This is a genomic window from Paraburkholderia sp. BL10I2N1, assembly GCF_004361815.1.
Classification (GTDB): domain Bacteria; phylum Pseudomonadota; class Gammaproteobacteria; order Burkholderiales; family Burkholderiaceae; genus Paraburkholderia.
Genome location: NZ_SNWA01000002.1, coordinates 229,482 through 285,816, shown reverse-complemented (window position 1 = coordinate 285,816; position 56,335 = coordinate 229,482). Strand labels below are relative to the sequence as shown.

Below are 56,335 nucleotides of genomic sequence, written 5' to 3'. Positions count from 1 at the left end.
TGTTTCCTCCTGCAGGTTCCCTGTGCATCGGCTCGTTCGTATAGTGCACTGCGCTATCGCTTGCGCAATTGCACTGACGCGTCTTCACGTGACTGACTCAAGTTTGTCATTGAACGTGTCGTTATTGAGTCTGTGATTTCGCAGCGGCCGGGACTGTCTGGTGCTTTCCCGGCAATGCCGCGCGAGCACGACTCGATGACGGCCGCGATCGCAAGCGCCGGCCGGTTCTGACACTTTGTTGCAGGCCGCCCGCGCTGGACAGGACATAACTACGTTTGGTAAGCATTTGTATCAGAGTGTTCGGGCAGCGCGCATTTTGTGAAGCGCCCCGTACAATGCTTCGTGAAATTTAATCGTCAATTTGGCGCTATTCGTGTGAGGAATGTGTATAAGCACTTCTTGTTGCGAAGTGAGAAGGTGGTCAGCCCAGATCGTCGACCCGCACCTTGCTGGTTGCGGCCGCAACGATGCACGTGCGTCATCGCGGTTATGGATGTCGCGTGATTGGGAACCTTCGCCGCAACGCACGAACGAGCGCATCGGTGAAGAAAGCAGGAGTCGAACATGTTGAGAAGTCGTTTCGACACAACGAAGGCAGGTCTCGCAAGCCTGTGTATCGCCGTCGTCATCAGCGGTTGCGCGAACGTCGGACAGCAGGGGGCAACGGGTGATAACGCAGCGTCGGCTGTGCCAGCGGCGGAAGCGAACCCTCCCGCGACCGCAACCGCCGCGCAGGCGCAACCCGACGACGCAGCAGCGGCGGTGTCCCGTACGACTACGGTGACCAAAACCGTTCACTACCGCGTCAGGCGCGGCGATACGCTCGCAAGCGTCGCGCAGCAAAACGGCTGCAGCGTGAAAGACCTGCTGACGTGGAACGGGATGAAGTCTTCGTTGCGAATCAAAAAGGGCCAGGTACTGCGCATTGTTACGCTTCAGACAGTGACGACGACGGTCGCCGCTGCCGCGCCGGGTGCAACGTCATCAGTGAGCGCTGCGGACGCGCGCCAGATGTCGGCGCAGACCAGGCGTCCGGCAAAGAGCGTCGCACTCGCATGGCCCGCGCAAGGTACGGTCGTCCAGCCGTTTCAGGCCGGCGAGACCCGCGGCATCGAGATCGCGGGCAATGCCGGCGACCCGGTGCTTGCCGCTGCCGATGGCAAGGTCATGTATGCCGGCACAGGGCTCAACGAATATGGCAGCCTGATCATCGTCCAGCACAACAAGGACTTCTTGACGGCCTATTCGCACAACCGGAAGTTGCTCGTAAAGACGGGCGATGTGGTGCATCAGGGCCAGCAGATTGCCGAAATGGGTAACGAGAACAACACGCGCGTTTCCGTGCTGTTCGAGTTGCGCCACGACGGCAAGCCGATCGATCCGATGCCATATCTGCCGCACGGGCACGGTTAGCGCGACAACCCGGCGATAGCCCGTCCGCCTTGCAAGGCGGGCACCTGTCGACGCGGTTGAGCCACGCATCAGACGTAGATAGTCCCGGCAATCCATTTGCCGGGACGATTCGCACGCGCGTTGGAAAACGGGCACATTGCCATTGAAGAACGCGTCGTCACGGCCCGCGCTTACGTCGCGGCACAAGCCGCATGCTTCGAACAAAACGAACGAAACAAACGAACAGGGCAGCGGACGGTCGGCAACGCGATTACGCAAAAAACCGCAGCGCCGCCGCGACGATTGCCTCGGGCGCATCTTCCTGCATCAGATGCCCGGCACCCGGCACGGACTGGAACTCCGCCAGCACGACACTCGCCAGATAGCGGCCGCGTTCAAGCGGAATCCATTGATCCTCTTCGCCCCAGAGAATCTGTGTCGGACAACGGATCTCGGGATAGCGCGCTTCGACTTCGTCGGTATAGCGCTGATCCATCTGCGCAATCTGACGGTAGAACGCAGGCTGGCCTGTCACGCCGAGCCAGGGCGCGACGTAAGGAGCAAGCTCTTCGTCAGGGATGTCGCGCGCAATTGCGCCGCGAATATAGGCCTTCACGACGGCTTCGTGAATATAGGCCGGCAGGCCAGCAAACGCGTCGCCATGGTGACGCGTTTGCTGGACGAACGGCGACCCCCAAGGCGCGACGGCAACCGAGTCGATCAACGTGAGACTGCGGTAATCGCAGCCATTGAGCAGGTGCGCGCGCAGTGCGGTCGCGCCGCCGAAATCATGCGCGATGACATCGGGCTGCTCGAGCTTCCAGTGCGCGAGCAGTTCCGCGAGCAATCCGTTCTGTACGCCGAGCGAGACGTTCTGGCCGTCACGCTGCTCAGATTGTCCGTAGCCGAGCAGATCGTACACATACACTGTCCGGCTGCGCGCGAGATGCGGCGCAATGCGATGCCACACGTACGAAGAGAACGGCGTGCCGTGGATCAGCACAAGCGGTGGGCCGTCGCCGGTTATATGAAAGCGGACAGTCTGATCGCGAAACGAATAGCGCTGGTCAAGCGGCCAGTGCTTCATGGTGTGCGCCTCCAGATGAGGATCGATACAGTCAGCAAGCCTTGCGGGAGCTTACCTTAACAGTTGTGCAAACGCGTTGTCGACCGCTTGCGCTTGCAACGATCAAAAAGGCCTCCTGCAGAACCTCACCTTTGATTGCACGATGCCAGGAAATAATCGCAACGAAAAGTGATGCATTCCCGCGTGACTTGTGTGACGCGTGGAAGCATGGTGCACGTAATGCAGATAAAATCCCATGAAACAGGGGCATTTCGCCCTTCGGGCGCGGAACAATCGACCGGATTCGCTGAGCCGAAGACGATTCGACGGCGAAACACCTGCTTTTAACCTGTGATGAGTGCCTGCGTGCAATAGTGAGGAAATTCGGGAGTGGGCGCGACCCATTCACCTTGAATGTTGGAGAGACGGAACCTTCATCACGCGGCGCAATCGAAGACGCTTACTTTAGTTCTACACAACAGCATACAACGTCAAAAAAGATGACTCATTCTCCCGCTCGCCGTTCCTTGTTTCTTGCCCTTGCATCCGCGCCATTTATCGCCGCCTGCACATCACCTGCCGCGCGAGGTATCTCGTCGGCGCAGGACCGGCTCACTGTTCTAGAAACCTCGTCGGGGGGCCGTCTCGGCGTTGCCGCTTTGAGCACCGCGGGCTCCACGCAGCTTGACTACCGTGCGAACGAACGCTTCGCGGTGTGCAGCACGTCCAAGGTGCTCATCGCGTCGGCGATTCTCAAGCGCAGCGAGAAAGAAGCCGGACTGCTGGAACAACGCATCCATTACACGAAGAGCGATCTCGTCGCGTATTCGCCGGTCTCGGAACGGCACATGGATAGCGGCATGACGGTCGCCGAACTTTGCGCGGCTGCGCTCGACTACAGCGACAACACGTCGGCTAACCTGTTGATGAAGCTACTTGGCGGCCCGTCCGCCGTGACCGCGTTCGCGCGCTCGATCGGCGACGAGACATTCCGTCTCGACCGCTGGGAGACGGAGTTGAACTCGGCGATTCCTGGCGATCTGCGCGACACGTCGACACCAGCCGCGATGGCGCAAAGTCTGCAACGGGTTGCGCTCGGCGACGCGCTCGCCGCGCCGCAGCGCAACCAGCTACAGGCGTGGCTGCGCGCGAACACGACAGGCTCGATGCGCATCCGTGCGGGCGCTCCCGCGGACTGGATCGTGGGCGACAAGACAGGCACGGGCGACTTCGGCACCACGAACGACATCGCCGTGCTATGGCCACCGGCAAAACCGCCGGTTATCGTCGCGTTGTACTTTACTCAGCGCGAGAAGGACGCCAAACCGCGCAACGATGTGCTGGCCTCGGCTGCACGGATCGTCGTCGAATCATTCAATTGATCCTGCTGGCGCGCTGACTGCGCGCCAACATCGGATTACCTGTTCTCCAGTTCCCGCAGCACCTGTGCGACGCGGCCATGCGCGTGCAGGATGTCGGGGTTCAACTGCAAGAGCGGCAGGTAACGGGGGAGGAAGGTGGCGTTCGGTACGTCGGGTGTGAATAGCGCGACGACGGAGCGCGCTGCACCTGTCCGCTCCGCGGCGGTCGCTTTCTCATCGTCGATGACTTCGTCGACGTTCGCGATCACCGTGGAGAGCGGCGTGATCCAGCGAAACGCCGATCCATTGATTAACACCTGCAGGAACGCGGCCGGTGTGATCGACCCGAACTCTTTTTCGTAAACCGCGCGCTCGTGATCGAGAATCGTCTTGTGCAAGGCGAGTAGCGGTTTGCGGACATCGGTAAGGAATTGAATCGCGCGCTGCTCGTTCATGGTCCTGCTCCTCGTGTATCCGCCGGGTTATGTCGCGAGTCTGCCAGATGCCGCAGGCGTCATCTCCGATGCCCCCCGTTTGCCGGTAAAAAGCAGCGACGCCGTCCCGGTGGGGATTTTCAGGCGGAGCTACAATCTCCGCGCCTCTCCAGACATCGATGCGCCACGGCGCATGTGGTCCAGTCAGTTGCCCAGTTGAACAGCATAACCGCGTATTAGCGCCGGTTGGCGGAATAAATTTCGTCAACCGTTTGCGAATTCCGTCTTCGTTCAAACAATAACCCCCATAAACCGGAGCCGCTCATGGCAACGCTTAACGTAAATGGCCAGACACACACCGTCGATGCGCCACCCGACATGCCTTTGCTCTGGGTGTTACGCGACCTGGTCGGTCTCACCGGAACAAAATTCGGCTGCGGCATCGCGCAATGCGGCGCCTGCACCGTGCATCTCGACGGCGTCGCGATCCGTTCGTGCGTGCAGCCAGTCGCTGCCGTCGGCGATCGCAAGGTGACGACGATCGAAGCCGTCGGCGACACGCCGGCTGGCAGGAAGGTGCAGCATGCGTGGCGTCAACTCGACGTCGTGCAGTGCGGCTACTGTCAGTCCGGACAGGTGATGTCCGCGGCGTCGCTGCTGTCGACGAATCCGAATCCCACCGATGCAGATATCGATGCCGCGATGGCAGGCAACATCTGCCGCTGCGGGACGTACAACCGCATCCGCGCGGCGATCAGGCAAGCCGCGAAGGAGGCGTGACATGTCGCAAGGATTGCTCGATGCGCAAGGCGCCGCTCGTAAAAACGACGGATCCGGTGAGGTGCGTGGCATCAACCGCCGCACGTTTCTGAAGTTCGGCATGACGGTCGGTGCGGCTGCGGGCGGTGGTCTTCTGCTCGGCTTCAGTCTGCCGGCGGCGAGCCAGGATCAGACGGCGCATCAATCGGTGATTGGCGGCGATGCGATCGAGGCGCCGCAGGATGGCGTCTTCGCGCCGAACGCGTTTATCCAGATCGACCGGACCGGCAAGGTCGCGCTCGTGATTCCAAAGGTCGAGATGGGGCAGGGCGTGTACACGTCGATTCCGATGTTGATCGCTGAGGAACTCGAAGTGCCGCTCGACAGCGTCACGCTCGATCATGCGCCGCCGAACGAAAAACTCTTCATGGATCCGCTGCTCGGCGGCCAGCTGACGGGCGGTTCGACATCGATCCGCTATGCGTGGGAGCCGATGCGCCGCGCGGGCGCGGCCGCGCGCGTCGTCCTGATCGACGCCGCCGCACAGCAGTGGCAGGTCGATCCGGCGTCATGCCACGCCCAGGCAGGCAAAGTCGTGCATCCGGCCAGCAACCGGAGCCTCGGCTATGGCGAGCTGGTCGATGCGGCGGCGAAGCTGCCTGTTCCGCCGAATGTGCCGCTCAAGGATCCGAAAGATTTCACGCTGATCGGCACGGCAGTCAAGCGGCTCGACTCGCCGGAGAAGATCGACGGCACCGCAATGTTCGGCCTCGACGTGCGCGTGCCCGGCATGGTGTACGCCGCGATCGCGACCTGTCCGGTGTTCGGCGGCACGCTCGCAAGCGTCGACGACACGAACGCGAAGAAGATCCCCGGTGTGCGCCAGGTCGTCAGGTTCGACAACGGCGTGGCGGTGATCGGCGACCATACGTGGGCCGCCAAACGGGGTCTCGCGACGCTCGATATCAAGTGGAACGAAGGCGCGGGCGCGAACCTGTCGATGAAGCAGATCGTCGACGATCTCGCGAGCGCAGCGCAGCGCGACGGCGCGGTGGCGCGCAAGGAAGGGGACGTCAACAACGCGTTCTCGTCGGCGAAAACGCGCGTCGATGCTGTCTATCAGCAACCGTTCCTTGCGCACGCGACGATGGAGCCGGTCAACTGCACCGTTCATGTGCGGCCCGACGGCTGCGATATCTGGCTGGGGACGCAGGTGCCCACGCGGATCGTCGACGCGGGCGTAGCGGTCACGGGCCTGCCGGCCGGGAAGATCACGGTGCATAACCATCTGCTGGGCGGCGGCTTCGGGCGGCGGCTCGAGTTCGACATGGCGACCCAGGCGCTGAAGATCGGCAAGCAGCTAGGCGTGCCGGTGAAGGTGGTCTGGACGCGCGAAGAAGACATCCAGCACGATATGTATCGCCCGTATTACTACGACAGGATCTCGGCAGGGCTGGACGCAAACGGCAAGCCGGTCGCGTGGCAGCACCGGATCGTGGGTTCGTCGATTCTGGCGCGTTTTGCGCCGCCGGCGTTCCAGCATGGCCTCGACCCTGACGCGGTGGAAGTCGCCGCCGATCTGCCGTACGACCTGCCGAACCAGCTCGTCGACTATGTGCGCCAGGAACCCCATGCGGTGCCGACGGCTTTCTGGCGCGGCGTCGGGCCGACGCGCGGCACCTTCGTCGTCGAGAGCTTCATCGACGAACTGGCTGCACAGGCGAAGGCCGATCCGGTGAAATACCGCCGCGACCTGCTCGGCAAGACGCCGCGCGCGCTCAACGTGCTTAACGTCGCGACCGAGGCCGCAGGCTGGGGCAGCGCGGTGCCGAAGGGGCAGGGACGCGGTGTATCGGTCATGCATGCATTCGGCAGTTTCTTTTCGATGGTCGTAGACGTGAGTGTCGACAAGGGCGAAGTCGCGGTGAAACGCGTGGTGTGCGCGGTCGACTGCGGGATGGTCGTGAATCCGGACACGATCGAGGCGCAGGTGCAGGGCGGCGTGATCTTCGCGATCACGGCGGCGCTCTACAGCGAGATCACGATCAAGGATGGCCGCGTCGAGCAGAACAACTTCACCGATTACCGGATGCTGCGCATCGACCAGGCGCCACCGATCGAGGTTCACATCGTGAAGAGTTCCGAAGCGCCGGGCGGGATCGGCGAGCCGGGCACAGCGGCGCTCGCGCCGGCGCTCACGAACGCCATCTTCGCGGCTACCGGCAAGCGGATCCGGCAGTTGCCGGTCGGCAGCCAGTTGCAAACCGCCTGACCGGAGACCGAGGATGAAAAACACTCTCAAAGCGCTGGTCGCTTCGCTATGCGTAGCGTTTCCGCTCGCATCGCACGCCGCCGACGATGCCCTCGTGCAACGCGGCGCGTACCTGGCGAAGGTCGGCGACTGCGTGGCTTGCCACTCGGCGCCGCGCGGCAAGCCGTTCGCGGGCGGCCTGCCGATGACGACCCCGATGGGCGCGATCTATACGACCAACATTACGCCCGACCCGGACACGGGCATCGGCCGCTACAGGGAAGAGGAGTTCGCGCGGGCGATGCGTGAGGGCGTCGCCAGAGACGGCCACAACCTGTATCCGGCAATGCCGTATCCGTCGTACGCGAAAGTCAACGACGACGACATGCACGCGCTCTACGCGTACTTCATGAACGGCGTGGCGCCCGTGAAGCAGGCGAACCGCGAACCGGACATCAAGTGGCCACTCAATATGCGCTGGCCGTTGAAGCTCTGGAACGTGGTGTTCGTGGAGAAGGGCGCGTACCAGGACAAACCGGGCAAGGATGTCGCATGGAATCGCGGTGCGTATCTGATCCAGAGTCTCGGCCATTGCGGGTCGTGTCACACGCCGCGCGGCGTCGCGTTCCAGGAGAAGGCGCTCGACGAAAGCGGCAGCGCGTATCTGACGGGTGCGCTGCTTGACGGCTGGTTCGCGGCCAACCTGACGGGCGATCACAACACCGGGCTTGGGCGCTGGTCGGAACAGGACCTGACCGCGTTCCTGAAGACGGGTGCGAATGCGCACGCTTCGGCGTTCGGTTCGATGACGAGCGTCGTCAACAACAGCACGCAGGCGATGAACGATAGTGACGTCGCGGCGATGTCGCGCTATCTGAAGTCACTACCGGCAGCGGGCGGCAACGGCGGTGCGCAGTACGCGTATGACGCGAAGGCAACGAAGGTGTCGCTGGCGCGTCCGGCGAACGACCCCGGCGCGCGCGTTTATACGGCGTACTGCATGCACTGTCACGGTGTCGATGGACGGGGCTTCGCGCCGATGCTGGCACCGCTCGCGGGCAATCCGAACGTGCTGGAAAAGGATGCGTCGTCGCTGATCAACGTCACGCTGAACGGCACTGGCGATCTCGTGATCCAGGGCATTCCGGCCGCGTATCCGATGCCGAAGTACGCGCCGGTGCTCGACGATCAGCAGATCGCCGACGTGCTGACGTTCATCCGTGCTGGGTGGAACAACAACGCGCCGGCCATACAGCCGGAGGATGTCGCGAAACTGCGCAAGTCGACTCAGGCGGCGCGTTAATCGCCATCAACGCGACGGCAGCGCTGCAACGAAAGAGGCCACCGCAGACGATGTCTGCGGTGGCCTCTTCGTTCGTGGATGACGACCCTATCGATGCTGCCCGACACGTGCCCGTCGTTCGAGCACGCGGGCATACCACGTCAACGGAAAACACATGGCGAAGTACAGGAGCGCGACCATGCCGTAGATCGGGAACGGGCGGAACACGGCATTGGTGATCATCGTGCCGGTTTTCGTCAGCTCGACGAAACCGATGACGGATGTCAGCGCGGTGCTTTTGACGACCTGCACCAGAAAGCCGACGGTCGGCGCCGTGGCGATCTTGCGCGCCTGCGGCCAGACGATAAAGCGCAACTGCTGCGCGTAGGTCATGCCGAGACTCGCACCGGCTGCCCACTGGCCGCGCGGCACGGCTTCGACGCAGCCGCGCCAGATGTCAGCGAGATACGCGCTCGTATAGAGCGTCAGCGTGACGGTGGCGGCGACCCACGGCGACACATCGACGCCCAGCAACGGCAGGCCGAAGAACGCGAGGAACAGTTGCATCAGGAGCGGGGTGCCCTGAAACAGTTCGACGTAGAGCACGACCACGCGCCGCAGCCACGGCAGCGGCGACACACGCGCGGCCAACAGCAGCAGGCCGACGGCCCCGCCGCAGACAAAAGCGATCAGCGAAAGCAGGACGGTCCAGCGCGCTGCCAGCAGCAGGTTACGGCCGATATCCCAGAGCGTGAACTCAACCATTATGGGCGCTCCGTCGGCAGGGCTCGCGCGCCGCGCCACGCAAGCAGCATGCGGAACAGGCCGCGCGGCGCAGCGGGCGTGCGCGGCATGCGGCCGGCGAAGAGCCCGGCGCCGAGCCGGTTCAACAATTGCCGCAACACGATCGACAGCACCAGATAGGTCACCGTGATGATCAGATAACTCTCGAACGAGCGGAAGTTGCGCGACTGGATGAAGTTCGCCGCGTAGGTCAGATCGGGCACCGAGATCTGCGACACGACGGCAGAGCCGAGCATCACGATCAGCACCTGACTCAGGAGCGCCGGGAAGACGTTGGCGATGGCCTGCGGCAACACGACGTGCCGGAACACCTGACGGTTGTGCAGGCCGAGCGCCATCGCCGCCTGCACCTGGCCGCGCGGAATCGAATCGATGCCGGCACGCACAATTTCCGTTGCGTATGCGCCCAGATTGACAGTCATCGCGAGGATGGCCGCCGAGGTTTCGTCTATATGGATGCCGAGCCCGGGCAGTCCGAAAAAGATGAAAAACAGCTGCACGATGAACGGCGTGTTGCGTATCAACTCGACGTAAAGCGTGACGAGCGTGCGCGCCCAGCGCGGGCCAGCCACGCTCACGCTCGCACCGGCGACGCCGACCACGCCGCCCAGCACCGTCGATACGGCGGTCAGCCCAAGGGTCACGGCGACGCCGCGGGTCAGCATACCCGCGTACATCTCGAAGCCGCTGAAGTCGAACGCGTAGCTCATGAGGTGCTGCTCATCGTGTGAAACTTCTGCATCGTGTGGATCGGTCCGGGTTCAGCAGATGTGGCTCAAAGGTCCGCGGGCAGCGGCGCACGCAGCCACTTCTGCGAAATGGCGTTCATCGTGCCGTCCTTGCGTGCTTTGGCGATCGTCTCGTCGACCTTCTGCAGCAGGCGCGGCTCGTTCTTGTTGAGGCCGACGTGATCCGGCGAGCTAAACAGCGCGAACTTCTGCTCCGGATCGATGGCGGGGTGACGCGCGAGGATTGTCGCACCCACGTCGTTGCCGACCACCATCAACTGTACCTGACCAGAAAGAAAAGCAGAAATAGCGCCGTTCGGGTCGTCGAAACGCTTGATCGTGGCCGAAGGCGGAGCGATTTTGGTCACGCTCAGGTCTTCCAGCGTGCCGCGTGCGACCGAAATCGACTTGCCGGCGAGATCATTGGCGTTCTTGACCGGCACCGTCTTCGGGCCGAATACGGCGAGGTAATACGGCGCGTAAGGCTTCGAGAAGTCGATCACCTTTTCGCGTTCCGGCGTCTGACCGACGGAGAGCAGCATGTCTGCCTTGTGGTCGGCGAGGTAGGCCATGCGGTTGTCGCCCGTCACCGGCACCAGTTCGACCTTGGCGTTGAGCGCCTTGCCGATCAGGTCGGCGACGTCGATGTCATAGCCCATCGGCTTCATGTCCGGGCCGATCGAGCCGAACGGCGGATAGTCCTCGAATACGCCGATGCGAACGACGCCCGACTTCGAAATCGAATCAAGCGCGTCGGCGTGGGCCGCCGGCGCGAACGCCGACAGCGCGGCGCCGGTCAATACGAGGCTCGCGGCGGTCACCTTGAACGCGCGGCCTGCTTGCCTGATGGAGTGGTGAAGGGTGGTCATGTGTCGTTCCTCTGTCGAAAACGTTGGTGTGGGTGAATGCAGGGAGAGAATCAATGGGTGGTGCGGGCCGCAATCAGTTTGCACGCGTGCGCCGGCAGTTCGGCCATGACGGGCATGCCGGCGACGAGGCCCGGCGTTTCGCGTGGCGTCGTTGCGGCGGTCAGCGTGAAGCCGGTGCAATCGATGGTCGCTTCGAGCGTAGCCCCGACGTCGCGGATGAACTTCACGGTGCCGGGCAGATGATTGTTGCCCGCACCGGTCGAAGCAGGTTTGACACAGACGTCCTCAGGACGGATCAGCAGACGGATGTCGTCGGTGCCAGTTGCGACGCGCGAAGGGCTCGCTACGACGATCTGCTGCCCGCCGGGCAGGCTCACGCCGCCGTGGCCGTCGGGCGTGACCGGCAGGATGTTGCCGAGTCCGATGAAGTCCGCGACAAATTCGCTGACCGGATCGCGGTAAATGTCGAGCGGTTTGCCGACCTGCGCGATGCGGCCTTTTTCCATCACGACGATCTCGTCGGCCATCGTCATTGCTTCGCGCTGGTCGTGGGTGACCATGATCGTCGTGATGCCGAGCCGCTGCTGCAGCAGGCGGATTTCGACCTGCATCGCTTCGCGCAGCTTGGCGTCGAGGGCGGACAGCGGTTCGTCGAGCAGCAGCAGTTTCGGCGACGACGCAATGGCGCGCGCAATCGCCACGCGCTGACGCTGGCCGCCGGATAGCTGCGTGACGGGCCGGTTCGCCATGTGCGGCAGCTGGATCAGTTCGAGCAGTTCGGCGATACGGCGCGACTGCGCGGCCCTGTCCATCTTGCGCAGCCGCAGCGGATACGCGATGTTTTCCGCGACGCTCATATGCGGAAACAGTGCGAGCGACTGGAACACCATGCCGAAGTCGCGCCGGTTCGCCGGTTCGTACGTGATGTCCTTGCCGGCGAACGTCACGCTGCCGGAGGTCGGCGTCTCCAGCCCGGCGATCATGCGCAGCAGGGTCGTCTTGCCGCAACCTGACGGCCCCAGAAAACAGACGAGCTTGCCGTCGGGCACGCTGAGATCGACATCGTCGACGGCGGTTGCGCCGTTAAAGCGCTTCGTCACGGACTGCAGGTTCAGATGAGTCATGGTGATTCCTTTACATGTCGCGGATCGGCGCGTCACAGTGCGCCACTGCATGAAGGCGCGTCAGAGCGCGACGCCTTCGTCGCCAATCAGTTTTTCGAGCAGCCAGATCAGCGCGAAGTCGATCGCGACGATGAACACCGCGAACGAGAACACGGTCGGATCCAGCGACGATACCGTGCGGCTGTAAAGCCATACCGGCAGCGTCATCGTGTTGATGCCGTACAGGAAGAACGTCACCGTGAATTCGTTGAACGAGATGATGAACGCGAACAGCATGCCGGCGAGAATGCCCGGTCGCATCAACGGCAGTACAACGTCGATCAGCGCGCGGCGCGGGCTCGCGCCGAGCACGCAGGCCGCTTCTTCGAATTCCGGACCGATGGCGGCCACCGACGCCGCGCAGTTCTTCACGGTGAACGGCAGCGCCAGAATCACGTGCGCGATGATGAGCCGGAACACGCCGAGTTCGACCGGCAACACGTTGAACACCAGCAGCAGCGACAGGCCGAGCATCACGAGCGGGTAGACGAGCGGCAGCGCGACCAGCTGTTCGACCACCGCCTTGCCGCGAAAGCGATAGCGGCTCAGTGCATAGGCCGCCGGCACGGATACCAGCGTCGCGATGATCATCGTCGATACGGCGACGATCAGGCTGGTGGTGAGCGCGCTGCCCATCGACATCACGTCGCTTGCATCGGGCGACACGAATGAGTGCCATGCCGCCCGGTACCACTGCAGGCTGAAGTGTTGCGGCGGGAAGTCCAGCGTGTCCGACGCGCTGAACGACATGGCGATCATCGTGAGGATCGGCAGGGCGGCGAGAAACAGCACGATCGCGGCCAGCAGGCTCGACATCCTGCCGAGCTGGCCTGGCATCGTCGCCGGCAGCCGCCATGTGCGCGAAGCGGTGAGGGTGCTCATGCTTTTGGCTCCTCTTCGAAGCGCTGGGTGCGGCGCACGAGTCGCTGCGAGATCGTCATCACGGCAAGCGTCGCGACCATCAACACGACGCCGGAAGCCGACGCCGCTGGCCAGTTCAGGAGTGGCGCGACCTGGTCGTGGACGAGCACGGCGAGCATCGGCACGCGCCGTCCGCCGAGCAGCAGCGGCACGGCAAACGCACTGGCGTTGTACGCGAACACCAGCAGCGCGCCGGAAACGAGACCGGGCATCGCCAGCGGCAGCATCACGTGGCGCAGCGTCTGCATGCGGGTTGCGCCCAGCGTGGCCGCCGCCTCTTCGTACGAGCGCGACACGGCACGCATCGCACTCGACAGCGGCAGGACGGCAAGAGGAAACGCAGTCTGAATGAGACCGAGCAGCACACCGTGTTCGCGATACAGCCACTGGATCGGGCGATCGATCAATCCGCCCGCGATCAGCGCATGATTCAGCAGACCGGCGGGACCGAGGATCACGAGCCATCCGTAACCCTGCAGCAGCAGGTTGACCAGCAGCGGCAACAGCACGCCGGCGAGCAGGAGCCGCCGCGCGAGGCGCGACTCCGTGCGCGCCATCGCCAGCGCGACCGGAATCGCCAGCAGCACGGCGCAGACCATGCTCTGGAATGCGAGCCGCAACGTGAGCGACAACGACTTCACGAAGTAGCTGTCGGCAAGATCGGCGTAATTCTGCAGCGTGAAGCCGTGCCATTCGTTGCCCGATGTGCCGAAGCTCATCCGCAATACCACGAGCGCCGCGGCGGCCAGCACGGCGAGAAACGCGAGGATCGGCGCGAGCAGGATCCACGGCCGCGCCTTCGCAAGCATGGCGCCGGGCGCGCCGGCGGCCGGTTCGTCAGGCGCGCCGGAACCGGCGCGCTGCGAGGAGAGCGCGGGCATCGTGGTCATGCCGCGAAGATTTCGGTGTAGCGCTTGATCCACGCCGGCTGCACAACGGCGAGCGCCTTGTCGTCATGCAGGATCGCCTTTTCCGCGATCTGCTGCGGGCTGGGCACGAACGCTCGGCTCTCGGCGGGGATTTGCGCTTTCGAGTTGACCGGGCCGTTCAGCACGTCGGCGGCCATTCTTCCTTGCACGCCTGCATCGAGCGAATGATTGATGAACGCGTGGATCAGGTCGAGGTCGCCGGGATGCGCTTTCGGAATGACCGTGAACATCAGTTGCGTTGCAAAGCCTTCCTTCATCCCGTAAGTGACGCCCATCTTGTACTCGGGTTTGCGGATCTGATCCGGGAAGAACGCGGGCGAATAGATGCCGCCCATGTCGAGCGAACCGGTACGGAACAGGTCGGCGATCTGATTCGGATTCTCACCGAGCGTCATCACGCGGTCTTTCAGTTGCGCGAGCTTTTTGAAGCCAGGGTCGATGTTCTGCTGCGAGCCGCCCGACATCTTCGCGGCAATGATCGCGAGATCGACCGCCTCGGCCCATTCCGGCGGCGGCAGGAAGATGCGGCCGGCGTACTTCGGATCCCACAGCGCTTCATACGACGAAGGCGGCGTCTTGACGGTCGCGGTGTTGTAGATGAGGCCGTCGGACCACAGCAGATAGCCGACGCCGAAGCCGTTCGCGCCAGTGCGGTATTGCTCGGCCACGTCCTTCAGATTCGGCAGCTTGTTCAGGTCGGGCTTGATGAGCAGGCCCGCGTCGCCGAGACCGGCCGCGCCGACACCTGCCAGCGTGATCACGTCGTAGGTGGGGCGCTCGCCCGCGGCCTTGACCTTCGCGACCATGCCGGACGTACCGTCGGCGCGGTCGGCGATCACCTTGGCGCCGGTCTTCGCCGTGAAGGTCGCCGCAATGTTGCGCATCGCAGCGGCGCCTGTGTCGTCCGACCATGTCAGGAGGCGCAGTGTCTTGCCCGAGAAGTTCTGCTCTGCCGCTTTCACGTTGATGAACGGCATCGGCAGCGTGGACGCAGCGATCGCTGCGCCGATCGTCTTGATTACCTGCCTTCTACCCCGTTTGATGTCCTGCATGGCGGTCTCTCCGTTGTGAACGATGCAACATGGGCGGCCGATGGTTGGCGCGTAAATGCACTCTAGGTTTGCCAAAATGGCCTAACAAACGAAATCTCTGCATGGACGCCATGACATAAGCTCATGCGCCACCCCGAGCGGCAGACGCACCACAGACCTCCGACAAAAGGGCGAAACCCGGCGCCAGCGTCGTGTGCGGGTTTACGTCCAGACCGGCCGATGGCGGCCTGCGGAAAAGAGATATGAGGAAAGATCAATCGTGGTGCGGGAAAAGCCGGCAGATGCACTGAAGCGGTGCGCGGGTTCCCGGCTCATTGCGGGCGTGCCGCCTTGCTCGCGTCGCCGCGGATGGCGTGGGCGGTTGTCTGTCCCATGCCATGAGGCCAGCGCATGCCGCCTAGGGTAACATTGGATCGTGTCAGGTTTTTGAAGGGCGTATTCTGCGGGCATTCCATGCGTTGACGTGCGGTTCGCCAGCCGCCTCACGCGATGCATTTTTCTGATACCCGGACGTTCATATCATGCGACGACTTCCGCCTCTCAACGCGCTTCAGATCTTCGAGACAGTGGCGCGCCACCGCAGCTTCACGCGCGCGGCGGACCATCTTTGTCTGACCCAGGGGGCGGTGAGCCGGCAGATTCTCGCACTTGAGGAGTATTACAAGTTTCCGCTCTTCAAGCGCCATGCGAAGGGGCTCACGCTGACCGCCGAAGGCGAACTGCTGCTGCCGGCGGTGAAGGAAAGCTTCGCGCGTATCGAGGAGATTTCGCTGCGTCTCACGCGCCAGCGCACTGACCTCGCGTTGAAGGTGCCGACCTGCGTGATGCGCAGGATGCTGCCGAAAATCATGCTGTTCCAGGCGGAATATCCGGATCTGCATGTACAGATCACGACGACCTGGCAGCACGATGTCGACTTCCAGGTCGAGCCTTTTGACGCTGCGATCGTCTATGGATCATCGCCTGGTGTCGACGTGCAGGCGGTGCCGCTTTTCGAGGAGCGTCTGACGCCCGTCTGTGCCCCCGAGCTTCTGAACGACAAGCCGCTCGACTCCGTCGCCGATCTCGCTCGTCATACGCTGCTGCACCCGACGCGCGACCATCGCGACTGGAGAATGTGGCTCGACCACGTCGACGCACGCGACATCGACGCCAGTCACGGCCCGAGCTTCGACACGCTCGATCTTGCGACGAATGCGGCGTTGCAGGGCTTTGGTGTGGCGATCAGCGACCTTGCGCTGATCGATGAGGACGTCGCGGCGAAACGGCTGGTGAGGCCGTTCGATACAGTGCTGACCACCGGCGCGCGCTACTACTTCGTTTATCCGGACAGCGTGGCGCATCAGCAGAAGGTCAACCTGTTTCGCGCGTGGATCGCTGAACACTGGACCGAAGCGGCTGTCTGACGCCACGTTTGTGCGTCGTCACGTCATGCCTGCGCGCGCCGGCTCACTTCACGGCGCGACCGACAGAAAGAGCCACGCGGCGAACAGCGACAGATGCACGGCGCCCTGCAGGATCGTGGTGCGACCGGTGCCGAGCGTCAGCGTGCCGACGACGAGCGTCAGAAACAGCAGGACCATTTCCTTGCCGTCGATCCCAAGTTGAAGCGGTTGTCCGATATACAGGAAGACGACTGCCACGGTAGGAATCGTGAGTCCGATACTGGCAAGCGCCGACCCTAGTGCGAGGTTGAGGCTGGTCTGCAGACGGTCGGCGCGTGCCGCGCGCAGTGCGGCAAGTCCCTCCGGCAGCAGCACCAGCCCGGCGATCACGATCCCGACGACCGGCTTCGGCAGACCTGCATCGACCACCGCGCTTTCGACCACCGGCGACAGCAGCTTCGCGAGCAGCACGACAGCGACGAGGCACACCAGCAGCAGAACAGCGCTCAGCAACGCGACGCGGCCGCTGGGCGGCGCCGCGTGGACATTTTCGTCGGCTACGTCGGCGAGAAAATAGTCGCGGTGCCGGACGGTCTGCACGAACACAAACACGCCATACAGCACGAGCGACGACACGCCCGCGAACGCGAGTTGCGACGGCGACAGTACCGGGCCGGCGACGCTCGTGAAGTTCGGGATCACGAGGGTCAGCACCGACAGCGACGCGAGCACCGCAAGTGCCGCGCTCGCGCCGCGAATCTGGAAGTCCTGTTCGCGATGCCGGATGCCGCCCACCAGCAGACACAGCCCCACGATCCCGTTGCAGACAAGCATCACCGCGGCGAACACGGTGTCGCGTGCGAGGCCCGCTTTTTCCGGGCCCGCCGTCAGCATCACCGAGACGATCAGCGCGACTTCGATCACTGTGACGGCGACCGCGAGCAGCAGCGTACCGAACGGTTCGCCGACACGGTGGGCGATAACTTCCGCATGGTGGACGCCCGCGAACACCGAGCCGGCGAGCGCCACGCCCACCAGCGCGAGCAGAACCGCGTGACCTGGGAACAAGGCCGCAGCGCCCAGCACGATCCAGGCGGCGATCGGCGCTCCCACAGTCCAGCGGGGAAGCACGGGAGATGTTGTCGTCATGCGGGGGTTTCCTGTTCGGTATAGGTTTGTATGCGGCGCAAGGTGGGGCAACGATTGTTTTCGCTCCGTACCGCACTGCGTCACAGGGCTCTTTATTCTTCATCCTCTGCATGAGGAATCGATCCTAATATATTAATATATAAAGAATATCTCGAAATAATGAACGTGGTTTGTAAGGAGTTACCGTGATCCGTAGCCAGGAAACACTGAACCTGCTGCTCGATAGCATCGCCCGCTTCGTGCGGGAGCGTCTGGTGCCCAACGAGGATATCGTCGCCGAAACCGACCAGATTCCTGCCGCACTCTTGCAGGAGATGAAAGATCTCGGCCTCTTCGGTCTGTGCCTGCCCGAGGACTACGGCGGCCTCGGCCTCACGATGGAAGAAGAAGTGTTCGCCGCGATGGAACTGGGCAAGACTTCGCCTGCTTTTCGCTCGGCGATCGGCAGCAACAACGGCATCGGCTCAACCGGCATTGTGATCGACGGAACGCCCGGGCAAAAGGAAAAGTATTTGCCGCGCCTCGCTTCGGGTGACCTGATCGGCTCGTTCTGTCTGACCGAGCCCGAGGCGGGTTCCGACGCCGCGTCGTTGCGAACCATGGCAATACGCGAAGGCGACCACTATGTCCTGAACGGGACCAAACGCTTTATCACGAACGCACCGGAGGCCGGCCTCTTCACGGTAATGGCCCGCACGGATCCGGCGGGCAGGGGCGCCGGCGCGATTTCGGCATTCGTCGTCGAGGCGGGTACGGCGGGTCTCTCACTGGGCAGGATCGACCGCAAGATGGGCCAGAAAGGCGCGCATACGTGCGACGTGATTTTCGACAACTGCCGTGTGCCGGCGGCAAACCTGATCGGCGAGAAAGAAGGCGTCGGCTTCAAGACGGCGATGAAGGTGCTCGACAAAGGGCGTCTGCATATCGCTGCCGTCGCGACGGGCGCAGCCGAACGCATGCTTGCCGATGCGCTGCGTTACGCCATGGAGCGCCGGCAGTTCGGCAAGCCGATCGTCGAATTCGAGCTGATTCAGGCCATGCTCGCCGACAGCCAGGCGGAAATCTACGCGTCGCGTTGCATGATCGTGGATGCGGCGCGCCGGCGCGATGCGGGTGAGAAGGTCACGAGCGAAGCGTCGTGCGCGAAGATGTTCGCCACTGAAATGTGTGGGCGGGTCGCCGATCGCGCCGTGCAGATATTCGGCGGCGCGGGTTATATGAGCGAATACGGCATCGAGCGGTTCTATCGCGACGTGCGGCTGTTCCGCATCTACGAAGGCACGACCCAGATCCAGCAGATCGTGATCGCCCGTGAAATGCAGCGCGCGTTCCAGCGCTGAGCGGAATTCCGAACCGCAGCGAGGCAACATCGTGACCCATCAAAACAGAAACGCCGCCTCTCTTGCAAGAGGCGGCGTTGGGTCCCAGGGACCTGCTGTCTGCTTACGTCCCCACCGGACGGATCGACAGCGCGCTCCTGACCGACTTTACGCCCTGTACGCCCTTTGCGGCTTCGACTGCCAGGTCGATCTGAGACTGCTCCGGCACGCTGCCTTGCAGGGTGACTGCGCCGTCGACTGCCCGAACGGTGATGTTGGAGACGGTGACGCCTCTCGTCCTCGACAATGCTGTGCGGACCTGACGCTGCAGCGCGCGGTTCGCGGCCTTCATCGACTTGTATTGCGTCCGGGCGGCGTGCGTCGTGCTTGCGGTGGCCGGGGCGGCCGGGGCGGCTTCGCTCGACTGGGCGTAGGCGTGGACCGACGCCGCGATCAGCAGTGTGCTACCTGCCACCTTGATTGCGTGTATTGCCTTCATGCATTTTCTCCTGTTGTCACAATTCGCGACGATCCCGGGCGGGACCATTGCACTACACCATCAAGATACTTCCTCGCGTGAACCGGATGGAACTGTGTTTCGGGTAATGCGTTGGATCTGGCGATAATGCAAACAGAAGCGCCGAAAACACTGGCGATGAGTGTCCGGATGCGCCGGAAAGTAAAGATACTCCAAATGGTGCCACAGTGAGAACGAGCGGATTGCGTAGTGAGGCTTTGACGCAACGTGTCACGTCGTCAACCTTGCATATCATGCCACTTTCGCGTGGCGAGTTGCCTGTCGATACGGTTGAGCTGGCGCGTTTCATGGTGGGCCAGTATCTGGTCCATGATCTCCCCGAAGGCCGTATCTGCGGACGCATCGTCGAGACGGAGGCTTATCCGCTCGGCGATTCGACGAGTCATGCGTTCGCCGGACGGCGTCCCCATAACGGCTCGATGTTTCTCGAGCGCGGTCACGCCCACGTCCGGCTGACCTACGGCACAGCATGGATGCTGAACATGTCGAGCGAACACAAAGACGTAGGGGCGGGAATCCTGATCCGCGCGATCGAGCCGCTCGAAGGCATCGGACTGATGGAAGCGCGCCGCCCAGGTGTGCCTCGACGCGATCTCGCGCGCGGCCCGGGCCGGCTGACCGCAGCGCTTGGCATCGGCCCGTCGTTCGATGGCGCGGACCTGTGCATGGGCCGCGGTCTGTGGATCGGCAAGGTTAACGGGCAGGAGAAAGTGCTGGTTGGCGTAGCGAAGCGGATCGGCCTGTCCCGCGAGATGCATCGGCCGCTGCGCTTTTACGTGCAGGGTAGCCCGTACGTGAGCGGTCCGCGCAAGCTCCTCGCGACATTGCCGGGCACTGATTCGGGCGGCCGCTGATTCGGGCGGTTTGCATTGACGAAGCCCGAGGTCCGGTTGTTTGTACAGATGTTTACGATTCCTTCAATTGTTGCAGTATTGCAGGGATCTCATTGCCCATAGTTGGTGCATACGGCTAACTCTTGCGTTAATCGCAAAGATGTATATCTCAAATAGGTGTTTTCCCTCAATCATCTGGTGACTACACTGGACTTATTCGCTTCCCACATCGTGGGTCAAGCGAAGCAAAAGACAAAGTTCCGGAGGTAAGTCATGAAATCCCTGATCCAGGCTGTCGTAGTCGCTACCGTCCTCGCCACTCCGGTGGTTTCGTTCGCTCAGTCGGACCAACCGGTCACGCGCGAGCAGGTTCGTCAGGAACTGATCCAGCTCGAACACGCGGGTTACAACCCGTCCCAGTCGAACGATGCGAACTATCCGTCGGACATTCAGGCCGCTGAAAAGCGCGTTCAGGACCAGAATGTTGCGACCGCCCAGCAACAGCCGGTTGCCGACACGAGCGGCTACGGTCCGGCGACCAGCGGTTCGTCGGCATCGGGTGGAACCCAGTTGGCGCCCCACCAACGGGTATTTTTCGGCAACTAGGCAAACAGGCAGTTGATCCATGCGCAGTTGAGCGCTGCGCAAGCGCTGCGCGCTGCATGAAGCGCGCAGCGTCGACCATCGAGCGGGCGCAATCGCTGCTGGCAGGCCGTCAGCGATTCGCCCGTTACCAATCATAAGAACCTCCGCCGCCAACTGGTGGCTTCGCCCAACCCTCGCGGGATTGGGCTTTTTTTGCGTGAGCCGCCAGCTATCCGCGCGCGGGATCACATCGGCCGTTCGCCGGTGATGTACTGCTCCAGCATCTGGATAGTGAACTGCTGCTCCGCAATAATGTTCTTCACCAGATCGCCGATCGACACCATCCCTACGAGATGTTCGTGATCGATGACAGGCAGGTGACGCATCCGCCGGTCGGTCATGATGGCCATGCATTCCTCAGTCGTCTGCTCAGGGCGCACGAACCGCACCGAGCGGCTCATGATGTCGCGTACGGGCGTCTCTTTCGATGAACGGTCCATCAGCACGACCTTTCGCGCGTAGTCGCGCTCGGTAACGATGCCGGCGATCGAATCTCCATCAGTGACGACGACGGCGCCGATCTGCTTGTCCGCCATCAGCTTGATAGCGTGAAAGACGGAATCTCCGGCGTCGATGGTATAGACGGTATTGTCGGGCTTTGTTTTGAGTACTTGTGCAACGCTTGTCATGGAGCGGCTCCGTTTCGCAGTGCAGCACGTCGTTAGGTGGCGCGCTGTCGTGAACGACAGGCAGTTCCAGTATAGGCGTCGTCCGCTGCCGCGCACGCGCGAGGGGTCTCATTCGATCGCAAAGTGCGACGATGTGCGGGGCTGGACGGATGCCGGGCGCTGATTAGCGGTAAACTCCAGTTCCATCTATCTTCCCGGGCATGCCTGGGTTTTATGCAAGCATCCTCGTCTAACACCATGTCCACGCCTCACGTACCGTCTGCAAACTGCGCACCTGATAGCGAGTGTGTCGTTCTCGACGCTACCGCCACGCTTCCCACGCGTTACGGCACGTTCACCTCCTACGTCTTTCGCGTGATCGAAGGCGGCGCGGAACATCTCGCGCTCGTCATGGGCGACGTATCCAACGGACAGTCGGTGCTCACACGCCTGCACTCCGAGTGCCTGACGGGCGACGTGCTCGGCTCGTATCGCTGCGACTGCGGCGAACAGCTCGATCAGGCGCTGCGCTACATCGCAGCGGAAGGTCGCGGCGTGCTGCTGTATCTACGTGGACACGAAGGGCGCGGCATCGGTCTGTCGAACAAGATCCGTGCGTACGCACTGCAGGAGCAGGGGCGCGATACGGTCGAGGCCAATCTGGATCTCGGTCTGCCCGACGACGCGCGCGAGTACGATTCGGCCGCCGCGATCCTGCGGCTCCTGAAGATCACGTCCGTGCGGCTGATGAGCAACAATCCGAAGAAGTTCGACACCCTCGCGAAGCACGGCATTCCCGTGTGCGAGCGCGTGGCGCTGGCAATCCCTACCCGCGAGGAAAACGAGCGCTATATCCGCACCAAGCAGGTCAAATTCGGGCATTACTTCGAAGAGAACGAATAGCGTAAAACCTTCACTTCCCGACGGCCTTGTCTGGCAAGGCTGTCCGGTCTCAAACCCTTGACCCGCTTACGTTTGCGGGAATACAGCGGCAAACCGGCAGTGTGCATGACGATCCGCTCGGTATACCGCGCCATCGGGTTCGTTGTAATCGTCCTGTTGGCCTGTGTCGCACCGGATGCGCAAGCTGTTTCCCGAAGTCTCGCACCTGCCGACGTGTGTACACAATACATCGCCGATTGGTCAGACGTTGAGAAATACGTCTGGACCGATGTCTGCCGCCACGGAGAGGCCGACGCTGGGCTCGCGCCGTTTGCCAGAAAGGGCGATATACCGCCCATGCCAATTTCCGGAGACTTTGTGCGGACGCTCCTGACCCTAAGTCCCTATCGCGAACGAGTCGCCGAAAAGGGGCTTCGTATCCACGGTTTTCAAATGAACAGCCCACTCGTTCTGCACAACCTGACTGTTCATGGTCTTCTGGATTTTCAATATTTCACTGCCGACTGGATCGATATGTCATTTGCGACGATTGATGGCCCCATACAGCTTGTACGCGGCCTGGTGAAGTCCATAACGCTTGACCGCGCCCATATAACGTTTGATCTGACGATGATTGACGTCTATACAAGATGGTCGAACGATTGCAGCCTTGGCTCGATAGACGCTTCGGGCGTTGAAATCGACGACGGCGTTCAAATAATCGGAGGGCGCTTCGGTAAGTTAAATTTTTCTGAAGCCAAGTTTGGCAGGCGGTTCGGAATTGAAAATGCGAAAAGTAATGCCATCAGTTTATACGGTGCAACAGTCAACGGACCCGTCAGGCTAACAAATCTTGTATAGTTCTTGATTGCGTCGAATGGCAAACCCTGCGACTCGCCCGGCTCTCTATACCTCAATCGCTTGCACACCCATCGGATGTCTCCCTTGAAAATTCGAACTTTTCCTCGAATGTGGTTATCGTCAACGCGACCATAGGCGGGTCTCTGTTGCTGTCCGGCGCGACTTTTATCATGCCGGTTGACGCGAGTAACGCACGTGTTGAAGGGGAGCTATCAATGGGAGCGAGCTTCGACCGATATGGGAAATTTATTCCCCCCTGTTAACTGGCACACGACATTATTGAGCCTGAACAACGCTTATATTAATAGAATAGCTGCGCCGAAGAACATTCTGGTTTGGCCGAAAATAATCGACCTGAGGAATTTCCGTTTCAACAGCTACCAAAGCGAATATCTGATAATGGGTCAGGAACGGTCGGCCACATCTCGGGACCTTCCTGATGAAGTATGGTTTCCCCTATGGCTCTCAAAGGGGAATATGGGCGGCGCATACAACCCCCAGCCCTACGAAGAAGTCAAACGTTATCTGACCAGGATCGGCGAGGTGGACGCTGCCGTCGCCGTCAATGCTCTCAACTTAAGCCTCAAAGAGCTTGTAAACGAGGCATTGGCCCTGTAAACTTCATTCAATAACTCCCTGATAAATCAACGATATGAACTCAAATACCAGCGTCCTCGCGGCTTCTGTCTGAGTTCTCCGATTTCCTGTTCGACCCGGCGCTCGCCGATCGCGTGCGTCGTTCTCCCCGCGCCTTTACCCGCAATCGCATACTGACCTTGCCGCGCATGGCCGCGCTGATGATGTCGGGCATGTGTGCCAGCGTGCAGGCCGAACTCGACGCGCTGTTTGGCGCACTGGACGAGCGCGGCGGCCGTACCCGCGCGGTCAGCGCACAGGCTTTCAGCAAGGCGCGTCGGGGACTGTCGGCCGAGCTGTTCGAACTGGCCCGCGCTCACCTGATTTCGCTGGCCCAACCCCATATCGATTCGATGCGCTGGAACGGCCTGAGGCTGGTCGCCGCCGACGGTAGCCGCCTGCGTGTAGGCACGCGTCGCGGCCATGAACTGCGCGCCGATCACTTCGCGTTTGCGCTGTTCCTGCCCGGGCCCGAGCTGACGCTGTACGCCGCGCTCCATCCCGCCGACGGCGCCGAGCGGCAGATGCTGTTCGAAGCGCTGGACGTGCTGCAGCCGCATACCGATCTGCTGCTGCTCGATCGCGGCTATATCGGCAACACGATGGTGGCCACGCTGGCGCAGCGCGAGATCCCGTTCTGCATGCGCGTCGATGCACGCAACTGGAAGTGCGTTGCCGACTTTACCCGCAGCGGTAAAGCCGAGCGCATCGTGACGCTGGATGCGCCCGGCGAGCAGGATGCCCGCGACTATGAACTGGCGCGTACGCCGAGCACCGTGCGCCTGATACGGGACGTCACGCCCAGCGGTCGCGTGCGTGTGCTGATGACCTCGCTGCTCGACGGCCAGCGGTATCCGGCTGCGTGTTTCGGGGCGCTCTATCATCAGCGCTGGCGCGTCGAGGAAGCGTTCAAACGCCTCAAGCACCGGCTGCGACTGGAGGCCGTGACAGGGCTCGATTACCTGGCATTGCAGCAGGACCTCGGCGCAAAAATCCTCGCTGACAACCTGTGCACACTGCTCAGCGACCTTGATGCCTCGCACGACGATGAATGTGCCAGCCGTCCTAACCGGGTGTACGCACTGGGCGCACTCAAGCCCATCCTCGGCGCGTGCCTTCTGCGCGTCCGCCACTGTCTGGATGGCCTCGCCACGGTACTTGCGCTCATCCACCAGAACCGATGCCGCATCCAGCACGCACGCTCCTATCCTCGACCGCCCAGAAAAGCCAAGCCCCATTTCCATCTCGCGTACAAGCTCGCTTGATCGAATGGGGCTTAAGTTGAGAGCATTGCCGTCGCCGTGGGCATCGCTGGAAAGAATCTCGAAAGAATGCAGGCATGTAACAATTTCGAAGTTGCGAACTGTGTTTTTCTGTGGCTTTCCGACGCCACCATAGGGTTTGGCTATAAACCTTATCGTTCAGCTGCCGCGCCTCCTGTTTTTCTGGACACAGATTTGGGGTAAAACGTGGGTCCCAAACTGGAGTTGTTGATGTTGAAGAAAACAGATGTAAACGGGGTTGCGCCAGAGGCGCTGGAAGGAGCGCGTAGCGCGACTGGAAGCGCCTCTGGCGCCGCCGAAGTCAAGCGTTGGTCGACCGGTCGCAAACGCGGCGTGGTGCTTCGGTTGCTGCGTGGCGAACCCGTCGACGCCGTGTCCCGTGAAGTCGGTGTGACGATCGCCGTGCTCGAGCAATGGCGTGAGCTGGCACTGGCCGGCATGGAGGCCGGCCTGAAGGCACGCACCAGCGATCCCCTGGAAGCCCGGCTCAATGACGCCGTGCGGCGCGTCGGCGAGTTGTCTATGGAAAACGAGATCCTGCGCAAGGAACGTGAACTGCAGGCCCGTCGCCCTTTGACCGCTCGGAGATCGTCGACATGAGCCGCGCGATCTCCGTTAGTGCGAACAAGCCCTTTGGATTGCAACGGGTTTGCCAGGTGCTCGGATTCCCCCGCTCGACGATCTATGCTGTCCGCGCGAGGACAGCGGACAACGTGGTGCCGATCATCCCGGGCCGCCGCGGCCCGAAACCGAAGATGCCCGATGCTGACCTGCTGAAGGCCATCCGCGACGATCTGGTGGCTTCCCCCTTCATCGGCGAGGGGCATCGCAAGGTCTGGGCGCGCTTGCGTATCCTGCACGACATCCGGGTCTCCCGGACCCGCGTGCTGCGACTGATGCGCGAGCACAGCCTGCTGTCGCCGCACCGGCAAGCGCGAGGCGAACCCAACCATCACGATGGCCGGATCACAACCGATTGCCCGAATGAGATGTGGGGCACCGACGGCGTGCGCATCGCGACCGTGGACGACGGCATGGTGTGGATCTTCTCGGCCGTTGATCATTGCGACGGCATGTGTACCGGCATTCATGCCGCGAAGATTGGCGACCGCTTTGCTGCCCTTGAGCCGATCTCCCAGGGGCTGCTGGACGAATTCGGTTCCGTGCTCGCCGATGCGGGCCGCGGGCTGTCGCTGCGTATGGATCACGGTTCGCAGTACACGTCGGACGACTTCCGTAACCAGATCCGGTTCTGGGGCATCGCGCCGAGCTATGCCTTCGTCGCCGAACCCCAGACCAACGGCGTCGCCGAGCGATTCAACCGGACAATGAAGGAACAGGCTATTCATGGACGCATCTTCAAAAACCTGGAGGAAGTTCGTGCCGCCGCCATCGCGTTCAAGGATCGATACAATCGCGACTGGCGTCTTGAAAAGTTGGGCTTCAAATCACCCCTCGAAGCCCGTCAGGAACGGCTGATGAAGCTGGCCGCCTGAGCTGCAAAAGCGTGTCCAGACAACCGGAGCCGGTACACCTTATCGTTCAGCCCTTTGGTCATTGCTTTTCGTTATCGTCGGAGCACTCGTGTTCCGGCGAACAAAGGAAGCGCGGGAGAACGGAATGCCATTCGGCGTGGCCTACAATTTTGACACGTTTATCCCCCTTGTCAGACTGCGAGAGCTGCACTACAAGATTGATATCACCTCAGGCGCACGTTACTACTTCTACTTCCACAAGCTGGCCGGGTGGGTCCTAGGTTCATTTCTGGTCGCGGCCGTCACCGGTCTTACGAAATGAGAAGAGTACTCGTTGTGAACATACGGTGCCGCAGTTTCGCTGTTTGGCGAGCGAAGGCGCAATCGCGTAGGCGTCTGAATGGACGTAACTGCACAGGAGCGAATGACAGCTTCGGCTGAGACGCGTCGGTCGCTGCAGAGGAAGGATGGGATGACTGTTGTACCTCTTAAGCTGCCGTTCACCTGGTAAGCCGCGCAACGGCGGAAATGGGTCGACCTTCGCCTGTCGGCGAGCCGACGAGCCACCGTTCAGCAGTTGATAACACCGGCGAATGTGATTGACGTGTAGAACGGTCTCCAGGCATGGGGCGCTAAAATTGTACGTCGCATTGGTCCGTTCCGTGGAACCGATTGCCCCATCCCGATCTATCAACGGCAGGCAACCATGAACACTCACTACGCGTGTTTCGTTCGTCCGGCGCTGGCTGCAATTTGCGTGGCTTCCCTCGCAACGCTCGCCGCTTGCGGCGGAAACGCCTGTATCGGCCTCGACGGTTGCGGTGGCGGAAACGTGACGCCAACCGTCGCTATATCCGGCACGGCCGCCACCGGTAGTGCGCTCGCCAGCGCGACGGTCAGCTTCAGTTGTGTGCAGGGCTCGGGCTCCACCCTGTCCGACGGCGGTGGACACTACGCGATTACGTTCAATGCCACGCCTCCCTGCATCCTCACCGTGACCTCTGGTGGCATTGGCCTGCATTCGCTGGCATTTGCCGGCGGCACCTTCAATACGACGCCAGAGACCGAACTGATGTTTGTCTACATCGCTTCGCAACTCGGCACGAGCGAGAGCGGTCTGATAGCGGGCTTCCCGACCAACTCACAGTTCCAGCAGGTGCTGGCAAACCAGGCCGACGTGCAGGCTGCGCAATCGGCAGTCGTCACGAATCTACAGCAGCGCTATGCGGTCACGCTGACGGCACCGGCGTTTCTAACGACATCCTTTACAGTTGGCCAAATAGGTGTCGACAGCGACCTGGGCGCGCTAGCGGCAGCAGGGGCTCTCGACGCCAATGGCATGCCCGATCAGGCCGCCGTCTCGCTGCTGTCCGCGGCGGGTCTCGCCCATCCGCTTACAGCGACGTCCGCACCTTCTTCCGGCACTGGCAGTACTGGCAGCAACAGCGGAATGATGTGACGTGCGGCGAGCCCGGGGCCATGGAGTCAGTCCCGGTGCCACAAGAGGTTGCGCTCGTCTACTTGGAAGAACACCACCCCTCTTCCTGCTGCGCAGCGTGGGCAGTGAGCATCGTGGACTGGAGTCGGCCAGGAGCGGTCCTACGCTACCGCTGGCGCTCGGTCGTTGGAATAACCGGTTGGGCCCGAGAGCGGTCGTTGTTGTCTTGGGGCGATCATCGACCTTGGCGTTCATTCAAAGAAAACTCGCCCTATATCAACTACCAGCTCTCTTGGCGATATTCGATAACTGGACTTCAGCATAAAGACATGCTTACCAGGCGTGTCGTGCGATGCTGGAGGCGCAGGCGGATAGCCTTCGCCGGTGCGCTGAAACGCCGGGACAGGGCCGAATCCGGCATCCAGATCCGTCCCACGCGAAAAGCGGGCTAGTGGTGCAACGGGGCGGGCCTTTGACGAAAGAGAAGGCTTTGTCGCGGTAAGGATCAAAGAGCGAGCGAGATCGATATGCGAAGTACTGCTTATTTTGCGAGCTCGTAGAATTGATCAGCGGCGGACGGATGGGTTCCGCGAGCACATTTCATCTGTCCTTTGGCGATCATGTGCATAATCTCAATGCCGGCCAGAAGGATCCGGGCACAGCGAAAGGTCTTGAACCCCAGCATGGGCCGCGTTCGTCGCTTGATCGCCCGATGATCCTGCTCGACCAGGTTATTGAGATATTTGGACTGGCGGATCTTGATGGGCGCTTCACGATCGGCATTGATCGCTTCGAGCGCGGCGAGATTGGCGCCGCTTTTGTCGATGGTTACCGTCTCGGGTACACCGTTCTGGGCGATCGACTTCTCAAAGTAACGCCGGGCCGCAGTCTTGTCCCGATGGGCTCGTAGCCTCATTCTTCAAACGAGCTCGGAGCTCTAGAGATGATTCAGGTTTAACGAGTCCCGGTCCGACCTGTGTTGTCATCACATACGATTGCCAGCGCAACCTTTCGACGTGTCATTCTGTAAAAGTTGATCTTCCTGCGTGCCGCTCACCATTCAGACCGGCTTCACGCTCACGTAACCCTCTTCATACGGCCTGTCATGTGCCAGGATCGCCCAGATCATCCGGGCAGTCTTGTTGGCCTGCGCCACGATCGCCACATTCAGTGGTCGCCGCTTTTTGAGCTGCTCAATCCATGGCCCCGGCTCTTTCGCGTGCAAGAGCACACTGCGCGCGCCGTGAATCAACAACGTGCGCAGATACGTGTCACCACGCCTGCTGATCCCCGGGAGCTGGACCTTGCCACCGGATCCTGTCTGCGCTGGCACCAATCCGATCCAGGCCGCGAACTCGCGCCCCGACTGGAATGTCTTCGCGTCGCCCATCGTTGCGACCGCTGCCGTCGCCGTTAGCAGACCGACGCCCGGTATTGCGGCGATCGCCTTGCACGCCTTGTCCTCTTTCATCCACGTCTGCAGACGTCGTTCGATCTGGGCAATCTGTTTATCCAGTTCAGCCAGGCCGCTCCACTGTTCGCGCAGCGTGTCGAGCAGGATCGTCGGCAAACGATCCACCAGCCGCTCCAGCACACCCGGAATCGCCTTGTCCAGCGCAGGCCGGCCCTTGCCCATCACTTCGCCGTACTCGGTCAGCAGGCCGCGCAGACTATTCGTCTGCATTGTGCGGAACTTCACCAGTTGCTCTCGCATCCGGTGCAGTCCCAGTACCGCTTGCTGCGTTTCCGTCTTCACCGCGACCGATTTGCCCGGCTGCTGCACTGCCATCCAGATCGCACGCGCATCGGCCGCATCATTCTTGTTGCCCATCACGAATGCGTTCACGAACTTCCCTGGCATCAGCTTCACCTGATGGCCCATCGCCGTGAGCTGGCGCGCCCAGTGCTGCGAGCCGCCGCAGGCTTCCATCCCGATCAGGCACGGCGACCGGTTCGCAAAGTGCTCGAGAAACGCTACACGCTTGACCGGTTTGTTCACGATCTCTCCTGTTTCCGCGTCGATGTAATGGAGCTGCATCACGCTCTTTGCAATGTCCACACCTACTGTCGTAAACTTCATGTTGGACCCTCCGGTTGCCTGTGAAGACCTGCATGATCTCCCACCTTGGGCACTTTGATGCCGTTGGCCCGTGAGGGTCCACTTTCCTTCTTCGCTTCCACCGCTCACGGGTGGGAGACGTTCATATCATTCTTCCAGATGCCGGAGGCTCAGCGGATAGGCCACGTACCAGCGCACGCAAGTCAGAATCACGTCGAGCGGATAATGCAGGCGTTTGAGCACTCGGGCCACCGCCGGATTCATCGTCTTCATCGAGCTTTCAGTCGTTCGTGTCGTTCCGCACATCATAGCGGACCGGCCTTACTGCAAAAGAACAACTATATGCACGTCATTCAAAAAACGCAACGTTTTTCATCGTGTGGTTTTCCCCATGTTGTCAACGATAGTCTCGGTGCGCGACGATGCGGCGACAGGTTCAGGAATGTCCAGTCTGAAGAAGGCTTGCCGGTCGCCAACGAGATGACTACGCGAATGCCTTAGACAATGCGATCTGTTTTCAATGCTGTAGGCGGTCGCGCGTGCTGGGCCGCTACAAGATAAATACATTCAGGAAATCAAATGGAATGCGAAGGCCATGTCAAGTTGTCGCCGTTACCGGTGGACGTAAGCGAAGCGACTGCGAAATGGCTGACGCAGGCACTTCAGACCTATTGCGAAGGTGTCGAGATTGCATCGCTGAAACTGGTGGATGTCATCTACGGAACAGCAACCAAGCTTCGCGTTCAACTTGAATACAATGCGCGTGGAAATGAAGCTGGCTTGCCGCGATCTCTGATCGTCAAGGGCGGCTTTGTCCCCGAATATCGGCATCTGAATGCGTATATCTACGAGTACGAGGCGCGCTTTTTCGAGGAAGTGCAGCCTGAATTGCCGGTGCTCGTTCCTCGCGCGTTCTTCTCGGCGACCGATCATTCGAATGGGCAATCGATTGTCATTTTGGAAGATCTTGCGGAACGCGACGTGACGTTCTGCCGTGTACAGAGCACGTTGTCGTACGCGCAGGCTGCCGCAAACCTCGACGCCCAAGCCCGAATGCACGCGCAATACTGGGGTGCGCCCGCTCTCGCTGCAGGCGGTAAGTTTGCCTGGCTGGCGGAACAGGATCCATTGCCGGAAGGGGAGGCCGGCACCTATCATTGGGGGCAATTAAAAGCAGATGTATTCGCCCACTACACCCAGTTGCCGCGAGGGGCGGCGATTCCCAGGCAGTTCCATGACCGTGACTGGATGGAGCGAGCGCTGCTGAATCTGCGTTCGTTCGATCGGCTGGGCCCGATGACCTTTTTACACGGCGATGTGCACTTGGGAAATCTGTATTTCGAGCGCGATGGCACGCCGGGTTTTCTCGATTGGCAATCGTATCGGCGCGGACCATGGGCGCACGATTTCACATACTTTCTCGTGTCCGCACTTGATATCGCCGATCGTCCAAAATGGGAGCGCTCGCTGCTTACGCACTACCTCGAGCGACTCGCCGCATATGGGGTTGCGACACCGCCGTCCTTCGACGAAGCATGGGATGCGTATCGACGGCATCTCGTTTATGGGCTCTACTTCTGGTTGGTGAATCCCGTTGAATGGCAGGCTGAGATCAATAACTGCGCGGTCGCACCTCGTTTCGCGATGGCCGCCCTCGATCACGACGTGTTCGAGTTGATGGGTTAGCTACTGAAAATTCTAAAAGGGGGTAAACCTTGTCCGCGCTAATTGTTGCAAGCGACATGAGACTGCCGGTGACGGTCGATGCGATTTCCGCGAAGTGGCTGACGGCAGCGCTTCGGTTTCGCTATCCCGGTGTCGAGGTCACCAGCTTGATATGCGAGGACGTCTTGTCGGGAACCTCGACGAAGGTGCGTGTTCTGCTTGAGTACAACGGTACGGGAGACGGCCTCGGTCTGCCTGCGCGGATGATCGTCAAGGGGGGATTTGAAGAGCACAGCCCGTTGATGAAAGATATGTACCATAACGAGATGCGTTTCTATCGCGACGTACTGCCATTCATCGATATGAACACGCCTCGGTGCTTCTATGCGGGCACCGATCCTTCTGGCTGGCAATCGATTGTCGTGATGGAGGATCTGCGAGCGAGCGGAGTCACGTTTTGTCACGCACAGCGTTCAGCAGGCTATGACGACGTCGCCGCGCGGCTTGTCGCGATGGCGCGTTATCACGCTCAAACGTGGGACAGTCCGGAATTCGCCGAAAACGGGCGATACGATTGGGTCGGGGAGCGTTTCTCGGGGTGGTCGCTCGACTATATGCGTCGCTATCTTGTGCCTGAAGTATGGCGGCACTATGCTGAACTTCCGCGTGGAGCGGCGGTCAGTCGGCTTCTTCACGACCGTGATTGGATGGAGGCGGCGCTAACGCACCTTGGTGAGTCGCATCGAGGCAAGCCGGTGTGTCTGATTCACGGTGACACGCATCTAGGTAATCTTTACGTGACAGCAGATGGAAAGCCGGGGTTTTTTGATGCGCAGGTCAGCCGTGCGCCGTGGAGTCTCGAAGTTTCCTACCATATCTGCTCCGCGCTCGATATTGCCGACCGGCGCAAGTGGGAGCGCCCATTGCTTGCGCATTACCTGACCCATCTTGCCGCAAACGGCGTGGAAACGCCTGCGTTCGAAGTGGCGTGGGAGGACTACCGGCGAGACCTGGTCTACGGCTACTTCATCTTTGCCATAAACGAGACGCGCTTTCAAACTGAGGCAGTGAACACAGCTTACGCTGCGCGTTTCGGGGCGGCTTTGCTCGACCACGGGACCGTCTCGCCGGCGCAGTGAGGTTCGGCTGACGGGTTCAATACAGATCCGACTGGTGCTCAAGCAATAATGGAACTACTAGTTGTATTATTGAGCAGCGGGGCTTAAGCTAAATCTCCAATCCACAGGTGGAAAGGTCGACCGCGCGAACGAACTGCGGCGAACAGTAAGGAGACGAGATGAACGCGACGTTGGAACTGGCGTACTGCCGGCAATGCAGGAACTCCACGTATCGAACGAGATTCTTGACGATCGCACGGCCCTCCAGGCGGCGTGGGACCGCGATGGGTACTGGTTCTTCCGGGACGTGCTCGACACCAAAGCGGTTGGCCGGTTGCGCGGAGTGTTTCTCGATGAGCTTTCGCAACTTGGCGTGATTGCCCCAGACGATCCCGTTGCTCGATACAACGGCAAGAGCCTGGAAGACTTTCCATTTCGTATGGAGTCGCTCGCGTCGCGCAAGACGTCGAAACTTGCATTTGAATGGCACGCTGGTATTGGTCGGGATGATCGGAAAATATGAGTACCAATCTTGTGCTCGACGGAGCGCCGAACTTCCGTCATTTGGGCGGAATGCCCACGCGGGACGGTCGTCGCATCCGCAGCGGCCGCATCTTCCGTTCTGGCAGCCTTTCAGCGCTGACCGTGCGCGACCTCGACATCGTCGCGAAACTGGGGATTCGCCTGATTTGCGATCTGCGCAGCGATGGGGAGCGCAAAGCGGCGCCGAACCGGTGGCTCCACGACCAAGGCGTGGAGGAGATGCACATCGACATCAGTGCCGATTTGCGTGCGGGGGACACGACACTACTCGAAATCCTGAAGCGCGAACCGAACCCGGAGGGCGCGCGTCGCATGATGCTGCAGACTTACCGGAATTTGCCCGCGGCGTTTGCCCGGCCACTGCGGGGACTGTTTACACGGCTTGCCGATGGCGACTGTTTGCCGGTGATTTTTCATTGCACGGCAGGCAAGGACCGGACCGGTTTTCTGGCGGCGATCATCCTCCATGCGCTGGGAGTCTCGCGCGAGACGATCTATCGCGAGTACCTGGGAGGGGCTTGTAGGGAACAGTTGCGTGAATCCGCTGTGCGGGCGATGACGATCCACTTCGGCGGCATGGTCGATGCGTCGATCATCGATGTGGTCGCCGGTGTCGAGGAGCGCTACCTGGATGAGGCGTTCTCTGCGATGGCAGAAAGCCACGGCTCGGTCGATCGTTATCTCAAAGAAACAGCCGGGCTTGATCGGTCGCAACTATGCCGGTTACGGGATACCTTGCTGGAATGAACGGAACGTCCGATCTTGAAACGATGCGAAGAGCAGGCGCCGTATCGGGAGGAGGTATTGAACGGCATGCGAGGGTGTAAAAAGTTGGTTCTGTCGCACCAACGCGTTCGGCTATGATGGCGGAACAACCTGAACGACCGATAGCTGATGACGACCGTAAATCCAGCGGTGGCCCGAGTGCTCAAACGCCTGCATTATCCGCTCGATGTGAACCTGACGTGCGTGCGCTGGTACGTGGCGTATCCGTTGAGTCTGCGGCATCTCGAAGAAATGATTGTTTACGCCGACCGAAAATTCAGCCACATGTAGGGATCGCGCCGACTGAAAATTGAGCCGGGCAATCAACCTATCCTGCTAGTTTTTCTGGCAGGGTGTTTGGGGATGATCCCGATGACGATGATTGGCAAGGTGCGGCGGATGTTCCACCGCCAGAACAAGTCGGTACGCGAGATAGCGCGTCTCACAAGCCTGTCGCGCAACACGATTAGTAAATATCTGAACATGGATGTTCAGGAGGAGCCGAAGTATCAGCGGCGCGCCCAGCCGACCCGGTTGACGCCGTTTCATGAGGTGCTGGTGCAGGCGCTCAATGTCGACGCGCGGCGACCGAAGAAGGAGCGGCGCACCGCCTGGATGCTGTTCCAGGAGATCAAGGTCGGCGGCTACGACGGCTGTTACTCGCGGGTGACCGATTTCATCCGGGCCTGGCGGCAAGGCGAAGGCAAGGCGGTTTCGAAGTCGGCGTTTGTGCCGTTGCGATTCGAGCTGGGCGAGGCATTCCAGTTTGACTGGTCCGAGGAAGGACTGGTTGTCGGCGGCATTTACCGCAAGCTGCAGGTGTCGCACATGAAGCTATGTGCGTCGCGGGCGTTCTGGCTGGTTGCCTATCCGAGCCAGGGGCACGAGATGCTGTTCGATGCCCATACGCGCTCGTTCGCGGCCTTCGGCGGGGTGGCCCGCCGGGGCATCTACGACAATATGAAAACAGCCGTAGACAAGGTTCACAAAGGCAAGGGCCGCACGGTCAATCCGCGTTTCGCAGTGATGTGCTCGCACTACCTGTTCGATCCGGACTTCTGCAACGTCGCCAGTGGCTGGGAGAAAGGCGTCGTCGAGAAGAACGTGCAGGACAGCCGTCTGCGCATCTGGATTGAGGCGCGTGCGCAACGCTTCGGCAGTTTCGCCGAACTGAATGCATGGCTGGCGACCCGGTGCCGGTCGTTGTGGGATCAGGTGAAGCACCCGGACTATCGTGACCTGAGCGTCGCCGACGTGTTCGAGCAGGAGCGCGCCCATCTGATGCCGATGCCGACACCGTTTGACGGTTATGTTGAGCGCGCAGCACGGGTGTCGTCGACCTGCCTGGTGGTGATTGGCCGCAATCGCTACTCGGTGCCATGCGAATTTGCAGGCCAGATGCTCAGCACGCGGCTCTATCCGGGCCGTGTTGTGGTGGTGGGCGATGATGCCGTGGTGGCCGCCCATGAGCGACTGGCCGACGAAGGATTGGTGCGATACGACTGGCAGCACTATATCCCGCTAATCCAGCGCAAGCCCGGGGCGCTGCGTAACGGTGCGCCGTTCCAGGACATGCCCGAGCCGCTGCAACGCCTGCGTCGGGCGTTACTACGCGAGCCAGGTGGTGACCGGGTAATGGCGAAGGTTCTGGCGCTGGTCCCGGAACGCGGTCTGGATGCCATAGTGGTTGCAGTCGAGCTTGCATTGGAGCAGGCGCCGCCCTCCGGGCGCGTGAGCGTCGAGCATGTGGTGAACGTGCTGTCGCGCATGCGCAGCGTGCAGATGCCGCCGAAGATCGAAACTGCGCTACAACTGACGACACCGCCGCTGGCTGACACATCGCGCTACGACGGGCTGCGCCCGGCGCTGCAACAGCCGGAGGCCGGTCATGCGTGATCTGATCGTCGAACTCAAACACTTGCGGCTGCACGGCATGGCTGCCGGCTGGGCCGAACTGCTCGAGCAGGTGAATGTCGACGCGGCGTCTTCGCAATGGCTGCTCGAACGGCTGTTGCAGGCCGAGGTCGCGGATCGGGCCGTGCGTTCGGTCAGCCACCAGATGAACGCGGCGAAGTTCCCGGTGCATCGCGACATCGCCGGCTTTGACTTCGATGGCTCGCCGGTCGATCGGCAGCTCGTCACGCAACTGGCCAGCATGACGTTCACCGAGGGCGCGCACAACCTGGTTCTGGTCGGGGGACCGGGCTCGGGCAAAACGCATCTGGCGACCGCCATCGGCGTGTCCGGCATCATGCACCACGGCAAGCGGGTGCGCTTCTACTCGACCGTGGATCTGGCCAACGCACTGGAGCAGGAGAAGGCGCAGGGACGCGCCGGGAGGATCGCGGCGAGCCTGCTGCGCCTCGACCTGGTCATTCTGGACGAACTCGGATATCTGCCCTTCAGCCAGGCCGGCGGGGCGTTGCTATTCCACCTGCTGAGTCGCCTGTACGAGCATACAAGCGTTGCGGTCACAACGAATCTGGACTTCGCCGAATGGTCCAGTGTGTTCGGCGACGCGAAGATGACCACGGCATTGCTGGACCGGCTGACGCATCACTGCCACATCGTGGAAACCGGCAACGAAAGCTACCGTTTCCGCCATAGCAGCGCCAGTGCAAAGAAGCGTATCCGCTCGCGTGAAGCGGTGCGCAGAGCCGACGGTGCGAGCGCGAACGAATCAGCCTGATCGTCGCTTGCCGCGCAGTGGAAGCCGCTACGGGCTACGCCCTTCGCAGCTTCCACTGCGCAATACATCCTCACACGAAGGAGGACAAGCACTCCGCAAACCCATACACTTATCCACAACCGGTCCTGCTTCGGACCGGTCTCCACCCCGGCTCAAAGCTCGGTCGGCGCGGTGGCTCAAAATTCATTCGGCGCGGACACTCTGAACATTGGAAACTGCACCAGTGACTATCTCGTCCTATAATGCCGACCAATGACCAAAAAAGTCAATATATCGACCGCCTCGGGAGCAAACGTCGAGGCCGTCAGTGCGGCGGTTGCCGCCCGGATCAAAGGGTACCGAAAGGAGCGCAAGCTCTCGCTCGATGAGCTTTCGCGGCGCGCTGGCGTTAGCAAAGGCATGCTGGTCGAGATTGAGAAATGCGCTGCCAATCCAAGCATTGCGATCCTGTGCAGGATTTCGGCGGCGTTGGGTGTGTCGGTGGCGGACATCGTCGACGTAGCTAGTGCGCCGTCGATGCGTCTGATTGCGGACACGGACATCCCGACTTTGTGGACCGGCCCCAAGGGCGGGTCGGCGCGTCTGCTTGCAGGCACGAGCGGGCCGAACATGATTGAATTGTGGCGCTGGGAAATGCAGCCTGGAGAGCGGTTTGAGTCGCCCGGACATCCGCAGGGAACGTTCGAGCTATTTCATGTGGAGCATGGGCGACTCACGATGACGGTAGGGGATGCGGAGCTCGCCGTCTCTGCCGGTTCGTCGGCAGCGGCGAAGACAGATGCACCCCATTGCTACGCGAATAATGACGCGGCAAAGCTGATATTCACGATGGTGGTTGCCGAGCTTCATCAACTGGCGACGTTGCTTTGATTGAGCGTGATAACCCTGCGTGCAAATTTGCTTCGATCGTACGCGCGACGCAACGGGAGCCGACGACAAGCGATGCGGTCAGCCGCTCGTGATGCGGTATTGACAGATCAGTCGACCTTCTCGTAGGCATTGTTCCCGAAACACGGCACACCGGGCGTGTCCCGATGCCGGGGTGCCGCCGTGAAGCTGTCTTTTCCAAGGAGAAATTCCCATGCCGATGCTGAAATTCGACCTCATCTAGGGCCGCACCGACGAACAGGTGCGCAACCTTCCCGACGCAACGCACGAGGCGATGGTGCAGGCCTTCAATGTACCGGTTTCCGACCGATACCAATGCGTCACGCAGCATCGCCCTAGCGAATTGGTCTTAGAGGATACGGGGCTCGGCTACAGGCGTTCAAAACACGTCGTATTGCTGACGGCGGTGAGCCGGAAGCGCCCCGAAGCGCAGAAAATTGAGTTCTACCGGTTGCTCGTCGAGAACCTGCAAACGCAGTGTGGCATCTCGCCGGACGACGTGATCGTTTCGATTGTCGAGAACGACGACGCTGACTGGTCTTTCGGCAGGGGGCGCGCGCAGTTCATTACCAAGGAACTGACGTGATCCCGGCCAGCTTAGATGCCGCGCGGCGGCCGCTTTCGACGCGTAAAGCCCGATGATCCCTTCTTGATGGGGGCGCTTCAGAAAACGGAAAATAAAGCACGTTAGCGACGGACGAACGTCGCCAGACGACCCAATATAGCGGTCTCTCGGTAGCTGGTCCGGATAACGGGCTGCTTTCGGTCATACAACGGTCATTGGCCAACGATCGTGCCGACGACGGGGCACACACTTATGCATAACATTTATTTTGTGATTCGAGACAGCCCGTTAACGGTCCGCTCGCGGCGTCGTATGCATCACAGACGGGGTAGTCTGCGTCACATCGTCAGATCTGCGTCAGCAAGCACGGACGCGGTTGGCGCCATATCGCTGTCATCGAGCGTTTGTGGAATGAAGTCTCGCAGAAAATCTACCCAGCTTCTGATCTTCGCATCTAGATACTCGCGAGATACGTAAAGAACGCGAATGTGAGTCTCATTCATGCGATGTGTCGGCAGTACGCGTAGCAGAGTGCCGTTGCGCAGCCACGGCATCGCAGTCCATAGCGGCAGCGCGCCAATGCCTCGGCCGTCGCGCAATGCAAGCGCCATGGCTTCCGCTACGTTGACCTGAAAGGGCGACGGAGGAAGCTCAAAGGTTTCCGTGCCATGAGGACCATCCAGATTCCATCGACTTTGCGGGAATACCGGACTACTGGTGCGCATGCAGGTGTGAGCGGCGAGGTCGGCCACCGTGGAAGGGATGCCATGCCGGGTGAGATACGAAGGCGACGCGCACAAAATGTTACAGGTCTTCGCGACCGGGACAGACACGAGTCCGGAGTCCGGCAATTCAGTCGCGCCCAGTTGAATCGACACGTCGTAGCCTTCTTCGATCAGGTCGGGAACGTGCTGTGAAAGCGTCAATTCGACGGAGACGTGCGGAAACAGCTCCTGGTAGCGCAGGACTGCGGGCATCACATAGTGCTGACCGAAACTGGCGGTGGCATGTACGCGCATCCTGTACGACAAATTCCACGTCATAAAGCAGCTCAACGAAGCCCTGGATGAAGTACGCAAGAGCGAATACGCTCGCCTGCAAGGCGAGCAGCGGCGCTACATCAAAGGCCAGAAGTACGTTCTGCTCAGTCATCGCGAGAACCTGTCGATGGAAGGCAGGAACTCGTAGACGACGCTTCTCGCAGCGAACCGACGTCTGAATACCGCGTACCTGCTCAAGGAGTCGTTCGGGCGGTTGTGGGACTACGAGCGCGAAGGCTGGGCACGTCGCTTCTTCGAGAACTGGAAATCCAGCCTGAAGTGGCAGCGTTTGAAGCCCTACGAGAAGTTTGCCGCGATGGTCGAGCGTCATTGGGACGGGATTGCTTCCTATTGCAAGCCAGAAAACAAGGTGCCGCTCGGATTCGTTGAGGGACTCAACAACAAGGTTCGGGTCATCCAGCGACGCGCGTACGGATTGCGAGATGAGGAGTATCTGCGCCTGAAGATCCTCACTTGCATGCTGCCTCGAATCTGAAAAATGGCGATTTCTCATCACACTTTTCCGCGAAGACCCGAAATAAGAAAAGTGCTGGACCGCTTTCTGGGCAGCGCTCATTTCGGTGAGGATCCGGCGTCGATTGCGGGCCTTCCCGCCAATCGCGCCGCGGAGGAGGAGAAGAAGAAGCGGGAGCGCCATGCCGCTCAGGAACTGCTCGTCGCAGACCTTGCACTGGTCCAGTCTCACAGCGACAAGTACTTCCAGCTGTGCATTAGCGAGGCGAGCGCGGTCAGGGACACGCCCGTCGCGGCAAACAGCGCTGTGATTGCCGACACGTTATTGCGGTTGACAAACACGAGCAGACAACCGCCAAGGAACAGGATTGCCGTCATCGCGATTGTTCAAGTTCTGGAAAGGCAACGTGTTTTCCGGAACGATCCTCGTGCTGGTGCGCAATTTGCCATCGAAGCATTGATGGACGAACTTGGGCGTGTCGATAGTGAGATGTCCGCAAGCGTCCGGACGCACTTCTCTGATCTGTCTGCGCTGCTGCGCAGCGCCAAGGGGGTGGGTAATGCGACGGTCGCTACTTTGATAGCCGAAGTGCCGGAACTGGGACGGTTATCGCGTCGAGAGATAAGCGCACTGGTCGGTGTCGCGCCAGTCAATCGTGATTCTGGCACGATGCGGGGCAAACGCACGATCTTCGGTGGCCGCGGCAGTGTACGGCGCGTTCTATGCATGGCGGCATTGGTTGCGGCTCGATTCAACCCGGTCATCAAGAGCTTTTACGATCGCCTCGTCGCCGCTGGAAAGCCCAAGAAAGTTGCGCTGGTCGCCCGCATGCGCAAGCTGCTGACCATCCTCAATGCAATGGTCAAGGGCGGTAAGCCATGGAATGCGGCGCTTCATGAGCCAGACCTAAAAAACGCTTGATCTTCAAGACAGTTGCTATCAAGCATTTCGTCGATCCGGCGGACATTGCGGCGCTCGCTGTCTTTCTGGCGTCCGACGCCGGGCGTTCCATTTCCGGGCAAATGATCCCGATCGACGGAGATTCGCAAAGCGCATCCTGAGATCAGGGTAAACATCCATGACGACATGAAGTGCTTTTAAATAGTTGGTATACGGAGTATATTCATCACCAAGGTGTTCGATACTGATTGGAGGAAGACATCATGCAATTTCATCTCAACGGTTTCCGCGTCGGGGACCCGATGATCGAGCCAGCTGCCGATGGCGCGCCTCGCATCGAAATGCCCGATACGGTCGATGCGCTCATCGTCGGAAGCGGTCCGGCCGGGCTCGTGCTTGCGGCTCAGCTGTCGCAGTTTCCGTCGATCACGACGCGTATCGTCGAGCGTCGCTCGGGCCCGTTGCTGATGGGGCAGGCGGATGGCGTCGCGTGCCGGACCGTCGAGATGTTCAATGCATTCGGCCTCAGCGATCGCTTGTTGCGCGAAGCCTATTGGGTCAACGAGACAGTCTTCTGGCGACCCGATGCAAACGATCGCGGCGCGATCAAGCGTACCGGGCGTGTTCAGGATACCGAAACAGGCATGTCCGAGTTTCCGCACGTCATCGTCAATCAGGCGCGCGTGCAGGACTATCTGCTCGATGTGATGCGCCGTTCCGCGCAACGGCTCGAGCCCGACTACGATCTCGAAGTCGTGGACGTGCAACGCGATAATGCGGGCGAGTATCCGGTGCGCGTCACGTTACGCCGCACGGATGCAGCGCGGCTCGATGAAAAGGTTGTCGTGCGGGCGCGCTATGTCGTGGGCTGCGATGGCGCGCGCAGTCGCGTGCGCACTGCCATCGGTCAAACGCTGCGCGGCGATGCGGCCAATCATGCATGGGGCGTGATGGATGCGCTCGCCGTCACCGACTTTCCGGATATTCGGCTGAAGGCTGCGATTCAGTCTGCGAGCAAGGGCAATCTGCTCATCATTCCGCGCGAAGGCGGCCATCTCGTGCGCTTTTACGTCGATCTTGGCGAAGTCACGCCTGAGAATCGCGACACCATCAAGCAGATCACGGTCGAGCGCATCATTCAGACCGCGCAACGGATTCTGCATCCTTATTCGCTCGACGTGAAAGAGATCGCGTGGTTCTCGGTTTATGAAGTGGGACAGCGTTTGACCGATCGCTTCGACGACGCTATCGCCGCCGACGGAACATCTCGCGAGCCACGCGTGTTCATCGCCGGCGATGCCTGTCATACGCATAGCGCGAAAGCGGGTCAGGGCATGAACGTTTCGATGCAGGACGGCTTCAATCTCGGCTGGAAGCTCGGCACGGTCCTGCAAGGACTTGGCGACATCGACCTGTTACGCACATATTCCGATGAACGCCAGCCGATCGCGCAAGAGTTGATCGACTTCGACAAGGAATGGTCCGCGATGATGGCCGCGCCGCCGAAAGATCCCAATCGCCCCGAAGCAGGCGGTGTCGATCCCGCCGAGCTTCAGGCTTACTTCGTGCGCGCGGGCCGCTATACGGCAGGCGTCGCGACGCGATATCGGCCGGGCGCGTTGACGGGCGAATCGACGTATCAATCGCTTGCGAGCGGCTTCACCATCGGCTCGCGCTTTCATTCCTCGCCCGTCATTCGTCTCGCCGATGCAAAGCCGATGCAACTCGGCCACGCTGCACGCGCCGACGGTCGCTGGCGCTTGTACGCTTTATCGGACGCGAGCGGAAGCGCGCTCAATGCGCTGTGCGAACATCTCACTACGTCGCCCGATTCTGTCTTGCATCTCATCACGCCAGAAGACGCCGATGCGGATAGCGTCTTCGATCTGCGCGCAGTGTTGCAGCAGCCTCATCGCGAAGTGCGACTTGAGGATCTGCACGCGTTGTTGCTGCCGCGCAAGGGACGCTACGGCCTTATCGACTACGAGAAGGCATTTACGAGCGACGCGTCAACTGATATCTTCAATGTGCGCGGTATCGACCGCGAACGGGGCGCGCTTGTCGTGGTCCGTCCGGACCAGTACGTCGCGCATGTACTTCCGTTGGACGCCTACGCCGAATTGAATGCGTTTTTGCGGCCCATTTTCCGAACGAACACACCTTCGCCAAAAGCCTAGAACTTGCCGACCAAAAATAACGACGCCGAGGCGCCTTCCAAATTCACGGGCAGCCTGGTACGCCGCGCCCAACAGCGCCACGTAGCGGTATGGCTCAGCGAAGTCTCCGCCGAGATCACGAGCGTCCAGTACGCGGCGCTCGAAATCTTGCAGAGAACGCCCGGCGTCAATCAACGACAACTTGGCGATGAACTCGACGTGGACCGTTCGACAATCGCCGATCTCGTCGCGCGCATGGTGCGCAATGGTTTGATCGAGCGCTCGGACGATCCCGGCGACAAGCGTAGCTATGTGCTGTTCCTGACTCCCGTCGGCAAGAAGCAACTTGCGACGTTGCGTCCACGTGTTGAGGAGGTCGAGCGCATTCTCACTGCGAGGCTGACGGCGGTCGAATGTTTGGAGTTGCGGCGCCTCCTTTTGGCACTGTTGCCGCCGGGGGAATAGTGTGTTCGTTACTCGCAGCGGTGTGTTTACGGCAGTTCACAAAAGCCGACGGGCTAGAGTTTGCTACGCGACGATCAACTCAAGGACGCAAGTGGCGGTTGTATCTTGGAGCGGTCATGCCGCGATAACGAATGTTATCGGCGGCAATCGACGGTGCCGTGCAGAACGGCCACCGCGCCTGACTGTCCGCTCCCCAAGCGTCGCTTCAGACTGACAACACGGTCAAGAATGCCAGAGTGAGGTGGATTGCCCAAACGAGCAACGGAATCACCAACTTCGAGTTTTCGGGAATGACAGGCCTGAGGGCGGGGCGGGTGTTCATCATTGAGACACCGCCTGCACGTCGACTGAGAAATGGACATCATGTTCACGTCGTCATGGCTCTGCCCTTCTGCGGGCGACCGTAGCGCTCGCCGACGCACGGAAGGCAAACTTCCGCATGCGGGGTGTCACGGCAAACCTGCATTGCCGCGCGGGCCCCGTGGGGCAGACATCACGACAATCACCGTGTATCGGGCCACTTTGCAGCCGACGGTCCCGCACGGTAGAGGCAAAGTAGCAGGAAAAAAGTGGAAAAGATAATGAACAAAATTAATTTTTGTGCGGGCGGTGCTCGCGATTCTTTGTAGTCCCCCGCACTTGCCTGCGCGTTGGGTTTGCCGCCTATCAACACCTCGCGAATGCCGGGCGCCGGGTTGGCTGCGTCCAGGCGTCTTTCTAACGACCGCGCGATAAGAGGATCATATCCCTGCATGACCGGGTTTGTTCTGAAGATATCGGCCACCGTGCTTAGTTCCTATCTCGATGAGTCCGTTTAGGCGCAACTACACGGACTAAACTTGCACAAGGCTGACTTGAGGCGCCTTTACACCGAAAACGATTTCAGCTCCATGGCGGCGAAAGTTCATACTTATCAACGTGCGGCAGCAACTCATAGTGAACAGCCATGCATAATCACCACGCGCTAGCCGATGGAAGGATGATGGAGGGCGAATTCCTTCGCACCGCGAAGACCATCAATCAGACGGCCAGATCAAGGTGCGTGGCGCAAGGCCGGCCGGCGTAGGTACACTCGTATGCTTCACTTCGCAGTCCGTATTAAATCGATTCACATCTCGTTACAAGAGTCTGTCTTGACCCTGGCGTCTACTTCACACTATGCTTCATCGCAGCAATCGGTCCGCCCGGCTGTCGGCAGCGAAGGTTCCTTGCGAGGTTCGTCGACGGATGACAGGGTGGCATGCTGCAGACACCGTTCGTGCCGTGCTTGCGACGGTTCCTGTCTTCCCGAGAACGATCGAGGGCTCAGATGTTGCAAACCTTCTTCTTCGATTCTGCTGCGAGCCAGGCGCACCGCCCCGCGTTATGGGTCAATGAGCGTCTTTACAGCTACGGTGAAATGGAAACCCGGGCACGTCGCGTGTCTGCGGGACTGGCAGCGGTTGCACGGACCGGCGACGCGGGCCGATGTTTGCTGCTTGGGCATCGCAGCGCCGCCGCCTATGTTGGCGTGCTGGGAATTCTTGACGCCGGCATGGCCTATGTGCCGCTCAGCCCGAAGATGCCGGCTACGCGGATCGCAGCCATCATCGAGCAGTCCGGTGCGCCGTTGATGCTGGTCGATCGACGTTGCGCCGGGGTGCTCGATGAAGTGCTGCGCTTGCTCGACGAACGCCCGCAGATCTTCCTGCTCGACGAAGACGCGGATGAACCGCACCTGCCCTCCGTTGCCGCCGCTCTGCCGGCGCTGCCAGCCGCGCCGTATGTGCAGCACCCGGGCACCGCGCACGACGTCGCTTACATACTCTTTACGTCCGGCTCGACCGGGGCGCCGAAGGGCGTGCCAATCACGCATGCGAACGCCGATGCCTATGTGACGGGACAATTGAAACTGGCCGATAAAGTGCACGAAGCGCGTTATGTGCAGTTTTGCGAACTGAGCTTCGATCCGTCCGTGCACGACATGTTCGTCTGCTGGGCGAACGGCGGCTGCCTGTACGTGCCTCACACCGTCGATCCAGTCTATAGCGCGGGCTTTATCAAGACTCACGAAATTACACACTGGAATAGCGTGCCTTCAGTGGCCACCTTCATGCAGCAAATGCGCAAGCTGACGCCGGGTGCGTTCCCGAGTCTTCGAGTGTCGATGTTCGGCGGCGAGCCGTTGCCTCGCTCGCTGGCGCTGGCGTGGATGCGCGCGGCGCCGAACAGCCGGGTCTTGCATATGTACGGGCCGACCGAAGGGACCATCGCCTGCACGTGCTTCGAGGTCAGCGCCGAATTTCTCGACGATCCGCAGCACACCGTCATGCCACTCGGCTGGGCACTTCCGGAGGTAGAGCTGATGATCGTGGATGCCGAGCTCGAACCGGTCGCCGCGGACCAGACGGGCGAGTTGCTGATCGCTGGCCCGCAGCTTGCCGGTGGCTATCTGTCGCCTGACGAAGCCGGCAATAACAGGTTCGTCGGGAAGACTTATCCGGGCCGGCGCGCGCAACGCTGGTATCGAACCCGCGACGCCGCGCGCGCAACAACGCAACACGGAATCGTGTTTCAGGGGCGTCTCGATACGCAGGTCAAGATCCGCGGCAACCGGGTCGAGCTGGAAGAGGTCGAACATGTCGTGCAGGCGTGCAGCCATGCTGCGCTGTGCGCGGTGATCCCATGGCCGCTCGATGAAGTCGGGCAAGCCGCCGGCCTCGTCGCCTTCGTGACGAACGCCCGGGTCGAGGTCGCGCTGGTTCTGCGGGCGTGCCGGCAGCGCTTGCCGGTGTATGCGGTGCCGCAACGGATCGTTGCCATCGACGCGTTCCCGCTTAACGTGAACGGCAAAATTGACAGAATGGCTCTCGCTGGACAGTGTGCACGCGGCATGGTTGCCGCCTGAGGTTTGTGCCAGGTCCACGGTAAAGATAGCCAGCCATCGCCGCGCATGAGTGCATCGATAACATGCCTGAAACAACAGGCGTTAGAGGGGGGGCAAATGAGAGCCGCTTTGCGCCGCATTCTTGCGGAAACCGCATGCCTTGACGTGCCGGTCGATACCTTGAGCGACACCGACAACCTTTACGCCGCCGGCCTGTCTTCGCTCGGCACGGTCCGTGTGATGCTGGCCGTTGAAGACGCGTTGGCCGTAGAGATACCGGGAGAATTGATTACGTTTGACCTGTTTCAATGTATCGATTCGCTCGCGAGCGCGCTCGCACCGCTCCTACGTCAGGAGTCGGTGGCGAGCCGGCAGTGTGCGGCCGCCCGGCGATAGCCATGACAGGCAATCCTGCAATGAGGCCAGTCACCTTTGGTGGCTGTTACGGGTCGCTGCACCTGCCGGCAGGCGGCGGGGCCACGACGGGCGTGGTGCTGTGCAGCCCGTTCGGCTACGACGCGCTATGCGTGCACCGCGGCTGGCGCGACTTTGCAGAAGCATTGACAGTGGCCGGCGGTATTCCCGTTCTTCGCTTCGACTATCCGGGAACAGGCGATTCGGCCGGCAACGAGGAAGACCCGCAGCGCTTTCGCGCATGGATCGACAGCATCAAGGCTGCGTCGGAGTATTTGCGGGGTGCCACCGGTGTGACACGCCTGATCCTGTGCGGCTTGCGTCTGGGGGCGACGTTGGCAGTCGTGGCAGCCGAAGAACTGGGCGACGTCGATAGCCTGGTTTTGATGGCGCCCGTCATCACTGGCAAGCGTTATATCCGGGAACTGGGCATGCAGCATAAGAGCTGGCTCAAGACCCCAAATGGCCGCGAAGGAGCGCAAGCTGCTGACGACGGGCGAGCCGTGGGCGCGTTCGGATTCCAGCTGTATGCCGACACGCTCGAGCAACTGGCTGACGTTGATCTCGTACAGCGCGAGCGGCTCGCCGCGCCCCGTGTGCTGCTGCATGATACTTGCGACAGCGAATCCATGAGCCATCTGGCCGAGCATTATCGTGGCCACGGTGCGAGCGTAGACGTGCAGATTTTTCCGGAGTACGACAAGTTCCTGGTCGACCCACGGTTTAGCGTGCCGCCGCGACGGGCCTTCGACAGTGTGCTCGAGTGGCTCGGCTTTCAGTCCGGCACGCCGGCCATGCCGGCGGTGGAGATACTTGCACCGGCCGCCGATGCCCGGATCGATTTTGCGGCAGGTCATGAGACGCCTGTCGTGTTCGGAGGCGGGCGCTACGTCGGCGTGTTGTGCCAGCCGCGCCGCGCCCAGGAGCACGCCCCCGCTGTGCTGCTCGTCAATACGGGCGGGGCTCATCGCGTCGGCGACGGACGGCTTGCCGTACTGATGGCGCGACGGCTGGCGGCGCAAGGCGTCGCCTCGTTACGCATGGACCTGGGCGGCCTTGGCGATAGTCTGCATCACGAAGATTCGCCGACCCTCGAAGCCGTGTACGCCCGTCATTCGGTCACAGACGCGACGGCGGGCGTGGAATGGCTGACGGCGGCCGGATACCGGGGGGTTGTCACGTTTGGCGTCTGCACGGGCGCATACGTCAGCATTCATACGGCGTTAGCGCATCCTCACGTGGTGGGCTGCATGTCGATCAACTTGCCGTTTTTCTTTTGGGGCGGCCCGCAAACGAAGCCGGGCGCTCACCATATCGAATCCAGTGAAGTGTACCGGCGCTCGATCCGCAACCCCCATAAGTGGCTCCGGCTGCTGACCGGCCGGGCCAATGGGCGAGCGATCGCCGTGGAGCTGGGACGCCGCTGGTACGTACGGTTGACCTCGCTCGCCGGCAGCGCATTCGAAGGCTGGTTGGGTCTGCACACCTCGACCGGTGCTATCCGTCAACTCTTGAGGGACCTCGACCGCAAGGGCGTGCGAACGTCGCTGGTGTACGGCGCGCTCGATGCGGGGCTCGATGAACTGGCGATCCGTTTTGGCCCGAACGGTAGCGAACTCGGAAAGCTAACGAACGTTACGGCAACGATACTCGCGAGGGTGGATCACTCGTTGTTCTCGCGCACCGCGCGTGATGTTGTGATGGCTCACTTCGAGGAATTTGTGCACGAGAGGACTCTCGATGCCGGGCGCGCCGACGTCCTGGACGCTACAGTTTTACACACGAATTCGTTGCGACGGATGTGGATGCAAACGGGCCCGCGCAAAGCCGTCCGATGACGGCGCAGTTCCGCCCCCCGGCATCGAAGAAGCACAGCAACACGTGACACGTGCCGGGCGCGAGACTGGACGCTAATTGTCGTCGTCCGCTCAATCCGGAGTGCGATTCCGTCTTCACAGTGGCCTCGCACGCCGCAAACAAACAGCCCTGGCTGCATGACTGAGGCGACAAGTATCTTGACACGCGCCGCTTGCACATCGTGTATTGCTTTCTTCTCAATAAATTGAGGGCTTAGATCATGACGACCGATATCGAAACGTGCGAATCTCTCCTCTCAATGTTTGATATGGAAATAAAAAAAATAGAACGGTCGACATGCTTATCGACAGACATCGAATCCATCCCGGACGAATTCACCAGAAGGGTATTTGAATCGGGTCTTGACTGGCTTGAGGGCTTTATCATGAGACCTCATGCTGAACTGGGCCGTCGTGGGGCAATTTGCCCTTTTGCCAAGCCAGCTCATGACGAAGGATCATTGGTTTTTTGTGCCTGGGATGTAAAGGAACTACCATTCGAAATTCTTCTCTCGACATTAAACAGGCTACCTGCGCTTTATCATCGGTTGTTTGCCTGCATGCCTGGAAACTCGCGACTCTTTTCTATGTGCGTATTCCTGAATGGCCTGAAAGAAGAGCAATATTCGAAATATATAGACGAGGCGCATTCGATGGCGAAGCCCGTTTTTATGGGGGCAGGTTTGATGCTCGGTGAATTTCATCCTTTAAGCATGAGGAACGGGGTTCATTCAAAAACATTCCGGCCGATGCGTAGTAGCCGGCCAGCTTTTGTTGTGCGAGCGATAACGCCTCATGATGCAATGTTTATTGATCGGGCCGATAGCCCGGCCGAAGTACGTCTCCGCGAACTATTGGACTATAAGTTATGGATTGGAGACGCTCTGCCAAAAGACGACCTCCTTAGAATTGAGAAACGGATCGCGGAACTTAGATTGGCGATAGGAAGATAGGATGGCGAAGTTGATCACGGTAGCTGGATGTGCCGCTAACTCTCGTGCTGGTTTTCGACTCGTTGCCGGTTCCGAGTCTATGGGCGCAAATGGATGTCGCCGACTCGAACGCCGCACGGGAAGCACTCCGCGTTCGCGAAGGCATCGGGCCAAAAGTTGCTGGCAATATCGGGTTTTGGTTTCGCAAGCTCCAGCCGCCGTCGAAAACGATCGTCGACCTTCGAGATTGGGCAAGATCTCGAGGTATTGATGGGGTTGTGTGGACCGCGCTGCCGCCGAAGTTTGACGGCCGTGAGCAAATGCCCCCTGCGGAGAACGTGTTACGGCCTGCGCACTCGCGCTGTCAGCGTAATTCGTGACTCAGGATTACGTCGAGCGGAAAATGCAGGCGCTTGAGCACTCGGGCTACCGCCGGATTCGAAGTCGTCATCGGGTTGCCGTCGTTCAGATTGTTCCGCACATCTTAGCCGACCGCCTTAATGCGACAGAACCATTTTAAGCGATTGCCCACGCTGTAGAGGCGAGCGATTCGCTACAGCAACTCGTCCGCGTTATCACGACACAATCTGAACAGGCCCCGGGCCGGTGTGCCTCCTCCCGATCGAACGGGCAACATCAGGTGCGTCCGGCAGTCTGCTCATCGAGATGCAGTACTTCGGCAAGCATCGGCCAGCGCCGCGCCACGCATCCTCCGCCTAGCGGTCGAAATAGCGCTTCGGATCGATGCTGAACCGCCTCCGATTTTTCTGGACACGAATTTGGGGTAAAACCTGTGTCTGGAAATGCGAGCCGGTACACGGAGACGAACATGGGCAAGAAAGTTGCGGAAATATTGTCGAAGTTCTCGAACAGGCGGGCCTAAAGCGCTGCTACGGCAACGTGGGCGATACGCCAAATCTGTTTGCTGAGAACCCGGAGACACACTGCCTCACATGAGAAATATCACAATTCGACAACTCAAGGCTTTCGAAAGTGTGGCGCGCAACTTGAGTTTTTCCCGCGCGGCTGAGGACCTTCACCTGACCCAGCCGGCGGTATCGATGCAGATCAAACAGATGGAGGATCAGGCTGGCTTGCCGCTGTTATGTCACACCGGTAAGCGGATCTCCCTCACCGAGGCAGGCAAGCTGATTCTGCGGCACTGCCAGGTGATTCTTGCGGATATGAAGGCCGCCGAGCAATCACTGGCGGAGCTCACGACCGGCGGCATCCAGCGGCTGCGGGTCGGGCTGATTACGTCGGGCAGCTACTTCTTTCCCCATCTGATCAACTCGTTCATGCAAGGAAGACCAGGCTCGATCTCGACATGACGGTGCGCAGTCGCGATCAACTCATCACCCTGCTGCGAAGCGACCAGATCGACCTCGCTGTGATGGTGCACGCGCCGGATGACCCGGCCACAGTAGCCGAGCCGTTTGCACCCAATCCCTTCGTCGTGGTATCCGCGCCGACGCATCCGCTGGCCTACGAGCACAACATCCCTTATGCGCGCCTTGCGCTCGAATGCCTGATCGTACGGGAACGTGGCACGGACACCCGCAGCGCCGCCAACCAAGCGTTCTGCAGTCACGCATCGGCACCGCGTTTCATGGAACTCGGCTGTGCCGAGGCGATCAAGCAGTCGGTCAGGGCGGGCATGGGCATCAGCTTTTTATCTGCGCAAGTGGTTCAGTCCGAAGTGCGCGTGGGCCTGGTCAAGGTGCTCGACGTGCAGGGCCTTCCGCTTAAACGCCACTGGCGCGTGGTCCATCGCGTGGACCGCCCCCTGCCACCAGCCGCGCGCGACTTCCGGCAGTTTCTTCTCACCGAGGCCGGTGCGCGGCTGGAACATTTCACGGGAATCGAGAGTGTGCATACGGGCATGGATCCTCAGCGGGCTAGTCACGCTGTCCTGGAAATGAAGACATTTGCCGCCAGTAGCGCCAGTCACGAAGTCGTGCTTCGCACCCGGACGCTGTTACGAGACGACCGACTGCCAGATGAGAGCCACGTTCAGGGCCAGAATCACACCGGTAGCGAAGACCGCCGCGCCGATGAGCTTCCGGCAGGCAGTAAAACGACCCATCACTGAGCGCCGGGACGACAGCACCACGAGTGCAATGAGCGGGACCGGCAGGATGATGCTAAGGACGATCTGGCTGTCCACCATTGCCGTCATCGGATTAAACGTCATGCAGACGATGACCGCCGACGCGGTGCCGAGCTGGTCAGTCCGAGTTTGGCATGCGGGTCAAACTGGTATCAGCGAGAACACCGGAATAACCTGTGAGGTCAAAGGGACTCATCGTGCACTGCCGAAATTCTATGCCAGGGACCCATCTGGCGTAGCTTGCGGCGTAGGTTCCTAATTCTGCCCCCGCCAGTCATAGCCTCTTCACTACTTCGAAGAGAACGAATAGGATAGGTGGACCGATCTGCGTCGGTCCAGTCCTGCATACGTTCGACGGCCGCTCGGCCGGTCACGGTCAGGGGGAGCTAAGGCGTTACGCCCGGGCGTTGAGTTTTGCAAGGTGTCTTTTGCGTAGACAGGTCTCGAAGGGGCAATGGTGCGATGAAATTGATAGCCGCGTAGAGGGGATGGCGGGCTCGCCCGAAGTGGGCATGCGCAGAGTCCTCGACGGAGGCTAACGATCAAGGCTGGTGCGCCGTTCCCGATTTTTTCGACGCCGCCTGTCCGTCAGCATGCGGCCCGAGCGTCATTGTAATGGCGGGCTGATGTAATTCACCCGCCTTAATCCCATGACGGAGGCTCATATGCAATACCTGTTGATGATCTATTCGGACGAAAACCGCTGGAGCCAGATGACCGACAGCGAGCGGCAGCAAGGGGTTGCCGCCTATCACGCGTACACCGAATCGTTGAAAAAAGCGGAAGCGCTGATGGGCGCCAACCGGCTGCAGCACACGAGCACGGCCACCACGGTGCGGCTCGTCGACGGCAAGCCGCAGGTGCTTGACGGACCGTATTCCGATTCGAAGGAGCAGCTCGCCGGCTACTACCTGATCGACGTGCCCAACCTGGACGCGGCGATCTCGTGGGCGTCGCGCTGTCCCGGCGCGGCGCACGGCCTCATGGAAGTGCGCCCGGTCTGGACTGCCCCCTACGACGCGCCATCTGCCGCATGAGTCCGTCCAGCGGCGGCCGTGACGCTGACGGCGCCGCACATTCGATTGCCGAGGCGGTCGCTCGCCGAAGTTACGGCAAGCTCGTCGCGCTGCTGGCGATGCGCACGCGCGATGTCGCCGCGGCCGAGGACGCGCTGGCCGACGCGTTCGCGGTCGCGCTCGCGGAATGGCCGGAGCGCGGCTGCCCCGCGAATCCCGAAGCGTGGCTGATGACGGTTGCGCGCCGCCGGGCGATCGACGGCGCGCGTCATCGCCGTGTCGGTGACGAAGTGGCGAACCAGCTCGCGATCCTCGCCGACGAGATCGACGAGCGTGAAGCAGGCGTGTTGCCCGACCGGCGGCTTGCGCTGCTGTTCGCGTGCACGCACCCTGCGCTCGAGGCCGCGATTCACACGCCGCTGATGCTGCAGGTGGTGCTGGGGCTCGAAGCGAAGACGATTGCGTCCGCGTTCCTGATGTCGCCCGCCGCGATGAGCAAGCGCCTCGTGCGGGCGAAGAACAAGATCCGCGAAGCGGGCATTCCATTCAACGTACCCGAGCGCGAGGAGTTGCCCGGCCGGCTCGCTGCAGTGCTGGAAGCGGTCTATGCGGCGTATGCGGAAGGGTGGACCGATCCGGTCGGCGGCGATACCGACCGGCGCGATCTCGCCGGCGAGGCGTTGTTTCTTGCACAACTGCTCGTCGAACTGCTGCCCGAGGAGCCAGAGACGCTTGGTCTGCTCGCGCTGATGCTGTATGCGCAGGCGCGGCGCGATGCGCGACGCGATGCGGCTGGCGACTACGTGCCGCTGTCGGCTCAGGATCCGGCGACATGGAACACGCCGATGATCGACGCAGCCAACGCATTGCTACGGCGCGCAAGCGCATTCAACGCAATCGGACGCTTTCAGCTCGAGGCCGCGCTGCAGTCGGCGCACGTCTACCGCTGCCGGACGCATCGCCCGAACTGGGACGAGATCGTGCAGCTCTACGATGCGCTGCTCGCGATTGCAGCGTCGCCGGTGGTCGCGGTGAACCGCGCGCTCGCGCAGGCGGAACGGGACGGCCCGCAGGCGGCGCTCGACGCGCTCGAGCCGTTTGCGGACGATCCGCGGCTAGCCGACTACCAGCCGTACTGGGCCGCCCGTGCCGATCTGCTCGCGCGTGCCGGCGCGACGGCCGAAGCGCTCGGCGCGTACGATCTCGCGATCGGACTCGAGCGCGATCCGGCCGTGCGCCGGTTCCTGCAGCGCAAGCGCATGGAGCTGTTATCGGCGAGAAGTTAGATTGGCGCGTCGCGTTTGCCACGCGAGGTTGCGAGCCTCGCGCTGACGTCATTCGCTCTCGTGTCTGGACGGACACTCAATCGACGGCTTCATCCAGATTGCAGACGCACGCAAGGCCTCGCGCTCATCGTGCGTGCGCGGTCCCCGCGAATTCGGAAGTAACGCCAGCGCCGTAAGAAGACAACGTAGTCCTTTGTATACCCAAGAGACAGCGCACCCCTGCGTTGAGGCAGCAACTGCGGCGAACGATATCTGCGGATGCTTCTGGCCTACCGCGCTCGATCACTCGTCCAATAGGGGCCGCAGTGCACACGAGCGCGCTCACAACTCTGCGGCGCGCCGTCCGTCGATAGTGCCGCCGTACGTGGGGAACTCGCCGTGCGTGATTGCCGCACTGCCGTGGCTGGTCCTGAAGGGCATCTCTGAATGCTGGTTTCGCCGACTTGGATATCCCGCTGCGCGTCCTATACTGAAAGGGAGCCGCGCGGAAGCCGGCCCCTGATACAGAAGCGGACGAGAAATCGTTCATTGGGGCGCGGTAGCGGGGCCACGGAAACGCCTGCGTGAATAGCGCGGGCGTTTTCTTTTGCGGCCCAGATAACCGCTACGCCGCAAGTTCCGGCACGTTCACAAGCGCCGATATAGACGAGTTGTGGTTACGTCGGCGTCAGCGATATTGCCCCTGAAATCGCAGCAATCTGCTGCGCTGCCTCTCCACCACGGCTCGGTGTAGGTTCACGATTTCGCCCCCGCTGGATAAGGCTGGTCCACCGACGACCGCTGCACAAGGCGGCCCAGAAAGCCCTGCAGACTGATTATCGATTTGTTCTCGCGGCGCATGACTGTTGGTCCGGTGCGGGTATTCGAGACCTGAGTCAATGCGCCTACATTTGCATCTGCCGGAGCCGTCGGCCCGATCGGCGTTGAAGCCGATATTCAAGCGTTATCTACATGGAGAAATGACAAGTGAAGTTCTCAGTGAACGAGGAAATTCGCTCTGACGATATTGCAACCATTGAACATGCGATGAAGACCGTCGACGTCGACGCCAAGGTCAACGTTGACATTGACACGAAGACGGTAAGCGTTGATTCGTGGCTGATGCCGGAAGAGTTTCTTGTCGCTTTCGTCGATGAAGATTATGACGTGACCATTGTCGAAGCGTAGACAGGCATTTGACAGGATGCGGTGAGGGCATGCAAACCACCCAGGCCGCCTGGCCTTGCCAGGTGAGTTGCATCGGATCAACGTGCCTGACTTTCGACACACGCGACGCGTGTCCTGGTCATTCTCCAGAGATTCATCAGCATCAGGTCAGCTCTGTCCGGGACCAATAGCATCTGTGACTTCGACAGAAGTGCGGTGATGAACAGAGATCCCGGTCAAGGGCGCATAACGTGATCTGTGAATGTGCTGAGCGCGGCGAAGCGTACCCTTCGTGCGCGATAAGCTGAGTCCGGCGCATCCTTATCCGAAGGGCAGCCTTTGCGTCGCAAAACTGTTCGATCTTCTAATACACGAAACGCCAGACATTTTTACGTGATGGCCAGAAATGAGCAGGAAATGGCCTTAAACCATCACAGCTAGAGCGTTAGTGAAACCCCGTAAAGCGTAACCTGATCTCATTGGCGATCAGAAGATTGCTGGTCCTGGCGGGCACAGGGACCTGGTGATTTGAGTCACGGGGTCTTGCACAAATTGACGCGGACTGGATGGCACTGAACCTTGCCTTCTTTCGCATTCGGATATTTGTCTTCGTGTACCTGTGGACGCGTTGGGTTGATCAAGGCGGCAAGGGGTGCTGCCTTGGGTAAATTCGTGGCAGATACCGGGCATGAGCCCGACTGAGGACAGAGTCATCATGATGATGCGGAATCGGAACACCTCCTTCCTGTTTGGAGGCAATGCTCCTTATATCGAGGAACAATACGAGGCATACCTTGCCGACCCGAACTCGGTGTCGGAAGAGTGGCGTGGCTATTTCGACGCGTTGCAGGGAGTGCCGGCGGTTGATGGATCAGACGCGGGGGACGTCGCGCACGCACCGGTCGTGTCTCGCTTTGTCGAGTTGGCGAGGCAGACGCGAACTGGAGGACGTTCGGAGAGCGACGTACTGAGTTTCGCCCGGAAGCAAGTCGCCGTACAGGCCTTGATTTCGGCGTATCGCATGGTCGGCACCCGCAATGCTCGTCTGGATCCGCTGCGTTGGACTGCGCCGGTGCCGGTGCCTGAATTAAACCCGAGCTACTACGATCTGTCCCGCGTGGACATGAACACTAAGTTCAGCATGTCGGGCGCTTATTTTTCGGACGAAGACGCAACGCTCGGCGATCTGGTGCAGGCGCTGACAGAGACATATTGCGGGACGTTGGGCGCCGAGTTTATGCATCTGGCTGATCCAGATCAGCGTAACTGGTGGCCAATGCGCCTGGAGTCTTCGCGTTCAAAAGCTACCCTGGATACC

At 60.8% G+C, this 56,335-nt stretch carries 52 protein-coding genes and 8 pseudogenes (1 of these 60 running past the window's edge); 41 read left to right on the top strand and 19 right to left on the bottom strand.

Annotated features, from left to right (window positions below; genetic code table 11):
* Positions 1–564 precede the first annotated feature (564 nt).
* On the top strand, positions 565–1,413 hold the full coding sequence (locus B0G77_RS23230) for a peptidoglycan DD-metalloendopeptidase family protein (RefSeq protein ID WP_208116483.1): 849 nt from the start codon (positions 565–567) through the stop codon (positions 1,411–1,413).
* A 250-nt stretch (positions 1,414–1,663) separates the two neighbouring features.
* On the opposite strand, the gene B0G77_RS23225 is transcribed toward B0G77_RS23230, so the two are convergent.
* Complete coding sequence (locus B0G77_RS23225; RefSeq protein ID WP_133664454.1) at positions 1,664–2,479, bottom strand: alpha/beta hydrolase; 816 nt, start codon at positions 2,477–2,479, stop codon at positions 1,664–1,666.
* 479 nt (positions 2,480–2,958) lie between these two features.
* Between B0G77_RS23225 and bla the strand changes: the two genes are divergently transcribed.
* Positions 2,959–3,840, top strand: a complete 882-nt coding sequence (gene bla, locus B0G77_RS23220) for a class A beta-lactamase (RefSeq protein ID WP_133664453.1) — start codon at positions 2,959–2,961, stop codon at positions 3,838–3,840.
* 35 nt (positions 3,841–3,875) lie between these two features.
* Here bla and B0G77_RS23215 read toward each other — a convergent pair whose 3' ends face one another.
* The gene (locus B0G77_RS23215; protein WP_133664452.1) at positions 3,876–4,274 is read right to left on the bottom strand and encodes a hypothetical protein; all 399 of its coding nucleotides are present in this window, start codon (positions 4,272–4,274) and stop codon (positions 3,876–3,878) included.
* Between the two features lie 303 nt (positions 4,275–4,577).
* Here B0G77_RS23215 and B0G77_RS23210 point away from each other — a divergent pair, with 303 nt between their 5' ends.
* Genes B0G77_RS23210 through B0G77_RS23200 form a run of 3 tightly spaced genes read left to right on the top strand, consistent with a single transcriptional unit; the run spans position 4,578 to position 8,566 of the window.
* Positions 4,578–5,033 carry a (2Fe-2S)-binding protein gene (locus B0G77_RS23210; RefSeq protein ID WP_133664451.1) on the top strand — a complete coding sequence of 152 codons (456 nt, stop codon included), beginning with the start codon at positions 4,578–4,580 and terminating at the stop codon, positions 5,031–5,033.
* Position 5,034: 1 nt separating this feature from the next.
* Entirely contained in the window at positions 5,035–7,284 is a 2,250-nt protein-coding gene (locus B0G77_RS23205; RefSeq protein WP_133664450.1) for a xanthine dehydrogenase family protein molybdopterin-binding subunit, read from the top strand.
* A 13-nt stretch (positions 7,285–7,297) separates the two neighbouring features.
* On the top strand, positions 7,298–8,566 hold the full coding sequence (locus B0G77_RS23200) for a cytochrome c (protein WP_133664449.1): 1,269 nt from the start codon (positions 7,298–7,300) through the stop codon (positions 8,564–8,566).
* 87 nt (positions 8,567–8,653) lie between these two features.
* Here the strand turns inward: B0G77_RS23200 and B0G77_RS23195 are convergent, their stop codons facing one another.
* From B0G77_RS23195 to B0G77_RS23165, 7 genes are all read right to left on the bottom strand, one after another.
* Complete coding sequence (locus tag B0G77_RS23195) at positions 8,654–9,310, bottom strand: amino acid ABC transporter permease (RefSeq protein WP_133664448.1); 657 nt, start codon at positions 9,308–9,310, stop codon at positions 8,654–8,656.
* On the bottom strand, positions 9,310–10,059 hold the full coding sequence (locus tag B0G77_RS23190) for an amino acid ABC transporter permease (RefSeq protein WP_133664447.1): 750 nt from the start codon (positions 10,057–10,059) through the stop codon (positions 9,310–9,312). Before B0G77_RS23190 ends, B0G77_RS23195 begins: the two co-directional genes overlap by 1 nt.
* 65 nt (positions 10,060–10,124) lie before the next feature.
* The gene (locus B0G77_RS23185) at positions 10,125–10,946 is read right to left on the bottom strand and encodes a transporter substrate-binding domain-containing protein (RefSeq protein WP_133664446.1); all 822 of its coding nucleotides are present in this window, start codon (positions 10,944–10,946) and stop codon (positions 10,125–10,127) included.
* Positions 10,947–10,996: 50 nt separating this feature from the next.
* On the bottom strand, positions 10,997–12,070 hold the full coding sequence (locus B0G77_RS23180) for an ABC transporter ATP-binding protein (protein WP_133664445.1): 1,074 nt from the start codon (positions 12,068–12,070) through the stop codon (positions 10,997–10,999).
* 60 nt (positions 12,071–12,130) lie between these two features.
* Positions 12,131–12,991: an ABC transporter permease gene (locus B0G77_RS23175; RefSeq protein WP_133664444.1), complete on the bottom strand. Its 861-nt coding sequence runs from the start codon at positions 12,989–12,991 to the stop codon at positions 12,131–12,133.
* Positions 12,988–13,920 carry an ABC transporter permease gene (locus B0G77_RS23170; RefSeq protein ID WP_133664443.1) on the bottom strand — a complete coding sequence of 311 codons (933 nt, stop codon included), beginning with the start codon at positions 13,918–13,920 and terminating at the stop codon, positions 12,988–12,990. The genes B0G77_RS23175 and B0G77_RS23170 overlap by 4 nt, the downstream gene beginning before the upstream one ends.
* Complete coding sequence (locus tag B0G77_RS23165; RefSeq protein ID WP_133664442.1) at positions 13,917–15,011, bottom strand: extracellular solute-binding protein; 1,095 nt, start codon at positions 15,009–15,011, stop codon at positions 13,917–13,919. Before B0G77_RS23165 ends, B0G77_RS23170 begins: the two co-directional genes overlap by 4 nt.
* A 521-nt stretch (positions 15,012–15,532) precedes the next feature.
* Here B0G77_RS23165 and B0G77_RS23160 point away from each other — a divergent pair.
* Positions 15,533–16,417, top strand: coding sequence for a LysR substrate-binding domain-containing protein (locus B0G77_RS23160; protein ID WP_133664441.1), 885 nt, complete (start codon positions 15,533–15,535; stop codon positions 16,415–16,417).
* A 48-nt stretch (positions 16,418–16,465) separates the two neighbouring features.
* Here the strand turns inward: B0G77_RS23160 and B0G77_RS23155 are convergent, their stop codons facing one another.
* On the bottom strand, positions 16,466–17,545 hold the full coding sequence (locus tag B0G77_RS23155) for an ionic transporter y4hA (protein ID WP_133664440.1): 1,080 nt from the start codon (positions 17,543–17,545) through the stop codon (positions 16,466–16,468).
* 185 nt (positions 17,546–17,730) lie between these two features.
* Between B0G77_RS23155 and B0G77_RS23150 the strand changes: the two genes are divergently transcribed.
* Entirely contained in the window at positions 17,731–18,885 is a 1,155-nt protein-coding gene (locus tag B0G77_RS23150) for an acyl-CoA dehydrogenase family protein (RefSeq protein WP_133664439.1), read from the top strand.
* Positions 18,886–18,988: 103 nt separating this feature from the next.
* Here B0G77_RS23150 and B0G77_RS23145 read toward each other — a convergent pair whose 3' ends face one another.
* Complete coding sequence (locus B0G77_RS23145) at positions 18,989–19,363, bottom strand: BON domain-containing protein (protein ID WP_133664438.1); 375 nt, start codon at positions 19,361–19,363, stop codon at positions 18,989–18,991.
* Positions 19,364–19,635: 272 nt separating this feature from the next.
* On the opposite strand from B0G77_RS23145, the gene B0G77_RS23140 reads away from it, so the two are divergent.
* Both B0G77_RS23140 and B0G77_RS23135 read left to right on the top strand, forming a co-directional pair.
* Positions 19,636–20,256: a DNA-3-methyladenine glycosylase gene (locus B0G77_RS23140; protein WP_133664437.1), complete on the top strand. Its 621-nt coding sequence runs from the start codon at positions 19,636–19,638 to the stop codon at positions 20,254–20,256.
* Positions 20,257–20,508: 252 nt separating this feature from the next.
* The gene (locus tag B0G77_RS23135) at positions 20,509–20,841 is read left to right on the top strand and encodes a DUF4148 domain-containing protein (protein WP_133664436.1); all 333 of its coding nucleotides are present in this window, start codon (positions 20,509–20,511) and stop codon (positions 20,839–20,841) included.
* Between the two features lie 224 nt (positions 20,842–21,065).
* Here B0G77_RS23135 and B0G77_RS23130 read toward each other — a convergent pair whose 3' ends face one another.
* Positions 21,066–21,509 (bottom strand): CBS domain-containing protein, encoded by a 444-nt coding sequence (locus tag B0G77_RS23130; protein ID WP_133664435.1) that lies wholly within the window; start codon positions 21,507–21,509, stop codon positions 21,066–21,068.
* A 237-nt stretch (positions 21,510–21,746) separates the two neighbouring features.
* On the opposite strand from B0G77_RS23130, the gene ribA reads away from it, so the two are divergent.
* From ribA to B0G77_RS23095, 8 genes are all read left to right on the top strand, one after another.
* Positions 21,747–22,391: a GTP cyclohydrolase II gene (gene ribA, locus B0G77_RS23125; RefSeq protein WP_133664434.1), complete on the top strand. Its 645-nt coding sequence runs from the start codon at positions 21,747–21,749 to the stop codon at positions 22,389–22,391.
* A gap of 105 nt (positions 22,392–22,496) precedes the next feature.
* Positions 22,497–23,231, top strand: coding sequence for a hypothetical protein (locus tag B0G77_RS23120; RefSeq protein WP_133664433.1), 735 nt, complete (start codon positions 22,497–22,499; stop codon positions 23,229–23,231).
* A 195-nt stretch (positions 23,232–23,426) separates the two neighbouring features.
* Positions 23,427–23,849 carry a hypothetical protein gene (locus B0G77_RS23115; RefSeq protein ID WP_133664432.1) on the top strand — a complete coding sequence of 141 codons (423 nt, stop codon included), beginning with the start codon at positions 23,427–23,429 and terminating at the stop codon, positions 23,847–23,849.
* Positions 23,850–23,893: 44 nt separating this feature from the next.
* Positions 23,894–25,132: an IS4 family transposase gene (locus tag B0G77_RS23110; RefSeq protein WP_347814176.1), complete on the top strand. Its 1,239-nt coding sequence runs from the start codon at positions 23,894–23,896 to the stop codon at positions 25,130–25,132.
* A 228-nt stretch (positions 25,133–25,360) separates the two neighbouring features.
* A complete protein-coding gene (locus tag B0G77_RS23105; RefSeq protein ID WP_133661086.1) occupies positions 25,361–25,750 on the top strand; it encodes a transposase in 390 nt (129 codons plus the stop codon).
* A complete protein-coding gene (locus B0G77_RS23100) occupies positions 25,747–26,646 on the top strand; it encodes an integrase core domain-containing protein (protein WP_133661085.1) in 900 nt (299 codons plus the stop codon). Before B0G77_RS23105 ends, B0G77_RS23100 begins: the two co-directional genes overlap by 4 nt.
* Before the next feature lie 124 nt (positions 26,647–26,770).
* Positions 26,771–26,947 carry a hypothetical protein gene (locus tag B0G77_RS43385; RefSeq protein ID WP_166656257.1) on the top strand — a complete coding sequence of 59 codons (177 nt, stop codon included), beginning with the start codon at positions 26,771–26,773 and terminating at the stop codon, positions 26,945–26,947.
* A 384-nt stretch (positions 26,948–27,331) separates the two neighbouring features.
* The gene (locus B0G77_RS23095) at positions 27,332–28,084 is read left to right on the top strand and encodes a hypothetical protein (RefSeq protein ID WP_133664431.1); all 753 of its coding nucleotides are present in this window, start codon (positions 27,332–27,334) and stop codon (positions 28,082–28,084) included.
* A gap of 520 nt (positions 28,085–28,604) precedes the next feature.
* Here the strand turns inward: B0G77_RS23095 and B0G77_RS23090 are convergent.
* From B0G77_RS23090 to B0G77_RS23080, 3 genes and pseudogenes are all read right to left on the bottom strand, one after another.
* Positions 28,605–28,973 (bottom strand): annotated as a pseudogene (locus B0G77_RS23090) (DDE-type integrase/transposase/recombinase); the annotation flags it as partial.
* A 150-nt stretch (positions 28,974–29,123) separates the two neighbouring features.
* Positions 29,124–30,143, bottom strand: coding sequence for an IS110 family transposase (locus tag B0G77_RS23085; RefSeq protein ID WP_133664430.1), 1,020 nt, complete (start codon positions 30,141–30,143; stop codon positions 29,124–29,126).
* 129 nt (positions 30,144–30,272) lie between these two features.
* Positions 30,273–30,395, bottom strand: a pseudogene (locus tag B0G77_RS23080) (IS6 family transposase); the annotation flags it as partial.
* A gap of 306 nt (positions 30,396–30,701) precedes the next feature.
* On the opposite strand from B0G77_RS23080, the gene B0G77_RS23075 reads away from it, so the two are divergent.
* The 9 genes and pseudogenes from B0G77_RS23075 to B0G77_RS23035 all read left to right on the top strand — a co-directional run.
* Positions 30,702–31,808 carry a phosphotransferase gene (locus B0G77_RS23075; RefSeq protein ID WP_133664429.1) on the top strand — a complete coding sequence of 369 codons (1,107 nt, stop codon included), beginning with the start codon at positions 30,702–30,704 and terminating at the stop codon, positions 31,806–31,808.
* A 68-nt stretch (positions 31,809–31,876) separates the two neighbouring features.
* Positions 31,877–32,926 carry an ecdysteroid 22-kinase family protein gene (locus B0G77_RS23070; RefSeq protein WP_243751174.1) on the top strand — a complete coding sequence of 350 codons (1,050 nt, stop codon included), beginning with the start codon at positions 31,877–31,879 and terminating at the stop codon, positions 32,924–32,926.
* Positions 32,927–33,119: 193 nt separating this feature from the next.
* Positions 33,120–33,428, top strand: a complete 309-nt coding sequence (locus B0G77_RS23065; RefSeq protein WP_133664427.1) for a hypothetical protein — start codon at positions 33,120–33,122, stop codon at positions 33,426–33,428.
* Positions 33,425–34,195 (top strand): tyrosine-protein phosphatase, encoded by a 771-nt coding sequence (locus B0G77_RS23060; protein ID WP_133664426.1) that lies wholly within the window; start codon positions 33,425–33,427, stop codon positions 34,193–34,195. Before B0G77_RS23065 ends, B0G77_RS23060 begins: the two co-directional genes overlap by 4 nt.
* A gap of 147 nt (positions 34,196–34,342) precedes the next feature.
* A pseudogene (locus tag B0G77_RS23055) lies at positions 34,343–34,471 on the top strand (IS6 family transposase); the annotation flags it as partial.
* Between the two features lie 114 nt (positions 34,472–34,585).
* Positions 34,586–36,109, top strand: coding sequence for an IS21 family transposase (istA, locus tag B0G77_RS23050; RefSeq protein WP_133664425.1), 1,524 nt, complete (start codon positions 34,586–34,588; stop codon positions 36,107–36,109).
* Complete coding sequence (istB, locus tag B0G77_RS23045) at positions 36,102–36,902, top strand: IS21-like element helper ATPase IstB (RefSeq protein WP_133662450.1); 801 nt, start codon at positions 36,102–36,104, stop codon at positions 36,900–36,902. The genes istA and istB overlap by 8 nt, the downstream gene beginning before the upstream one ends.
* 252 nt (positions 36,903–37,154) lie before the next feature.
* Positions 37,155–37,772 carry an XRE family transcriptional regulator gene (locus B0G77_RS23040; RefSeq protein ID WP_133664424.1) on the top strand — a complete coding sequence of 206 codons (618 nt, stop codon included), beginning with the start codon at positions 37,155–37,157 and terminating at the stop codon, positions 37,770–37,772.
* Between the two features lie 253 nt (positions 37,773–38,025).
* Positions 38,026–38,376, top strand: a pseudogene (locus tag B0G77_RS23035) (tautomerase family protein); the annotation flags it as partial.
* A 317-nt stretch (positions 38,377–38,693) separates the two neighbouring features.
* Here B0G77_RS23035 and B0G77_RS23030 read toward each other — a convergent pair.
* Entirely contained in the window at positions 38,694–39,332 is a 639-nt protein-coding gene (locus B0G77_RS23030) for a substrate binding domain-containing protein (RefSeq protein ID WP_243751172.1), read from the bottom strand.
* 25 nt (positions 39,333–39,357) lie between these two features.
* Between B0G77_RS23030 and B0G77_RS45590 the strand changes: the two are divergent.
* The 5 genes and pseudogenes from B0G77_RS45590 to B0G77_RS23000 all read left to right on the top strand — a co-directional run bounded on the left by B0G77_RS45590 (position 39,358) and on the right by B0G77_RS23000 (position 43,391).
* Positions 39,358–39,891, top strand: a pseudogene (locus B0G77_RS45590) (transposase).
* A gap of 444 nt (positions 39,892–40,335) precedes the next feature.
* Positions 40,336–40,791: pseudogene (locus B0G77_RS23015) on the top strand (transposase); the annotation flags it as partial.
* Positions 40,788–40,931: an SDR family oxidoreductase gene (locus B0G77_RS45305; RefSeq protein WP_279571351.1), complete on the top strand. Its 144-nt coding sequence runs from the start codon at positions 40,788–40,790 to the stop codon at positions 40,929–40,931. The pseudogene B0G77_RS23015 and the gene B0G77_RS45305, both read left to right, overlap by 4 nt.
* A gap of 102 nt (positions 40,932–41,033) precedes the next feature.
* Positions 41,034–42,947 carry an FAD-binding monooxygenase gene (locus B0G77_RS23005; protein WP_133664421.1) on the top strand — a complete coding sequence of 638 codons (1,914 nt, stop codon included), beginning with the start codon at positions 41,034–41,036 and terminating at the stop codon, positions 42,945–42,947.
* Positions 42,948–42,950: 3 nt separating this feature from the next.
* Positions 42,951–43,391 carry a MarR family transcriptional regulator gene (locus B0G77_RS23000; protein WP_133664420.1) on the top strand — a complete coding sequence of 147 codons (441 nt, stop codon included), beginning with the start codon at positions 42,951–42,953 and terminating at the stop codon, positions 43,389–43,391.
* A gap of 502 nt (positions 43,392–43,893) precedes the next feature.
* On the opposite strand, the gene B0G77_RS22995 is transcribed toward B0G77_RS23000, so the two are convergent.
* Positions 43,894–44,175 carry a hypothetical protein gene (locus B0G77_RS22995; RefSeq protein ID WP_133664419.1) on the bottom strand — a complete coding sequence of 94 codons (282 nt, stop codon included), beginning with the start codon at positions 44,173–44,175 and terminating at the stop codon, positions 43,894–43,896.
* A gap of 525 nt (positions 44,176–44,700) precedes the next feature.
* Between B0G77_RS22995 and B0G77_RS22990 the strand changes: the two genes are divergently transcribed.
* The 4 genes from B0G77_RS22990 to B0G77_RS22975 all read left to right on the top strand — a co-directional run bounded on the left by B0G77_RS22990 (position 44,701) and on the right by B0G77_RS22975 (position 49,480).
* Positions 44,701–46,278 (top strand): amino acid adenylation domain-containing protein, encoded by a 1,578-nt coding sequence (locus tag B0G77_RS22990; protein ID WP_133664418.1) that lies wholly within the window; start codon positions 44,701–44,703, stop codon positions 46,276–46,278.
* Between the two features lie 96 nt (positions 46,279–46,374).
* Positions 46,375–46,653, top strand: coding sequence for an acyl carrier protein (locus B0G77_RS22985; protein ID WP_133664417.1), 279 nt, complete (start codon positions 46,375–46,377; stop codon positions 46,651–46,653).
* A gap of 2 nt (positions 46,654–46,655) precedes the next feature.
* A complete protein-coding gene (locus B0G77_RS22980; RefSeq protein ID WP_243751170.1) occupies positions 46,656–48,509 on the top strand; it encodes an alpha/beta hydrolase in 1,854 nt (617 codons plus the stop codon).
* A 239-nt stretch (positions 48,510–48,748) separates the two neighbouring features.
* Entirely contained in the window at positions 48,749–49,480 is a 732-nt protein-coding gene (locus tag B0G77_RS22975; RefSeq protein WP_133664416.1) for a DUF6875 domain-containing protein, read from the top strand.
* Positions 49,481–49,838: 358 nt separating this feature from the next.
* Here the strand turns inward: B0G77_RS22975 and B0G77_RS43860 are convergent.
* Positions 49,839–49,910 (bottom strand): annotated as a pseudogene (locus B0G77_RS43860) (IS6 family transposase); the annotation flags it as partial.
* A gap of 502 nt (positions 49,911–50,412) precedes the next feature.
* Here B0G77_RS43860 and B0G77_RS45585 point away from each other — a divergent pair.
* Complete coding sequence (locus tag B0G77_RS45585; RefSeq protein ID WP_133664415.1) at positions 50,413–50,790, top strand: LysR family transcriptional regulator; 378 nt, start codon at positions 50,413–50,415, stop codon at positions 50,788–50,790.
* Positions 50,778–51,230, top strand: a pseudogene (locus tag B0G77_RS45580) (LysR substrate-binding domain-containing protein); the annotation flags it as partial. The gene B0G77_RS45585 and the pseudogene B0G77_RS45580, both read left to right, overlap by 13 nt.
* Positions 51,231–51,437: 207 nt before the next feature.
* Here the strand turns inward: B0G77_RS45580 and B0G77_RS45575 are convergent.
* A complete protein-coding gene (locus B0G77_RS45575) occupies positions 51,438–51,629 on the bottom strand; it encodes a hypothetical protein (RefSeq protein WP_347814205.1) in 192 nt (63 codons plus the stop codon).
* A 605-nt stretch (positions 51,630–52,234) separates the two neighbouring features.
* On the opposite strand from B0G77_RS45575, the gene B0G77_RS22950 reads away from it, so the two are divergent.
* The 4 genes from B0G77_RS22950 to B0G77_RS22930 form a co-directional block, all read left to right on the top strand.
* The gene (locus tag B0G77_RS22950) at positions 52,235–52,606 is read left to right on the top strand and encodes a YciI family protein (RefSeq protein WP_133664413.1); all 372 of its coding nucleotides are present in this window, start codon (positions 52,235–52,237) and stop codon (positions 52,604–52,606) included.
* The gene (locus tag B0G77_RS22945) at positions 52,603–53,871 is read left to right on the top strand and encodes a DUF6596 domain-containing protein (protein ID WP_133664412.1); all 1,269 of its coding nucleotides are present in this window, start codon (positions 52,603–52,605) and stop codon (positions 53,869–53,871) included. Before B0G77_RS22950 ends, B0G77_RS22945 begins: the two co-directional genes overlap by 4 nt.
* Positions 53,872–54,837: 966 nt before the next feature.
* Entirely contained in the window at positions 54,838–55,038 is a 201-nt protein-coding gene (locus B0G77_RS22935) for a copper chaperone (RefSeq protein ID WP_133664410.1), read from the top strand.
* 694 nt (positions 55,039–55,732) lie between these two features.
* Positions 55,733–56,335, top strand: partial view of a 2-oxoglutarate dehydrogenase E1 component gene (locus tag B0G77_RS22930; RefSeq protein WP_133666824.1) — the beginning only. It continues 2,223 nt past the right edge of the window; the window shows 603 of its 2,826 coding nt (coding positions 1–603); the start codon lies at positions 55,733–55,735; its stop codon lies off the right edge, out of view.

Bases quoted from the DNA above. Each gene is read 5' to 3' on its own strand.
- B0G77_RS23140 (WP_133664437.1), top strand. From the start codon at position 19,636: ATGCCACTTTCGCGTGGCGAGTTGCCTGTCGATACGGTTGAGCTGGCG.
- B0G77_RS23065 (WP_133664427.1), top strand. From the start codon at position 33,120: ATGCAGGAACTCCACGTATCGAACGAGATTCTTGACGATCGCACGGCC.
- B0G77_RS22980 (WP_243751170.1), top strand. From the start codon at position 46,656: ATGACAGGCAATCCTGCAATGAGGCCAGTCACCTTTGGTGGCTGTTAC.
- B0G77_RS23205 (WP_133664450.1), top strand. From the start codon at position 5,035: ATGTCGCAAGGATTGCTCGATGCGCAAGGCGCCGCTCGTAAAAACGAC.
- B0G77_RS23005 (WP_133664421.1), top strand. From the start codon at position 41,034: ATGCAATTTCATCTCAACGGTTTCCGCGTCGGGGACCCGATGATCGAG.
- istB (WP_133662450.1), top strand. From the start codon at position 36,102: ATGCGTGATCTGATCGTCGAACTCAAACACTTGCGGCTGCACGGCATG.
- B0G77_RS23100 (WP_133661085.1), top strand. From the start codon at position 25,747: ATGAGCCGCGCGATCTCCGTTAGTGCGAACAAGCCCTTTGGATTGCAA.
- B0G77_RS23040 (WP_133664424.1), top strand. From the start codon at position 37,155: ATGACCAAAAAAGTCAATATATCGACCGCCTCGGGAGCAAACGTCGAG.
- B0G77_RS23085 (WP_133664430.1), bottom strand. From the start codon at position 30,143: ATGAAGTTTACGACAGTAGGTGTGGACATTGCAAAGAGCGTGATGCAG.
- B0G77_RS43385 (WP_166656257.1), top strand. From the start codon at position 26,771: ATGCCATTCGGCGTGGCCTACAATTTTGACACGTTTATCCCCCTTGTC.
- B0G77_RS23155 (WP_133664440.1), bottom strand. From the start codon at position 17,545: ATGACGACAACATCTCCCGTGCTTCCCCGCTGGACTGTGGGAGCGCCG.
- B0G77_RS23095 (WP_133664431.1), top strand. From the start codon at position 27,332: ATGAACACTCACTACGCGTGTTTCGTTCGTCCGGCGCTGGCTGCAATT.
- B0G77_RS23120 (WP_133664433.1), top strand. From the start codon at position 22,497: ATGACGATCCGCTCGGTATACCGCGCCATCGGGTTCGTTGTAATCGTC.
- B0G77_RS22990 (WP_133664418.1), top strand. From the start codon at position 44,701: ATGTTGCAAACCTTCTTCTTCGATTCTGCTGCGAGCCAGGCGCACCGC.
- B0G77_RS23130 (WP_133664435.1), bottom strand. From the start codon at position 21,509: ATGACAAGCGTTGCACAAGTACTCAAAACAAAGCCCGACAATACCGTC.
- ribA (WP_133664434.1), top strand. From the start codon at position 21,747: ATGTCCACGCCTCACGTACCGTCTGCAAACTGCGCACCTGATAGCGAG.
- B0G77_RS22950 (WP_133664413.1), top strand. From the start codon at position 52,235: ATGCAATACCTGTTGATGATCTATTCGGACGAAAACCGCTGGAGCCAG.
- B0G77_RS23145 (WP_133664438.1), bottom strand. From the start codon at position 19,363: ATGAAGGCAATACACGCAATCAAGGTGGCAGGTAGCACACTGCTGATC.
- B0G77_RS23210 (WP_133664451.1), top strand. From the start codon at position 4,578: ATGGCAACGCTTAACGTAAATGGCCAGACACACACCGTCGATGCGCCA.
- B0G77_RS22945 (WP_133664412.1), top strand. From the start codon at position 52,603: ATGAGTCCGTCCAGCGGCGGCCGTGACGCTGACGGCGCCGCACATTCG.
- B0G77_RS23225 (WP_133664454.1), bottom strand. From the start codon at position 2,479: ATGAAGCACTGGCCGCTTGACCAGCGCTATTCGTTTCGCGATCAGACT.
- B0G77_RS23165 (WP_133664442.1), bottom strand. From the start codon at position 15,011: ATGCAGGACATCAAACGGGGTAGAAGGCAGGTAATCAAGACGATCGGC.
- B0G77_RS23185 (WP_133664446.1), bottom strand. From the start codon at position 10,946: ATGACCACCCTTCACCACTCCATCAGGCAAGCAGGCCGCGCGTTCAAG.
- B0G77_RS23030 (WP_243751172.1), bottom strand. From the start codon at position 39,332: ATGCCCGCAGTCCTGCGCTACCAGGAGCTGTTTCCGCACGTCTCCGTC.
- B0G77_RS23195 (WP_133664448.1), bottom strand. From the start codon at position 9,310: ATGGTTGAGTTCACGCTCTGGGATATCGGCCGTAACCTGCTGCTGGCA.
- bla (WP_133664453.1), top strand. From the start codon at position 2,959: ATGACTCATTCTCCCGCTCGCCGTTCCTTGTTTCTTGCCCTTGCATCC.
- B0G77_RS45575 (WP_347814205.1), bottom strand. From the start codon at position 51,629: ATGGTGGACAGCCAGATCGTCCTTAGCATCATCCTGCCGGTCCCGCTC.
- B0G77_RS23230 (WP_208116483.1), top strand. From the start codon at position 565: ATGTTGAGAAGTCGTTTCGACACAACGAAGGCAGGTCTCGCAAGCCTG.
- B0G77_RS23175 (WP_133664444.1), bottom strand. From the start codon at position 12,991: ATGAGCACCCTCACCGCTTCGCGCACATGGCGGCTGCCGGCGACGATG.
- B0G77_RS22985 (WP_133664417.1), top strand. From the start codon at position 46,375: ATGAGAGCCGCTTTGCGCCGCATTCTTGCGGAAACCGCATGCCTTGAC.
- B0G77_RS23170 (WP_133664443.1), bottom strand. From the start codon at position 13,920: ATGACCACGATGCCCGCGCTCTCCTCGCAGCGCGCCGGTTCCGGCGCG.
- B0G77_RS22975 (WP_133664416.1), top strand. From the start codon at position 48,749: ATGACGACCGATATCGAAACGTGCGAATCTCTCCTCTCAATGTTTGAT.
- B0G77_RS23200 (WP_133664449.1), top strand. From the start codon at position 7,298: ATGAAAAACACTCTCAAAGCGCTGGTCGCTTCGCTATGCGTAGCGTTT.
- B0G77_RS45585 (WP_133664415.1), top strand. From the start codon at position 50,413: ATGAGAAATATCACAATTCGACAACTCAAGGCTTTCGAAAGTGTGGCG.
- B0G77_RS23215 (WP_133664452.1), bottom strand. From the start codon at position 4,274: ATGAACGAGCAGCGCGCGATTCAATTCCTTACCGATGTCCGCAAACCG.
- B0G77_RS23135 (WP_133664436.1), top strand. From the start codon at position 20,509: ATGAAATCCCTGATCCAGGCTGTCGTAGTCGCTACCGTCCTCGCCACT.
- B0G77_RS23075 (WP_133664429.1), top strand. From the start codon at position 30,702: ATGGAATGCGAAGGCCATGTCAAGTTGTCGCCGTTACCGGTGGACGTA.
- B0G77_RS23160 (WP_133664441.1), top strand. From the start codon at position 15,533: ATGCGACGACTTCCGCCTCTCAACGCGCTTCAGATCTTCGAGACAGTG.
- B0G77_RS23060 (WP_133664426.1), top strand. From the start codon at position 33,425: ATGAGTACCAATCTTGTGCTCGACGGAGCGCCGAACTTCCGTCATTTG.
- B0G77_RS23105 (WP_133661086.1), top strand. From the start codon at position 25,361: ATGTTGAAGAAAACAGATGTAAACGGGGTTGCGCCAGAGGCGCTGGAA.
- istA (WP_133664425.1), top strand. From the start codon at position 34,586: ATGACGATGATTGGCAAGGTGCGGCGGATGTTCCACCGCCAGAACAAG.
- B0G77_RS23190 (WP_133664447.1), bottom strand. From the start codon at position 10,059: ATGAGCTACGCGTTCGACTTCAGCGGCTTCGAGATGTACGCGGGTATG.
- B0G77_RS23180 (WP_133664445.1), bottom strand. From the start codon at position 12,070: ATGACTCATCTGAACCTGCAGTCCGTGACGAAGCGCTTTAACGGCGCA.